At 59.8% G+C, this 57,671-nt stretch carries 38 protein-coding genes, 2 tRNA genes, 2 rRNA genes and 3 pseudogenes (1 of these 45 cut by a window edge); 30 read left to right on the forward strand and 15 right to left on the reverse strand.

Annotation, left to right across the window (positions count from 1 at the left end):
• Positions 1 to 67: 67 nt before the first annotated feature.
• From AC3Z8Y_RS02470 to recD, 7 genes are all read left to right on the forward strand, one after another.
• A tRNA-Ile gene (locus AC3Z8Y_RS02470) sits at positions 68 to 144 on the forward strand.
• 29 nt (positions 145 to 173) lie between these two features.
• Positions 174 to 249 (forward strand) — tRNA-Ala (locus AC3Z8Y_RS02475).
• Between the two features lie 242 nt (positions 250 to 491).
• Positions 492 to 3,379: ribosomal RNA gene (locus tag AC3Z8Y_RS02480) — 23S ribosomal RNA — on the forward strand.
• Between the two features lie 125 nt (positions 3,380 to 3,504).
• Positions 3,505 to 3,620: ribosomal RNA gene (rrf, locus tag AC3Z8Y_RS02485) — 5S ribosomal RNA — on the forward strand.
• 152 nt (positions 3,621 to 3,772) lie between these two features.
• On the forward strand, positions 3,773 to 7,231 hold the full coding sequence (recC, locus tag AC3Z8Y_RS02490; RefSeq protein ID WP_490088319.1) for an exodeoxyribonuclease V subunit gamma: 3,459 nt from the start codon (positions 3,773 to 3,775) through the stop codon (positions 7,229 to 7,231).
• A complete protein-coding gene (recB, locus tag AC3Z8Y_RS02495) occupies positions 7,228 to 10,911 on the forward strand; it encodes an exodeoxyribonuclease V subunit beta (protein ID WP_490088320.1) in 3,684 nt (1,227 codons plus the stop codon). Before recC ends, recB begins: the two co-directional genes overlap by 4 nt.
• A complete protein-coding gene (gene recD / locus AC3Z8Y_RS02500; RefSeq protein WP_490088321.1) occupies positions 10,908 to 12,974 on the forward strand; it encodes an exodeoxyribonuclease V subunit alpha in 2,067 nt (688 codons plus the stop codon). The genes recB and recD overlap by 4 nt, the downstream gene beginning before the upstream one ends.
• Here the strand turns inward: recD and AC3Z8Y_RS02505 are convergent.
• From AC3Z8Y_RS02505 to AC3Z8Y_RS02520, 4 genes are read right to left on the reverse strand one after another with little or no spacing between them, the layout of a single operon-like run.
• The gene (locus AC3Z8Y_RS02505; protein ID WP_490088322.1) at positions 12,952 to 14,499 is read right to left on the reverse strand and encodes an amino acid ABC transporter permease/ATP-binding protein; all 1,548 of its coding nucleotides are present in this window, start codon (positions 14,497 to 14,499) and stop codon (positions 12,952 to 12,954) included. The genes recD and AC3Z8Y_RS02505 overlap by 23 nt on opposite strands.
• Before the next feature lie 42 nt (positions 14,500 to 14,541).
• The gene (locus AC3Z8Y_RS02510) at positions 14,542 to 15,330 is read right to left on the reverse strand and encodes an ABC transporter substrate-binding protein (protein ID WP_490088323.1); all 789 of its coding nucleotides are present in this window, start codon (positions 15,328 to 15,330) and stop codon (positions 14,542 to 14,544) included.
• Positions 15,331 to 15,371: 41 nt separating this feature from the next.
• Positions 15,372 to 16,406: an isopenicillin N synthase family dioxygenase gene (locus AC3Z8Y_RS02515; protein ID WP_490088324.1), complete on the reverse strand. Its 1,035-nt coding sequence runs from the start codon at positions 16,404 to 16,406 to the stop codon at positions 15,372 to 15,374.
• A complete protein-coding gene (locus AC3Z8Y_RS02520; RefSeq protein ID WP_490088325.1) occupies positions 16,403 to 17,257 on the reverse strand; it encodes a sugar phosphate isomerase/epimerase family protein in 855 nt (284 codons plus the stop codon). The genes AC3Z8Y_RS02515 and AC3Z8Y_RS02520 overlap by 4 nt, the downstream gene beginning before the upstream one ends.
• A 398-nt stretch (positions 17,258 to 17,655) precedes the next feature.
• On the opposite strand from AC3Z8Y_RS02520, the gene AC3Z8Y_RS02525 reads away from it, so the two are divergent.
• The 3 genes from AC3Z8Y_RS02525 to AC3Z8Y_RS02535 all read left to right on the forward strand — a co-directional run bounded on the left by AC3Z8Y_RS02525 (position 17,656) and on the right by AC3Z8Y_RS02535 (position 19,175).
• Positions 17,656 to 18,018: a hypothetical protein gene (locus AC3Z8Y_RS02525; protein WP_490088326.1), complete on the forward strand. Its 363-nt coding sequence runs from the start codon at positions 17,656 to 17,658 to the stop codon at positions 18,016 to 18,018.
• A gap of 167 nt (positions 18,019 to 18,185) precedes the next feature.
• Positions 18,186 to 18,608 (forward strand): hypothetical protein, encoded by a 423-nt coding sequence (locus tag AC3Z8Y_RS02530; RefSeq protein WP_490088327.1) that lies wholly within the window; start codon positions 18,186 to 18,188, stop codon positions 18,606 to 18,608.
• Positions 18,609 to 18,845: 237 nt separating this feature from the next.
• Complete coding sequence (locus tag AC3Z8Y_RS02535) at positions 18,846 to 19,175, forward strand: hypothetical protein (RefSeq protein WP_490088328.1); 330 nt, start codon at positions 18,846 to 18,848, stop codon at positions 19,173 to 19,175.
• On the opposite strand, the gene AC3Z8Y_RS02540 is transcribed toward AC3Z8Y_RS02535, so the two are convergent.
• Complete coding sequence (locus AC3Z8Y_RS02540) at positions 19,123 to 20,070, reverse strand: LysR family transcriptional regulator (protein ID WP_490089917.1); 948 nt, start codon at positions 20,068 to 20,070, stop codon at positions 19,123 to 19,125. The genes AC3Z8Y_RS02535 and AC3Z8Y_RS02540 overlap by 53 nt on opposite strands.
• Positions 20,071 to 20,193: 123 nt before the next feature.
• Here AC3Z8Y_RS02540 and AC3Z8Y_RS02545 point away from each other — a divergent pair, with 123 nt between their 5' ends.
• Together AC3Z8Y_RS02545 and mmsB are read left to right on the forward strand one after the other, a co-directional pair.
• The gene (locus AC3Z8Y_RS02545) at positions 20,194 to 21,720 is read left to right on the forward strand and encodes a CoA-acylating methylmalonate-semialdehyde dehydrogenase (protein ID WP_490088329.1); all 1,527 of its coding nucleotides are present in this window, start codon (positions 20,194 to 20,196) and stop codon (positions 21,718 to 21,720) included.
• Between the two features lie 9 nt (positions 21,721 to 21,729).
• On the forward strand, positions 21,730 to 22,617 hold the full coding sequence (mmsB, locus tag AC3Z8Y_RS02550) for a 3-hydroxyisobutyrate dehydrogenase (protein WP_490088330.1): 888 nt from the start codon (positions 21,730 to 21,732) through the stop codon (positions 22,615 to 22,617).
• On the opposite strand, the gene AC3Z8Y_RS02555 is transcribed toward mmsB, so the two are convergent.
• Positions 22,618 to 22,932 carry a putative quinol monooxygenase gene (locus AC3Z8Y_RS02555; protein ID WP_490088331.1) on the reverse strand — a complete coding sequence of 105 codons (315 nt, stop codon included), beginning with the start codon at positions 22,930 to 22,932 and terminating at the stop codon, positions 22,618 to 22,620.
• A 154-nt stretch (positions 22,933 to 23,086) separates the two neighbouring features.
• Between AC3Z8Y_RS02555 and mdaB the strand changes: the two genes are divergently transcribed.
• From mdaB to ggt, 3 genes are all read left to right on the forward strand, one after another.
• On the forward strand, positions 23,087 to 23,671 hold the full coding sequence (gene mdaB / locus AC3Z8Y_RS02560) for an NADPH:quinone oxidoreductase MdaB (protein WP_490088332.1): 585 nt from the start codon (positions 23,087 to 23,089) through the stop codon (positions 23,669 to 23,671).
• Between the two features lie 20 nt (positions 23,672 to 23,691).
• The gene (locus tag AC3Z8Y_RS02565) at positions 23,692 to 24,588 is read left to right on the forward strand and encodes a LysR substrate-binding domain-containing protein (protein ID WP_490088333.1); all 897 of its coding nucleotides are present in this window, start codon (positions 23,692 to 23,694) and stop codon (positions 24,586 to 24,588) included.
• 81 nt (positions 24,589 to 24,669) lie between these two features.
• Complete coding sequence (gene ggt / locus AC3Z8Y_RS02570; RefSeq protein WP_490088334.1) at positions 24,670 to 26,337, forward strand: gamma-glutamyltransferase; 1,668 nt, start codon at positions 24,670 to 24,672, stop codon at positions 26,335 to 26,337.
• A gap of 104 nt (positions 26,338 to 26,441) precedes the next feature.
• Here ggt and AC3Z8Y_RS02575 read toward each other — a convergent pair whose 3' ends face one another.
• Positions 26,442 to 28,025, reverse strand: coding sequence for an aldehyde dehydrogenase (NADP(+)) (locus tag AC3Z8Y_RS02575; protein ID WP_490088335.1), 1,584 nt, complete (start codon positions 28,023 to 28,025; stop codon positions 26,442 to 26,444).
• Positions 28,026 to 28,311: 286 nt separating this feature from the next.
• Here AC3Z8Y_RS02575 and AC3Z8Y_RS02580 point away from each other — a divergent pair, with 286 nt between their 5' ends.
• The 5 genes from AC3Z8Y_RS02580 to AC3Z8Y_RS02600 all read left to right on the forward strand — a co-directional run bounded on the left by AC3Z8Y_RS02580 (position 28,312) and on the right by AC3Z8Y_RS02600 (position 32,922).
• Positions 28,312 to 29,304, forward strand: coding sequence for a response regulator (locus tag AC3Z8Y_RS02580; protein ID WP_490088336.1), 993 nt, complete (start codon positions 28,312 to 28,314; stop codon positions 29,302 to 29,304).
• A 1-nt stretch (position 29,305) separates the two neighbouring features.
• Complete coding sequence (locus AC3Z8Y_RS02585; protein ID WP_490088337.1) at positions 29,306 to 30,259, forward strand: sensor domain-containing diguanylate cyclase; 954 nt, start codon at positions 29,306 to 29,308, stop codon at positions 30,257 to 30,259.
• Positions 30,260 to 30,338: 79 nt separating this feature from the next.
• Complete coding sequence (locus AC3Z8Y_RS02590) at positions 30,339 to 30,761, forward strand: DUF3597 domain-containing protein (protein ID WP_490088338.1); 423 nt, start codon at positions 30,339 to 30,341, stop codon at positions 30,759 to 30,761.
• An 11-nt stretch (positions 30,762 to 30,772) separates the two neighbouring features.
• Positions 30,773 to 30,964: a hypothetical protein gene (locus AC3Z8Y_RS02595; RefSeq protein ID WP_181122702.1), complete on the forward strand. Its 192-nt coding sequence runs from the start codon at positions 30,773 to 30,775 to the stop codon at positions 30,962 to 30,964.
• A gap of 95 nt (positions 30,965 to 31,059) precedes the next feature.
• A complete protein-coding gene (locus AC3Z8Y_RS02600) occupies positions 31,060 to 32,922 on the forward strand; it encodes a sensor domain-containing diguanylate cyclase (RefSeq protein ID WP_490088339.1) in 1,863 nt (620 codons plus the stop codon).
• Here the strand turns inward: AC3Z8Y_RS02600 and AC3Z8Y_RS02605 are convergent.
• From AC3Z8Y_RS02605 to AC3Z8Y_RS02615, 3 genes are all read right to left on the reverse strand, one after another.
• Complete coding sequence (locus AC3Z8Y_RS02605) at positions 32,919 to 33,824, reverse strand: TauD/TfdA dioxygenase family protein (RefSeq protein WP_490088340.1); 906 nt, start codon at positions 33,822 to 33,824, stop codon at positions 32,919 to 32,921. The genes AC3Z8Y_RS02600 and AC3Z8Y_RS02605 overlap by 4 nt on opposite strands.
• Before the next feature lie 27 nt (positions 33,825 to 33,851).
• Positions 33,852 to 34,895 carry an ABC transporter substrate-binding protein gene (locus AC3Z8Y_RS02610; protein WP_490088341.1) on the reverse strand — a complete coding sequence of 348 codons (1,044 nt, stop codon included), beginning with the start codon at positions 34,893 to 34,895 and terminating at the stop codon, positions 33,852 to 33,854.
• A gap of 176 nt (positions 34,896 to 35,071) precedes the next feature.
• Positions 35,072 to 35,962, reverse strand: coding sequence for a bestrophin family protein (locus AC3Z8Y_RS02615; protein ID WP_181117692.1), 891 nt, complete (start codon positions 35,960 to 35,962; stop codon positions 35,072 to 35,074).
• A 208-nt stretch (positions 35,963 to 36,170) separates the two neighbouring features.
• Here AC3Z8Y_RS02615 and AC3Z8Y_RS02620 point away from each other — a divergent pair, with 208 nt between their 5' ends.
• Positions 36,171 to 37,082 (forward strand): alpha/beta fold hydrolase, encoded by a 912-nt coding sequence (locus AC3Z8Y_RS02620; RefSeq protein WP_490088342.1) that lies wholly within the window; start codon positions 36,171 to 36,173, stop codon positions 37,080 to 37,082.
• Positions 37,083 to 37,084: 2 nt separating this feature from the next.
• Here AC3Z8Y_RS02620 and AC3Z8Y_RS02625 read toward each other — a convergent pair whose 3' ends face one another.
• Positions 37,085 to 37,327: a hypothetical protein gene (locus tag AC3Z8Y_RS02625; protein ID WP_490088343.1), complete on the reverse strand. Its 243-nt coding sequence runs from the start codon at positions 37,325 to 37,327 to the stop codon at positions 37,085 to 37,087.
• 330 nt (positions 37,328 to 37,657) lie between these two features.
• Between AC3Z8Y_RS02625 and AC3Z8Y_RS02630 the strand changes: the two genes are divergently transcribed.
• The 4 genes from AC3Z8Y_RS02630 to AC3Z8Y_RS02645 all read left to right on the forward strand — a co-directional run bounded on the left by AC3Z8Y_RS02630 (position 37,658) and on the right by AC3Z8Y_RS02645 (position 42,779).
• The gene (locus AC3Z8Y_RS02630; protein ID WP_490088344.1) at positions 37,658 to 38,881 is read left to right on the forward strand and encodes an RtcB family protein; all 1,224 of its coding nucleotides are present in this window, start codon (positions 37,658 to 37,660) and stop codon (positions 38,879 to 38,881) included.
• A 499-nt stretch (positions 38,882 to 39,380) separates the two neighbouring features.
• Positions 39,381 to 41,240: an AAA family ATPase gene (locus AC3Z8Y_RS02635; RefSeq protein ID WP_490088345.1), complete on the forward strand. Its 1,860-nt coding sequence runs from the start codon at positions 39,381 to 39,383 to the stop codon at positions 41,238 to 41,240.
• A complete protein-coding gene (locus AC3Z8Y_RS02640; protein ID WP_490088346.1) occupies positions 41,237 to 42,541 on the forward strand; it encodes an McrC family protein in 1,305 nt (434 codons plus the stop codon). The genes AC3Z8Y_RS02635 and AC3Z8Y_RS02640 overlap by 4 nt, the downstream gene beginning before the upstream one ends.
• 37 nt (positions 42,542 to 42,578) lie before the next feature.
• Complete coding sequence (locus tag AC3Z8Y_RS02645; RefSeq protein WP_490088347.1) at positions 42,579 to 42,779, forward strand: hypothetical protein; 201 nt, start codon at positions 42,579 to 42,581, stop codon at positions 42,777 to 42,779.
• A 45-nt stretch (positions 42,780 to 42,824) separates the two neighbouring features.
• Here the strand turns inward: AC3Z8Y_RS02645 and AC3Z8Y_RS02650 are convergent.
• A pseudogene (locus tag AC3Z8Y_RS02650) lies at positions 42,825 to 42,977 on the reverse strand (BrxR family transcriptional regulator); the annotation flags it as partial.
• 604 nt (positions 42,978 to 43,581) lie between these two features.
• On the opposite strand from AC3Z8Y_RS02650, the gene AC3Z8Y_RS02655 reads away from it, so the two are divergent.
• The 5 genes from AC3Z8Y_RS02655 to AC3Z8Y_RS02675 all read left to right on the forward strand — a co-directional run bounded on the left by AC3Z8Y_RS02655 (position 43,582) and on the right by AC3Z8Y_RS02675 (position 55,352).
• On the forward strand, positions 43,582 to 45,528 hold the full coding sequence (locus tag AC3Z8Y_RS02655) for a class I SAM-dependent DNA methyltransferase (RefSeq protein ID WP_490088348.1): 1,947 nt from the start codon (positions 43,582 to 43,584) through the stop codon (positions 45,526 to 45,528).
• Complete coding sequence (locus AC3Z8Y_RS02660) at positions 45,518 to 46,831, forward strand: restriction endonuclease subunit S (RefSeq protein WP_490088349.1); 1,314 nt, start codon at positions 45,518 to 45,520, stop codon at positions 46,829 to 46,831. Before AC3Z8Y_RS02655 ends, AC3Z8Y_RS02660 begins: the two co-directional genes overlap by 11 nt.
• A 33-nt stretch (positions 46,832 to 46,864) precedes the next feature.
• Complete coding sequence (locus AC3Z8Y_RS02665; RefSeq protein WP_490088350.1) at positions 46,865 to 49,966, forward strand: type I restriction endonuclease subunit R; 3,102 nt, start codon at positions 46,865 to 46,867, stop codon at positions 49,964 to 49,966.
• A 422-nt stretch (positions 49,967 to 50,388) separates the two neighbouring features.
• The gene (gene upx / locus AC3Z8Y_RS02670; RefSeq protein WP_490088351.1) at positions 50,389 to 54,204 is read left to right on the forward strand and encodes an anti-phage protein Upx; all 3,816 of its coding nucleotides are present in this window, start codon (positions 50,389 to 50,391) and stop codon (positions 54,202 to 54,204) included.
• A 185-nt stretch (positions 54,205 to 54,389) separates the two neighbouring features.
• Positions 54,390 to 55,352: a hypothetical protein gene (locus AC3Z8Y_RS02675; RefSeq protein ID WP_490088352.1), complete on the forward strand. Its 963-nt coding sequence runs from the start codon at positions 54,390 to 54,392 to the stop codon at positions 55,350 to 55,352.
• Positions 55,353 to 55,445: 93 nt separating this feature from the next.
• Here AC3Z8Y_RS02675 and AC3Z8Y_RS02680 read toward each other — a convergent pair.
• From AC3Z8Y_RS02680 to AC3Z8Y_RS02690, 3 genes and pseudogenes are all read right to left on the reverse strand, one after another.
• Positions 55,446 to 55,675 (reverse strand): annotated as a pseudogene (locus AC3Z8Y_RS02680) (hypothetical protein).
• Positions 55,654 to 56,153 (reverse strand): annotated as a pseudogene (locus tag AC3Z8Y_RS02685) (integrase domain-containing protein); the annotation flags it as partial. The pseudogenes AC3Z8Y_RS02685 and AC3Z8Y_RS02680, both read right to left, overlap by 22 nt.
• A 954-nt stretch (positions 56,154 to 57,107) precedes the next feature.
• Positions 57,108 to 57,671, reverse strand: the 3' end of a protein-coding gene (locus AC3Z8Y_RS02690) for an integrase domain-containing protein (RefSeq protein ID WP_490088353.1). 693 nt of this gene lie beyond the right edge of the window; 564 of the gene's 1,257 nt are visible here — the last part of the coding sequence; its start codon lies beyond the right edge, outside the window; it ends in the stop codon at positions 57,108 to 57,110.

The raw sequence follows: 57,671 nt of genomic DNA on the forward strand, positions 1-57,671 counted from the left end.
TTGATTCCTTGAAGAAGACGATAGAAGCAGCTTTAAGCCGCAAGCTCGAAGCTACAAGCTCGAAATTGGGTCTGTAGCTCAGTTGGTTAGAGCGCACCCCTGATAAGGGTGAGGTCGGCAGTTCGAATCTGCCCAGACCCACCAATTCTCGTGTGGTCACCCTGTAGATATACGGGGCCATAGCTCAGCTGGGAGAGCGCCTGCCTTGCACGCAGGAGGTCAGCGGTTCGATCCCGCTTGGCTCCACCACTTAAAGCTTGTTGCTTGCAGCCGAAAAAGCAGAAATGAATATTTGCCCGCGCGAATATTGATTTCTGGTTTTTACTTCAGAATCGTTCTTTAAAAATTTGGGTATGTGATAGAAAGATAGACTGGACAGCACTTTCACTGGTGTGTGTTCAGGCTAAGGTAAAATTTGTGAGTTGAATCGCGAATTTTCGGCGAATGTTGTCTTCACCACCGTACGATCCCGAGATTGCTTGGGGTTATATGGTCAAGTGAATAAGCGCATACGGTGGATGCCTTGGCAGTCAGAGGCGATGAAAGACGTGGTAGCCTGCGATAAGCTTCGGGGAGTCGGCAAACAGACTTTGATCCGGAGATCTCTGAATGGGGGAACCCACTCAGCACAAGCTGAGTATCTTGTACTGAATCCATAGGTGCAAGAGGCGAACCAGGGGAACTGAAACATCTAAGTACCCTGAGGAAAAGAAATCAACCGAGATTCCCTTAGTAGTGGCGAGCGAACGGGGACCAGCCCTTAAGTTGATTTGAGATTAGCGGAACGCTCTGGAAAGTGCGGCCATAGTGGGTGATAGCCCTGTACGCGAAAATCTCTTGTCAATGAAATCGAGTAGGACGGAGCACGAGAAACTTTGTCTGAACATGGGGGGACCATCCTCCAAGGCTAAATACTACTGACTGACCGATAGTGAACCAGTACCGTGAGGGAAAGGCGAAAAGAACCCCGGAGAGGGGAGTGAAATAGATCCTGAAACCGTATGCGTACAAGCAGTGGGAGCAGACTTGTTCTGTGACTGCGTACCTTTTGTATAATGGGTCAGCGACTTATATTCAGTGGCGAGCTTAACCGAATAGGGGAGGCGTAGCGAAAGCGAGTCTTAATAGGGCGTTTAGTCGCTGGGTATAGACCCGAAACCGGGCGATCTATCCATGGGCAGGTTGAAGGTTAGGTAACACTGACTGGAGGACCGAACCGACTACCGTTGAAAAGTTAGCGGATGACCTGTGGATCGGAGTGAAAGGCTAATCAAGCTCGGAGATAGCTGGTTCTCCTCGAAAGCTATTTAGGTAGCGCCTCATGTATCACTGTAGGGGGTAGAGCACTGTTTCGGCTAGGGGGTCATCCCGACTTACCAAACCGATGCAAACTCCGAATACCTACAAGTGCCGAGCATGGGAGACACACGGCGGGTGCTAACGTCCGTCGTGAAAAGGGAAACAACCCAGACCGTCAGCTAAGGTCCCAAAGTTATGGTTAAGTGGGAAACGATGTGGGAAGGCTTAGACAGCTAGGAGGTTGGCTTAGAAGCAGCCACCCTTTAAAGAAAGCGTAATAGCTCACTAGTCGAGTCGGCCTGCGCGGAAGATGTAACGGGGCTCAAACCATACACCGAAGCTACGGGTGTCACGCAAGTGACGCGGTAGAGGAGCGTTCTGTAAGCCTGTGAAGGTCAGTTGAGAAGCTGGCTGGAGGTATCAGAAGTGCGAATGCTGACATGAGTAACGACAATGCGAGTGAAAAACTCGCACGCCGAAAAACCAAGGTTTCCTGCGCAACGTTAATCGACGCAGGGTTAGTCGGTCCCTAAGGCGAGGCTGAAAAGCGTAGTCGATGGAAAACAGGTTAATATTCCTGTACTTCTGGTTACTGCGATGGAGGGACGGAGAAGGCTAGGCCAGCCTGGCGTTGGTTGTCCAGGTTTAAGGTGGTAGGCTGGGATCTTAGGTAAATCCGGGATCCCTAGGCCGAGAGCTGATGACGAGTGCCTTCGGGCATGAAGTGGTCGATGCCATGCTTCCAGGAAAAGCTTCTAAGCTTCAGGTAACCAGGAACCGTACCCCAAACCGACACAGGTGGTTGGGTAGAGAATACCAAGGCGCTTGAGAGAACTCGGGTGAAGGAACTAGGCAAAATGGCACCGTAACTTCGGGAGAAGGTGCGCCGGCGAAGGTGAAGGGCTTGCCCCGTAAGCTTTTGCCGGTCGAAGATACCAGGCCGCTGCGACTGTTTATTAAAAACACAGCACTCTGCAAACACGAAAGTGGACGTATAGGGTGTGACGCCTGCCCGGTGCCGGAAGGTTAATTGATGGGGTTAGCGCAAGCGAAGCTCTTGATCGAAGCCCCGGTAAACGGCGGCCGTAACTATAACGGTCCTAAGGTAGCGAAATTCCTTGTCGGGTAAGTTCCGACCTGCACGAATGGCGTAACGATGGCGGCGCTGTCTCCACCCGAGACTCAGTGAAATTGAAATCGCTGTGAAGATGCAGTGTATCCGCGGCTAGACGGAAAGACCCCGTGAACCTTTACTATAGCTTTGCACTGGACTTTGAGCTTGCTTGTGTAGGATAGGTGGGAGGCTATGAAGCGTGGACGCCAGTCTGCGTGGAGCCATCCTTGAAATACCACCCTGGCAACCTTGAGGTTCTAACTCAGGTCCGTTATCCGGATCGAGGACAGTGTATGGTGGGTAGTTTGACTGGGGCGGTCTCCTCCCAAAGAGTAACGGAGGAGTACGAAGGTGCGCTCAGACCGGTCGGAAATCGGTCGTAGAGTATAAAGGCAAAAGCGCGCTTGACTGCGAGACAGACACGTCGAGCAGGTACGAAAGTAGGTCTTAGTGATCCGGTGGTTCTGTATGGAAGGGCCATCGCTCAACGGATAAAAGGTACTCCGGGGATAACAGGCTGATACCGCCCAAGAGTTCATATCGACGGCGGTGTTTGGCACCTCGATGTCGGCTCATCACATCCTGGGGCTGAAGCCGGTCCCAAGGGTATGGCTGTTCGCCATTTAAAGTGGTACGCGAGCTGGGTTTAGAACGTCGTGAGACAGTTCGGTCCCTATCTGCCGTGGACGTTTGAGATTTGAGAGGGGCTGCTCCTAGTACGAGAGGACCGGAGTGGACGAACCTCTGGTGTTCCGGTTGTCACGCCAGTGGCATTGCCGGGTAGCTATGTTCGGAAGAGATAACCGCTGAAAGCATCTAAGCGGGAAACTTGCCTCAAGATGAGATCTCACTGGAGCCTTGAGCTCCCTGAAGGGCCGTCGAAGACTACGACGTTGATAGGTGGGGTGTGTAAGCGCTGTGAGGCGTTGAGCTAACCCATACTAATTGCCCGTGAGGCTTGACCATATAACACCCAAGCAATCTGTGTAAGCACAGAGCGCGGCGGTGAAGACACACCGAAAATTGGCGACATCACAAACATCACATACCCAGATTCGCGACCGCGTGCAAACGGGGCCGCTACCGAATTTCTTGACGACCATAGAGCATTGGAACCACCTGATCCCATCCCGAACTCAGCAGTGAAACGATGCATCGCCGATGGTAGTGTGGGGTTTCCCCATGTGAGAGTAGGTCATCGTCAAGATTCAAACCCAGAACCCCTGATCGCCCTGCGATCGGGGGTTTTGTCTTTTCCGAGCCCCTAAAACCCCACAGCCCCGCGGCATCACACGCCTTGCGACGCAAAGGCAGTAGTGGCATCGTCTCCCTCCAATTCTTTATCTCCGGGACGGCGGAATGTCAGCAACCGAAGCCATTACACCAGGGTTCATGGTCATCCATGGCAACCGCCCCGATGACTTACGCAGCCTGGTAGTGGAGTGGATGCGGCGTTACCCGCTGCGGCCCTTGCAAAACGAAGTTGCCTTGGTACAAAGCAACGGTATCGCCCAGTGGCTGAAGATGGCCCTTGCCCAGGATCCGGAGAACGGCGGCTGTGGTATTGCTGCTGCGATAGATGTGCAGTTGCCCGGCAGCTTCATGTGGCAGCTGTACCGTGCCGTACTAGGAAGGGACCTGATCCCCGAAGTGTCGCCCTTGGACAAAGTGCCGCTTACCTGGCGGCTCATGCGCTTATTACCCTGCCTCGTGCTCAAGCCCTCATTTGAACCACTGGCGCGTTTTCTTGGCGACGACACGGACATGCGCAAGCGTTACCAGCTCGCTCAACGGCTGGCAGACCTGTATGACCAGTATCAGGTGTACCGGGCAGACTGGCTGGAGGATTGGGGCAACGGCGCGTTTCAGCTTCGCTCGGTACGAGGGGAGGCGAAGCCGCTGGCCGAGGCCAACAGATGGCAGGCTGCGTTATGGCAAGCGTTGCTTGAGGACGTAGGCCAGGAAGGTATGGCGCAAAGCCGGGCAGGCGTGCATCAGCGGTACATGGAAGTCATCACTACCGCGCAAACCCCACCGGCTGATTTGCCAGAACGGGTCATCGTCTTCGGCATATCGTCCCTGCCTGCCCAGATACTCCATGCGCTCGCCGGGCTCTCCCGCTTCACCCAAGTGCTGTTGTGTGTGCATAACCCGTGTCGTCACCATTGGGCAGACATCGTCGCCGACAAAGACCTGCTCCGCCGCGAATATCGGCGCCAACAGCGCAAGTCAGGTATGCCGCTTCAAGTAGAAGCGCAAGACCTTCACCAGCATGCGCACCCTTTGCTGGCCGCCTGGGGTAAACAAGGGCGCGACTACATCAGCCTGCTCGATGAATTCGACCAGCCGGACAGCTACCGTGGCGCATTCAGCGACGGCAAGATCGACCTCTATAGCGAGAGTGACACCCCCACCCTCCTGAGCCAATTGCAGAACGACATACTGGAACTACGGCCCTTGCGGGAAACCCGCGAGCTATGGCCTGCGGTGAACCCGGCAACAGATGACTCCATTCGTTTTCACCTGGCGCACAGCCCCCAGCGTGAAGTTGAAGTGCTGCACGATCAATTGCTGCAGCGCTTTTCCGCCAACCCGGATCTGAACCCCCGGGACGTGATCGTGATGGTGCCGGATATCAATGCCTATGCCCCACATATACGGGCAGTATTCGGCCAAGTGCCGCGGGACGACCGTCGTCACATACCCTTCACCCTCAACGACCAGGGCCAGCGCGGCCGTGAACCCTTGTTGATTGCGTTGGAGCATTTGCTGCATTTGCCAGATAGCCGATTCGCGGTCGGTGAAGTGCTAGACCTTCTCGACGTGCCAGCGTTACGGGCGCGTTTTGGTATACCCGAGCAGTCCCTGGCGATTCTCCATGGCTGGATCGAGGGCGCAGGCATTCGCTGGGGGCTGGATGCACGGCAGCGCACGGCACTGGGGCTGCCCGAAGGGATCGAGCAGAACAGCTGGCGGTTTGGCCTGCGCCGCATGCTATTGGGCTACGCGGTAGGCGGCGAAGCCGGCTTCGACGGGATAGAACCCTATGACGAAGTCGGCGGGCTGGATGCTGCTCTGGTTGGCCCGCTGTATGCGTTGGTCGATCGGCTTGACCATTGGTATCAAACCCTCGCTTCGCCCGCCGCCCCACAGGAGTGGGGTGAGCGCCTGCAGCAACTGCTGGTGGACTTCTTCCTGCCGGAGGACGAACACGCCGAGTACCTGCTTATTCAGTTGGATGAGCTGCGGGACCAGTGGCTGCAAGCTTGCGAACATGTGGAGCTGCGGGATGCCCTTCCGCTTACGGTCGTGCGTGAAGCCTGGCTGGTCGGGCTGGATCAGGGCAGCTTGAACCAGCGCTTCCTGGCGGGTTCGGTGAATTTCTGCACCTTGATGCCCATGCGTGCCATTCCCTTCGATGTGGTGTGCTTGCTGGGCATGAACGACGGCGACTATCCCCGCGCGCAGCCGCCCCTGGATTTCGACCTCATGGCTGCCGACTACCGCCCAGGCGACCGCTCGCGACGGGAAGACGACCGCTATCTACTATTGGAGGCTTTGTTGTCGGCGCGGCACCAGCTGTACATCAGTTGGGTGGGCCGTAGCATTCGCGACAACACCGAGCGCCCTCCGTCTGTACTGATCGGCCAGCTACGCGACCACCTCGCCAGCGGCTGGCGGCTTGAAGGGGAGGAAAGCAACGGCACCGAGTTGCTCCACGCGCTCACCCTGGAGCACCCGCTCCAGCCTTTCAGCGCACGGTACTTCGAGGCCGGCCACGAAGGCCTTTTCAGTTATGCGCATGAGTGGCAGCGGGTGCATGAGCCCGTGCAAGCGCCGAGCGTGGAACAACCGCTTCCGGCGTACACGCTGGATGCGCCCATCGCACCCGATGTGCTTGCCAATTTTCTTCGTAACCCCGTGAAGCATTTTTACACTCAGCGGCTGAAGATCTACTTCGAAGAGCTACAGGGCGCGCTGGATGAAGCCGAACCCTTCACCCTCGACGGCTTGCAGCATTATGGGCTGAGCCGACACCTGCTCGATGCCGCCGTGCTCGCCGGCGACAGCGAGCTGAACACGGTGCTGCAAACCCATGCCCAACGTTTGCAGGCTGCGGGGCGGCTGCCGATGGCAGGGTTCGGCGAACTGCTGCAGGCCGAATTGATTGCACCGTTGCCCGACCTGATCACACGTTACCAAGGCTTGCTGGTGCGCTGGCCACAACGGCTGGACAGCGCCCTGCCGCTTCACTTCGAAGCGCAAGGCATAGCAGTCGAAGGCTGGCTGGGCGGCGTGCACGAAGGCAGCGATGGGTCATTGCTCAGCGTGACCCTGGTCGCCAACGCCATCAACACGCGTAACGGCCGCAAATGGCCTCGCCTGATCGACACCTGGGTGCAGCACCTCATCGCCTGTGCCGAGGGCCTGCCGCTACACAGCGCTGTGGTCGCGACTGACACCACCGTGATGTTGCCGCCACTGGAGCAGTCCGTCGCCAGCGGGCACTTGGCTGGCCTCTTACAAGGCTGGCACCTGGGCATGGCGCAACCCCTACCCGTGGCTGCCCGTACCGCCTTTGCCTTCCTCGACGCCAAGGACCGGGACGCCGGAATGAAAGCCGCTCAGCTGGCCTATGACGGCAGTGATTTCGGTGCCGCCGGCGAGCGCACCCGCGACATGGCCCTGGCCCGCCAATACCCGGACTTCAACGCCCTGACTCAGGACGAAACCTTCGAAGGCTGGGTAGAGACGTTGTACCAACCCTTGCATGCCGCCCCCTGGGCAGACCTTTGCGCTCAGGAGAACAGCCGATGACGCGCCCCTTGGCATTGACCTTCCCCCTGCGCGGCAGCCAGCTGATAGAAGCCAGCGCCGGCACCGGGAAAACCTTTACCATCTCGGCGCTGTACCTGCGTTTGGTGCTCAACCATGGGGGCGAGGCCAGCGCGTTCGGGCGGGAATTGCTGCCACCGCAAATCCTGGTAGTGACCTTCACCGATGCCGCCACCAAGGAACTGCGTGACCGTATCCGCACCCGACTGGCGCAAGCGGCGCAGTTCTTTCGGGATGAGATCCCGGCGCCGGACGACCTTGTGCGGCAGCTGCGAGACGACTACCCCAACAGCCAATGGCCGGCCTGTGCAAGCAAACTGGACGCCGCGGCGCAATGGATGGACGAAGCCGCGGTGTCCACCATCCATGGTTGGTGCCAGCGCATGTTGCGCGAGCACGCCTTTGACAGCGGCAGCCTGTTCACCCAAAGCCTGGAAACCGACCACAGCGAGCTGCTGGGCGAAGTGGTGCGCGACTATTGGCGGCAATACTGCTACGGCATGGTCGGTGACACCCTCACCTGGGTGCGCGAACACTGGAAGTCGCCCACAAGCCTGTTGGCGCGCGTGCGTGCGCTGTTGAGCGGCGCGCAGCCACTGGACGAAGCCGCGCACCCGGGCCATCACATCGACAGCGGCTTGCAGCGCAGGCTGGAAGAGCTGTCTCGCATCAAGCAGCCGTGGGCGGAATGGGTGGAGCAGGTTCGCACTCTGCTGCTGCAAGGTATCGCCGATAAAGCCGTGGACGCACGCAAGCTTCAGGCGCGCTATTTCGAGCCCTGGCTGCAAGGGCTGGCAGACTGGCACGCCGATCCGAGCCTTCACACGCTGGATATCGGTAAGGGCTTTGAGCGGCTTACACCGGAAGGCATTGCCGAGGCGTGGAAAACCGACCCGCCCAACCATGAGGCCTTCGAAGCGATGCTCACCCTGCGTGAGCGCCTCAAAGGCTTGCCGGACCCAGGCGCGGACGCGCTCCAGCATGCGGCGGCGTGGATTGCGCATCGCTTCGAGCAGGAGAAGCGCCGCCGCGCCGAAATGGGCTTTGACGACATGCTGCTTCGCCTGAACGCCGCGTTGCGTGGCAGCGCCGGCGAAGCGCTGGCCGAAGTCATCCGCACGCAGTTCCCGGTGGCCTTGATCGACGAGTTTCAAGACACCGACCCGATCCAGTACACCATTTTCGAACGTATCTATCAGATCGCCGACAACCGCGCGGACCTCGGTATCTTCCTCATTGGCGATCCGAAACAGGCGATTTATGCGTTCCGCGGCGCGGATATCCACACGTACTTGCGCGCTCGCCGGGCCAGTGCCGGGCGCTTGCACAGCCTGGGTACCAATTTCCGCTCCAGCCACGCCATGGTGACAGCGGTCAACCGGGTGTTCGAGCAGGCCGAGGCGCGTGAGCAGGGGCGTGGCGCGTTTCTGTTCCGCGAAGCCGGCGACAACCCGGTGCCGTTCCTGTCGGTGGCGGCGCAGGGGCGCAAGCAGGAATGGGTAGTACAGGGCGAATCCCAGCCTGCGTTGACCTTCTGGGCGCTCGACAGTGAGAAGCCCGTAGCCAACGGTGCCTACCGTGATCAGCTGGCGCCGGCCTGCGCGAGCGAAATCGTGCGTTTGCTGGAACTGGGCAAGCGCGGGCTCTGTGGCTTTCAGGCTACGGACGGCACACTCAGCCCGCTCGCACCTGCCGATATCGCGATCCTGGTGCGCGACGGTGGTGAAGCGCGGGCGATACGGGCGCAGCTACGCGCACGAGGCGTACGCAGCGTTTACCTGTCGGATAAGGAGTCGGTATTCCACAGCCAGGAAGCACTGGATGTGCTCGCCTGGTTGCGCGCCTGCGCGGAGCCGGACGCCGATCGCTTGCTGCGCGCCGCGCTGGCAAGCGTCACCCTGGCCCGCCCTTTGTCCGAGCTGGAGGCGTTGAACCGCAACGAACTCGCCTGGGAGGCGCGGGTGATGCAGTTCCGCGAATACCGCGTGCTCTGGCGCACCCAGGGTGTACTGAGCATGCTGCGCCGCCTGCTTCACGATTTCGACATGCCTCAAACGCTCACGGCCCGAGCGGATGGGGAGCGCATACTCACCAACCTCTTGCACCTCACCGAGCTACTGCAGCAAGCCTCCACCGAGCTGGACGGCGAACAAGCGTTGATTCGGCACCTGGCGGAACGGCTGACCAGCACCCACGACGGTGGCGACGAGCAAGTAGTGCGCCTGGAAAGCGACGAGCAACTGGTGAAGGTAGTGACCATTCACAAGTCCAAGGGGCTTGAGTATCCGCTGGTATTCCTGCCCTTTGTCTGCAGCGCCCGCCCCGTCGATGGCAGCCGGCTGCCGGTGAGCTGGCACACCCCCGAGGGTGAGGTGTGCGTGTCCATGGCGCCGGATGATGCTGCCATCGCCGCCGCCGATGACGAGCGCTTGGGCGAGGACCTGCGCCTGCTCTACGTTGCCCTCACGCGGGCGCAATACGCGTGCTGGCTGGGTGTTGCCGACCTCAAGCGTGGCCGCGAAAGCCGCTCGGCGCTGCACCGTTCGGCACTGGGATATTTGCTGGGGGGCGGCCAGCCCTTGGCGGAATCCACTTCGCTCGGCGATTGGCTCGCCGCTGTGCAAGGCGGCTTGCCCGCACTGGCGGTATGCCCGGTGCCGGAAGCGACTGGCGAGATCTATGTGCCGCCGCGCAGTGAGCGCCAGCCGCGGCCGGCCCTTACCCCCGCGCGCCGGGCGGCAGAACACTGGTGGATCGCGTCCTACAGCGCCTTGCGTATCGCCGAGAATGTCGATGGTGGCCTGGCCCCCGACAGCCTGCGCGCGCAAAACCTGCTGGACGACGAACCCCTTGGCAATGCCACATCCCTGGGACCTGCCCAGGGCCCGATCCACCAGTTCCCGCGGGGCCCTCACCCTGGCACCTTCCTTCACGGGCTATTGGAGTGGGCGGCGCGCGAAGGCTTTGCCGCGCTTGCCCAGCGGCCGGCCCTGATGCGCGATACCTTGGCCCGGCGTTGCGCCACCCGCGGCTGGAGCGGCTGGATACCCACCCTTGAGCAATGGCTGGGCGGCATGCTGCAGGCGCCGCTGCCATTGGGCGACGGGCAGGAGGCTTGCCTGGCCGAGCTGGCCACGTATCGCTATGAAATGGAGTTCTGGTTCGCCAGCAGCGAGGTGGACGTTCACCGCCTCGATACCCTGGTTCGCCAGCACACCCATCACGGGGCGGCGCGCGCCGCGGCAGAAGGGGGGCGGCTCAACGGCCTGTTCAAAGGCTTCATCGACCTGTGCTTCGAACATAACGGTCGCTATTACGTGGCCGATTACAAATCCAACTGGCTGGGCCCGGACGACTCCAGTTACTCGCCGCTGGCCATGGAGGCCGCGATCCTCGAGCACCGTTACGACCTGCAATATGTGCTGTACCTGCTGGCGCTTCACAGGCAACTGAAGGCTCGCCTGCCGGGCTACGACTACGACCAGCACATAGGAGGCGCCTTGTTCATATTCCTGCGCGGTTTGAGCGCCCACACGCGAGGCGTGTATTTCAGCCGGCCACCCCGGGCGCTTATCGAGCAGCTCGACCTGCTGTTCCAGGGCCGCCTGGAAGACGCCGGCCCGGGCGAGCAGGCCGATTTGTTCCTGGGGGCTTCGGTATGAGTGACCTCACGCTTGAACAGAAAGAAACCACTTCACCGCTGGCATCCATCGATGGGCTGTTTCGTTTGCTGCGGCTGTGGGTGGAGCGAGGGTGGCTTAGGCCGCTGGATGAAGCCCTGGTACGTTTCTTCGCCGAGCGGGTGAGCACGGCCGACCCGCTGGTATTGCTCGCCGCCGCGCTCACCAGCCACCAACTGGGCCATGGCCACGTATGCCTGGACCTGGAACAAACCCTGCTGGAGCCGGATTTCGCGTTGTCCCTGCCTCCCGAGGGGGACGCCGGCCTCTCGGGTGAAGTGCTGCCCTCTCAGGTGCTCGCCACGCTCGAACTTGCCCAATGGCTACGCACCTTGAGTGCATCCACCCTGGTGGCGACGGGTGCCCTTGGCGCAGCGGATTGCCCCCTCGTACTCAATGGCAGCCGGCTGTACCTGCGCCGCTACTGGAATTACGAGCGGGCGGTAGACGGTGCGTTAAGGCAGCGCCTGGCCCAGCCTTCGGAAATTCCGGCCGACCTGGGTGAGCGCCTGGATGCGCTGTTCCCTCATCAAGCATCCATGCCGGTGGACTGGCAAAAGCTGGCCTGTGCCCTGGCTACCCGCTCGGCCCTGAGCATCATCACCGGCGGGCCGGGCACCGGCAAAACCACCACCGTGGTGCGCCTGCTGGCGTTGCTGCAAGGGCCTCGGGTCGAGGCGAACCGCCCGTTGCGCATTCGCCTCGCCGCGCCTACCGGGAAGGCCGCCGCCCGCTTGACCGAATCCATCGGCCTGCAAGTGCAGGGCCTGGACGTCGCCGAGTCGATCAAGGCGCGTATCCCCACCGATGTCACCACGGTGCACCGCTTGCTGGGTAGCCGGCCAGGCACGCGGCACTTCCGCCACCACCGGGGCAACCCTTTGCCGCTGGACGTGCTGGTGGTGGACGAAGCGTCGATGATCGACCTGGAAATGATGGCCAACCTGCTGGAGGCGCTGCCGCCAAAGGCGCGGTTGATCCTGCTGGGCGACAAGGACCAGCTCGCGTCGGTAGAGGCCGGCGCGGTGCTGGGCGACCTGTGTCGCGACGCCGAGCAGGGCTATTACACGCCAGCCACCCAGGCCTGGCTGGAAGCGATCGCCGGGCAAAGCCTCTCCGCCGCTGGCCTGCAGGAGGGTACTGACGCCGAGCATGCCCTGGCGCAACAACTGGTAATGCTCCGTTACTCCCGGCGCTTTGGCGAAGGCAGCGGCATTGGTGAGTTGGCCCGCTGCGTCAACCAGCAGCGGCCTGAAGATGCCCGGAAGGTGTTGAACGACCGTTCGCTGGAAGACATCGCCAGCTGCCGCCTGCATGGCGAGCAGGATCAGGCGCTGGAGCGCCTGTTGCTCAATGGGGCGACAAAGGGCGCCGGTGCCCGCACAGGCGGCCCCCTCGGCTATCGGCACTACCTTACCCTCGTGCAGCGCAACCGCCCCGCAGCCACCGCTTCACTTGAAGACCCTGCCTGGTTGGTATGGGCGGGGGATGTATTGCGCGCCTTCGATACGTTCCGCCTGCTATGCGCGGTGCGTAAAGGCCCCTGGGGCGTTGAGGCAATAAACCAACGGGCGACCCAGGCGCTGTACGCCGCCGGCCTGATCGAGAGCGACCACCATTGGTACGAAGGCCGCCCTGTGCTGATGACCCGCAACGACTACGGCCTGGGCTTGATGAACGGGGATATCGGCATTGCCTTGCGCTTGCCCGAAGCCGAAGGTTCGCCGCGGCTCACGCTGCGCGTAGCCTTCCCGCGCAACGACGGGCAGGGCGGTGTTCGCTTCGTATTACCCAGCCGCCTGACCGATGTGGAAACCGTGTACGCCATGACGGTGCACAAGTCCCAGGGTTCGGAATTCGAGCACACCGCGCTGGTGCTGCCCGATGCGCTGAACCCGGTGCTGACCAAGGAACTGATCTACACCGGGATCACCCGCGCCAGGCGCTGGTTCAGCCTGGTCGAGCCGCGCCCCGGGGTGTTCGAGGAAGCGGTAAAACGCAAGGTGCGCCGGCTCAGCGGGCTTATGCTCGAGCCCGCTCGCTGAGCGATGCTGGAGCTTCTTCTTCCAGCCCGATAAAGCGGCGCACCCGTTGCGCCGCTGCTTCGGTACGGATGGCCTGGGGCGAACCATCGAATGCGACCTTGCCGTTCTCCATGAAAATCACCCGGTCTGAAATAGACAAGGCGAAGTCCATTTCATGGGTCACGATCACCAGGGTCATGCCTTCGTCGGCCAGGTCGCGAATCACCTTCAACACTTCACCCACCAGCTCCGGGTCCAGCGCGGAGGTGGGCTCGTCGAACAGCATGATCTCAGGGTTCAGCGCCATGGCGCGGGCGATGGCCACGCGTTGCTGTTGGCCACCGGATAATTGTTGCGGGTACTTGTGCGCGTGGGCCAGCAAGCCAACCTTATCCAGCAAGGCCAGGGCCCGGCGCTCGCTCGCGGCCTTGGGCTCGCCATGGTAGCGCGGCGCCAAGGTGACGTTATCCAGCAAGGTGCGGTGCGGGAACAGGTTAAAATTCTGGAACACCATGCCGATGCGCCGAATACCCTGGCGCACCCTGGCGGTGTTGGGCTTGTCCCCGGCGTTGATATAGCTCTCCCCAAACAGCACGACTTCGCCCTGCTCGATGCTCTCTAGCGCGTTGACGGTGCGGATCAGCGAGGTTTTCCCTGAACCCGACGGGCCGATGATGGAAATCACCTCGCCAGCGGCGACGGTCAGGTCGATGCCCTTGAGCACCTCATGTTCGCCATAACGCTTGTGCAGGTTGCGCAGCTGAAGGGCCGGCGCCGCGCCGCGGGCAGGCACCGATTCGCTTGGGCGCGTGGCCGCCGCTGGTGCGCTGCGAAGCTGGGCAAGGGCGTGTTCGTTCAAGGTTGCAGGCGTGCGGCGGTTGAGGTCCAGCGAGCGCTCCAGCCACTGCAGCAGCCAGCCGAATACTGTCACGATCAGCACGTAATACGCGCCAACGGCAGCCAGGGTTTCCATCACCAGGAAGTTTTGCGCATACAGCCGCTGGCCAACGGTGAGCAACTCGGTGAGGGAAATCACCGACACCAGCGAGGTCAACTTCACCACGGTGATGTATTCGTTGATCAGCGTGGGCAGCGAGATACGAAACGCCTGCGGAATCACGATCAGCCGCTGCAGGCCCACGGTGTCGATGCCCAGCGCGCGGCCGGCTTCCCGTTGGCCCTTGAGCACCGAGATAAGCCCGCCACGGTGAATCTCCGCCATGTAGGCCGCCTCGGTCACCACCAGGGCGAACAAGCCGGAATAGAATGGGTTGGACAGCACCGCGCCGGTGGCCGGGAACAGCTGGGGCAGGTTGTACACAAACACCACCAGCACCAGCAGTGGAATACTGCGGAAAAACCAGATGTAGGCGCTGGCCGGCAGGCGCAGGAGCCGCGATGTCGACAGCTTAGCCGACGCCAGCAAGAAGCCCAGTATCATCCCCAGGAACCACGCCAGGGCGCTCAACGCGATGACTGTGACGCAGGCTTTCCAGAAGTCCGCCATGGAAAACAGCGAAACAAAATAACTCCAGTCGAATTGCATAGGCACCTCAGGCGCCGCCCCCGGAAGGGCGGCTGATAAACATCAGTTAACCGCTTCCAGGTCGTACTTCTTCAGGATGGCGTCGTACTCGCCGTTCTGCTTGCTGGCCTTCACCGCTTCCAGCAAGGCGGCATAGGTATCGGCGTTGCCCTTTTTCACGTAGATGCCCAGGGTTTGCGGGTACACCAGTTTTTCCGAAGTCACGATCACGCGGCCGTTGGTGCGCTGGGCGATCATGTGCGCCGCGCCAGCGATCTCCACTTGTGCCTGCACGTTCTTGGAGAGCAAGGCCTGGGTCACCTCGGGTGCCGACGGGAACTCGCTCACGGTGATCTCGCCTTTCTTGTTCGGCACGCAGTAGCTGGTGGACAACTCACGGAATTTCGCCACCCAGGTGGTGCCTTGCTCAAGGCCGATATTCAGGCCGCAGAGGTCTTCCGGCGTTTTCGGGCTGAGCTCGCTGCCCTTGGGCACCATGATCGCCGCGCCGGTGTTGGCGTACGGGATCGCCTGCGCCTGTGCTTCGCGCTCGGGTGTGATGTACATCCCGGAAATGATCGCGTCGTAGTGCCCAGCATTAAGGCCGTTGATCAGGTTGGGGAATTTGGTGTCCACAAAGTCCGCCTTGCTGCCCATGGCTTTGGCGAGGGAGTGCGCCAGCTCCGGGTCCGAGCCCACCACTTGCTTGTTGGCATCGTAGGATTCGAACGGCGGGTAAGTGATCTCCATCCCCACCTTCAACACGCCGGGGGTGGTGGTAGGTGCGGCGAAGGTTGCAGTAGCGCACAGCAGGCCGGCGGCAAGCAGGCCGAAGCGGGTGGTGTAATGCATGGGCGAAGGCTCCTGAAGTTTTTGATGTAAGTGCTGGGCGATCACAACGCGGCTGCCTGATTTTTCAGGTGGCCGAAACTGGCGGGCTTGCGCGCATGGGTAGGCAACTGCAACTCCCCAGCCGCCACTTTGCGCCGCAGGTATTGATAGGTTTGCAGGGCCTGGCCCCACATGTGCTCCCCAATGGGCAGGGCTTCATAGTGCTGCTCGCCCTTGGCGAAGCTGGGCAGCGGGGCGATCTGGGTGTGGTAATCGCACGCATAGAACAGCGGGAAGGCATAGCGTTCGGCCGCGACCTTGCGCACCCGGTGGGCGGTGGCCACAAAGGTGCCCGCGGTCATCACTTCCAGCATGTCGCCGATGTTCACCACAAAGGCGCCCGGGTGTGGCGGCGCGTCGACCCATTCGTTCTGGTCGTTCATCACCTCCAGCCCTGGCTGATCGGCATGCAGGATGGTGAAGCACTCGTAGTCGGTATGCGCGCCGATGCCGGGCGCATCCACCCGTCGTGCATCGAAGGGGTAGTGAATCAGCCGCAGCTTGGACGGCGGCCGGCTGACCATGGGCGCGAAGTAATCCTCTGGCAGGCCGAGCGCCAGGGCGAAGCCACTGAACAGCTTGCTGCCCAGTGCAAACACTGCGGCATAGTAGGCTTGCACCGCTTTCTTGAAGCCCGGCACCTCCGGCCAATGGTTCGGCCCCAGCAGCGGCGTGCGGGCCAGGTACAGCGGGTCGTTTGCGGGCACTTCGAAGCCGATATCGAACGCTTCCTTGTGATCCGGCTCGCCCTCGCCGTACACCTCTTCGCCTTTGGGCACGAAGCCCTTGTGGCTCTCGGAGGTGCCGATGTAATGCTTCATCTTCGCGTCCAGCGGCTGGGCGAAATACGCCTTGGCTGCGTTCTGCAGGCCTTCGATCAGCGCCGGGTCGATGCCGTGACCCGTGATGTACAGAAAGCCCACTTCACTGGCGGCGCGGCCCAATTGCTCGGCTACGGCCAGGCGGTGCTCCAGCTCCACGCTGAACAGGCCGGCGATGTTTACCACGGGAATGCTGCTGAAATTGGCGTTGCTCATGCCGCCTGGCCCTCGCTGAGGAAACGTTGGAAGTGCGCGCGTTCGGTGTTGGCCATCCACTGGTTCAAACCCCAGAGGTCGGCCACCGGCACGTTGGTGAAAGGCAAATGATGCAAGTAGCCGTCCGCGCCAAATTCGGGCGTGAGGGTAGTAACCGCTTGGCCACGCGCTTGCTGCGCGCGCCATACCGCTTCCCAATGGCCTTGATGAAAGGCCAACGCTTCGGCGTATTCGGGCGCGCCGGGGTGCGGCACCTGGGGGCCTTGGTCGTAGCCCACCCGGGCTTGAATGTGCGCCACGCGCTCCACGAACGGGGAAAGGTCATCGGCCGGGTCGTTCAACAAGCGCTCGCAACACACTATCCAGTGGCTGATATCGCTGGTGAAGCGCAGCGCCGGCAGCTGGCGAATGAGTTCGAGGGTGACCCAAGGGTTGAACAACGACCGCGCGCGGTGGGTTTCCACCAGCACCGGCACGCCTTGTTGGCTGGCGAGCGCCAGCAGCTCGCCGAAGAAGTCGACTTGCTGCGCCAGCGGCCAACGGTCGTTGCCGGCCAGCACATTTACAAAGCGCGGCGCCAGCTCATTGGCCCAGTCCAGCTTGCGTTGAAGGTCTTCCAGGTGTTCAGAGGGCGGCGCGCTTTGCTCGGGCAGCACGTCGTAGGCGGTGAACACCGTAGCGATATAAGGCACGCCATTGCTGGCAAGAAACGCCGCGAATTCCCGCCGCTCGGCTGCGTCCAACGGCAGCCTTGCTTCAATACCGTCGAACCCCGCCGCCAGCAGCTCCTCCAGCGCCTGGGCCTTGCTGGCCCTGTAACCCCAGAGTGATCGGAAAATCTCCAGTTGCATCGGTGCCCCCTCGGCGCGCAGCTACGTAATGCCCCCGGCGTAGCCGAAAGCAATGAAGGGCAGTAGCAAGCGTGAACCGAGGCCGGGCCTCTGACGGGCCCGTTCCGATGCGCCGATGGTAGGCAGCACGCAGCGGCGGGTTGAATAGGCTGCGGCAAATCATTAGTTCAGGGATTTGTGAAGTGAATGCCGGCTGACAGGGTGGCCGCTGACGGCGCCGGGCGCGCTTATGCCGCCAACGCGTTCCTGTGGGAGCTGGCGAAGCCTGCGAATAGGATGCAAACCAGACCCAGCCTACGCACGCTTCGGATATGGCTGATAGCGAACGCTCGGAGGTACCCCCTACGCTGGGTTATTAGCACCGGCAGAGGCCATGCCGAGATTGGCATGGAAGGGTTATGCGCGTTAAAGGGGACTCTCTAAAAAAAATCGCAATACAGATTTTCCTGATGATGCCGGGGCCAGCCTTGATCCTGGGAATGATCTTTTGTTTGATTGCCACCGATGATCATAGAGACGAAGGCGTAACTGCTACGTATACGAGTGAAGGCGGTAAGTACATCGCCGAGGTTTATTGGGATGTTGGAGGGGGAGGCGTGTTCAGCTATTGCTTTGATGGGGTGCGGATTCAGGTAAAAGAAGATCTAAATGCTGTTCCAGATCGTGTTTTCTACGAGTACTGCCCAATTCTAGGGTTGGAGGTTAAAGATTCCGTAGAGTGGTTAAACGACCACACCCTGCATATTTATCCACGCGGTTAACTTCGAGGCAGTTAAGCCAGCCAGTGAAGTTTCCTACAGAATCTTCGGAAGCCAGCTGATATCCGCTTGCAGCGTGCAGGGTTAACCTTGGTCCGGGTTTACACGAAGGTGGGGTTAGCGCCTGATCCAGGTGCAGCTAGGGGGCGTGGTTGATAGTTAAGTCAGTAATGAAGAAGTTGCTTAGAAGGGCGGCGGCGGGTGTTGTTTGTTTTTTTATAATTGGGGCGGGTTTCCGGCTAATGTTCCAGAGCCCCGAATATGTAGTGCTGAAAGAGTATGAGAGTCCCGATGGTGAGCATCTGGCAGAGCTTTCTTATGCCGCATGGGGCGGTTGGGGTTATACCTACTGTTTTGAAAAGGTAACGGTGCGACAGATTGGAGGCGGTCCAGCACTGGGCGATCCTTCAGAAATCTATAGCGGGGCTTGCTATGGACGGAAGCCGACAGATGACCCTTTTGTTAAGTGGAACGATGCTGGGTCGCTTCAGATAACGCTTTACGTTGCCAGGCTCGAGGGTGAGAGGTATCGCTTCTGGCCTCATGCTATGCCCAATGGTCTGAACGCAGCCCTGAAACTCACGCTGGAGTAATGCTTACAGCCCGTCGCTCCGTCACCGTAACAACTGCCTCCGTTCATCCAAGGCGCACAAGGTCACGGCAGGCTCATCACCCACGTGCCAGAGCGCCCGAGTGCCCCAGCCCCTTACGGCCTGCGAACACAAGCCCAACCCCCCAATGCGATGCACTCATCAGGTTTGTCAAAACCCCCCTATCCATGACCGATGGCCCGGGGCTACTATCGGCTATCCATCCATGGAGGGTCCGGTATGAATACGTATGACGCAAAGCATTTAAGGCTGCTGAAGCTGATTGCCGCTGGAGATTGGCATTCCATTGCCATCACAGACCTTGAGGAGCTAAGGACGCTCTCGGTCTGCGGGTACATCGAAGTAAGCTCCAGCCGCAGCGACAGCCATAACATTACCCTGCTCGCCGAGGGGCTGAATTACCTGGGCCATCTGCTGAAGCTCGAAGTGATGGGCAGCGCAGGGGCGTCCCAATCCAGCCCCGTCTTCCAGCCCTTGGCGTCGTCGATCAGGGCAATCAATCAACCTTCCGAAGCACCTGCGCCTCGCCCAGCAAAAGCGGGCGGTTGAGCTCAGTCTGTGCCCTGATGTAATCCCACAGCAGGGTAATGCGCTTGAGCTTGCGCAGGTCTTCCCGGCAGTACATCCAGAACTGCCGGGTCAGCTCCACCTTTTCCGGTAACACCGGCACTAGTTCCGGCGCTTCGGCGGCGAGGAAGCAGGGCAGTATCGCCAGCCCATGCCCTTGGCGCGCGGCGACCATCTGCGCGACCACGCTGGTGCTGCGCAGCCTTGCGCTGGCGGCGGGGAGGAGGTGGCTGAGGTAAAGCAGTTCGGAGCTGAAGGCCAGATCGTCCACGTAGCTTACGAACGGATGATCCGGCAGCTGTGCCACATCGGTGATGGGCGCGTGCCGGGCGAGGTAGTCGGCGGTGGCGTACAGGCGCAGGCGGTAGTCGGTGAGTTTGCAGCACACATACGGCCCATGCTCCGGGCGCTCCAGAGCGATCACGATATCCGCTTCGCGCTTGGACAGGCTGATGAAGTGAGGTAGCGGCAATATGTCCACCGAAATGGCCGGGTATTGCTCCACGAACTCGCTCAGTAGCGGTGTGATGAAAAAGCTGCCGAAGCCTTCGGTGCAGCCCATGCGTACATGGCCGGAGGGCGCCAGGCCAGAGCCGGTGACTTGTTCACAGGCCATGTGCAGCGTGCTTTCGATGGCCTCGGCGTAGCCCAGCAACCGCTGCCCTTCGTTGGTAAGGCTGAAGCCACTGGTGCGGGATTTTTCGAACAGCAGCGTGCCGAGCGATGTTTCCAGCGCGGTGATGCGCCGGGACACGGTGGTGTAGTCCACCCCGAGCCGCTTGGCCGCGCTGCTGGCCTTGCGCAGCCGGGCCACCTCAAGGAAAAACTTCAGGTCATCCCAGTTCAGCCCTGCCAGCGACGTGATGTGTTTCTGCATGATGATCCGGCTTATATCCGCATTCTTGTTGGAAGTTTGCATACCTATACTGGATGCAGGCATTCCCTGCCAGCGCAGAATCGAGCGCTGATCGCGAACAACAACAATCACGCGGAGGTTTATATGAATGCGCCCCTTCCAGGCGAAAGCACTCGGGTCGCCACGGTCAAGCTGTTGATCGACGGCCAATGGATCGAATCCCAATCCGCTCAATGGCAAGACGTGGTTAACCCGGCGACTCAGGAAGTACTGGCGCGCGTGCCCTTTGCTACCGTTGCTGAGGTCGATGCAGCGGTCAGTGCCGCGCAGCAGGCCTTTCTCGAATGGCGCAATACGCCCATTGGCGCGCGCATGCGCATCATGCTCAAGCTGCAGGCGCTGATCCGCGAGCACAGCAAACGCATTGCCGCCGTGCTCAGCGCCGAGCAGGGCAAAACCCTGGCTGACGCCGAGGGCGATATTTTCCGCGGGCTGGAAGTGGTGGAGCATGCGTGCTCGGTGGGCAGCCTGCAGATGGGCGAATTCGCCGAAAACGTGGCCGGCGGTGTGGATACCTACACCCTTCGCCAGCCCATCGGCGTGTGCGCGGGCATTACCCCGTTCAACTTCCCGGCCATGATCCCGCTGTGGATGTTCCCCATGGCCATCGTGTGCGGCAACACCTTTGTGCTCAAGCCCTCCGAGCAGGACCCGCTCTCTACCATGGAGCTGGTGAAGCTTGCCCTGGAGGCGGGCGTGCCGGCGGGCGTGCTGAACGTGGTGCACGGTGGCAAGGAAGTGGTGGATGCCATTTGTACCCACCCTACGATTAAAGCCATTTCGTTCGTGGGCTCCACGGCCGTGGGCACCCATGTGTACAACCTGGCCGGCGAGCATGGCAAACGCGTGCAAGCGATGATGGGCGCGAAAAACCACGCCGTGGTGCTGCCGGACGCCAACCGCGAGCAAACCCTCAATGCTTTGGTGGGCGCCGCGTTTGGCGCCGCCGGGCAGCGCTGCATGGCTACTTCGGTGGCGGTGATGGTGGGCAGCAGCCGGGAATGGATACCGGACCTAAAGGCACTGGCCGAGCGCCTGAAGGTGAACGCCGGCAGCGAGCCGGGCACCGACGTTGGCCCGGTGATCTCACCACGGGCCAAAGCGCGAGTGGAAGAGCTGATCGCCAGCGGCGTGGAACAAGGCGCGCGGCTGGAACTGGATGGGCGCAACGTGAGCGTGCCGGGCTATGAGCAAGGCAACTTCGTAGGGCCAACCCTGTTTACCGGCGTGACCACCGACATGCGCATCTACACCGAGGAAATCTTCGGTCCGGTGCTGGTGGTGCTGGAAGTGGACACCCTCGACGAAGCCATCGCCCTGGTGAACCGCAACCCGTTTGGCAACGGCACGGGGTTGTTCACCCAAAGCGGCGCGGCGGCACGCAAGTTCCAAAGCGAAATCGACGTGGGCCAGGTGGGCATCAATATCCCGATCCCCGTACCGGTGCCGTTCTTCAGCTTCACCGGCTCGCGCGGTTCCAAGCTGGGCGACCTAGGGCCGTACGGCAAACAGGTGGTGCAGTTCTACACCCAAACCAAGACGGTCACCGCACGGTGGTTCGACGACGCCAGCGTGAACACCGGCGTGAACACCACCATCCATTTGCGCTAGGAGCCAGCCATGAAAATCGCGTTTATCGGTTTGGGCAACATGGGTGCGCCCATGGCGCGCAACCTGATCAAGGCAGGGCACAGCCTGCTGCTGTTCGACCTTAACCAAGGCGTGTTGGCTGAGCTAGGGGCGCTGGGGGCCGAAGTGGCCACCTCGCCTCGCGAGGCCGCGCAACAGGCCGAGCTGGTGATCACCATGCTCCCGGCCGCGGCTCACGTACGCGCGGTGTTCGAGCAGGAAGACGGCGTGCTGGCGGGTATTCGCGCCGGTACGCCGGTGGTGGACTGCAGCACCATCGACCCGCAAACCGCAAGGGACATGCATGCCGCCGCCGCGCGGCAGGGCGTGGACTTCGCCGATGCGCCGGTGTCTGGCGGCACGGGTGGCGCTCAGGTGGGCACGCTCACCTTTATGGTGGGCGCCAGCGAAGCGCTGTTCGCCACGCTGCAGCCGGTGCTGGCGCAGATGGGCAAGAACATCGTGCACTGCGGTGAGGTAGGCACCGGCCAGGTGGCGAAGATCTGCAACAACATGCTGTTAGGCATCTCCATGATCGGCGTGGCGGAAGCCATGGCGCTGGGCAACGCCTTGGGCATCGACACCAAGGTGCTGGCAGGCGTGATCAACAGCTCCACTGGCCGTTGCTGGAGTTCGGACACCTATAACCCTTGGCCCGGCATCGTGGAAACGGCGCCGGCCAGCCGTGGCTACAGCGGTGGCTTCGGCGCCCGGCTGATGCTCAAGGACCTGGGCCTGGCCACGGAGGCGGCCAAGCAGGCCAACCAGCCCGTGGTAATGGGCGCGCTGGCCCAACAGCTGTATCAGGCCATGAACCTGCGTGGCGACGGCGGGCTGGATTTCTCCGCCATCGTGCAGGGGTATCGCGCCGCCGAATGATTACCGAAGCGCGGACGACGGGCTAAGCATGCGGATACGCTGAACCTCGAAGTCCCGCTCCAGGTAATCCATGCGAACGTCGGAAAAAGCCTTCATGTGGGGCAGGGCGGAGTGCACATCCAGCGCCGCCTTGCTCGCCCACACCTCATAGAACACGAACAAGCTCGGGTCTTCTTCGTCCTGCAGCATGTGGTATTCGATGCAGCCGGGCTCCTCGCGGCTTCCCGCTACATGTTCAAGAAACATCGCCTTGAACGCTTCCGCCTTTTCGGGGCGGGTTTTGGCCTTGAGAATGAAACCGTAAGCGTCGCTCATCGCGGTCCTCCTGTTTGAATTGACACTAGCCTAGCGCAAAGATGGGGCGTGGATTGTTGCGTTGAGGGAACAAGCGATTTGCGCCTGCGTGGGTGGTTTTCAGGGTGCTGGATGGGTAGGCTGCGCCGCATTCGACACTTATGAGGGCTAGCCCATGAATATCCTGCTACTCAACGGCGGCAAACAGTTCGCTCATTCCGCCGGCCGCTACAACGAAACCCTGCACGATGCCGCGCTGGCCTGGCTCGATCATGCCGGCCATGACGTGAAAGACACCTTCATCGACGGCGGCTATGACATTGCCGCCGAGGTAGAAAAATACCTCTGGGCCGATGTGGTCATCTATCAAATGCCCGGCTGGTGGATGGGAGCCCCGTGGACGGTGAAGCAATACATTGACGAGGTATTCACCCAAGGTCATGGCAGCTTGTACGCCAACGACGGCCGTACCCGCTCCGACGCTTCCCAGCGCTACGGCAGCGGTGGCCTGCTGCACGGCAAGTGCTACATGATTTCCGCCACCTGGAACGCGCCGCAGCAAGCTTTTGATGACCCGGCCGATTTCTTCGAAGGCAAAGGCGTGGATGCAGTGTACTTCCCGTTCCACAAAGCCAATGAGTTCCTCGGCATGACAGCCCTGCCGACCTTCCTGGCAGTGGATGTGATGAAACGGCCCACTATCGAAGCCGACGTAGCGCGCTATCAACAGCACCTGGAGACTGTGCTAAAAGGGCTGTGAATTCCCCCAGAGCCCTGCATGTGAAAGCGCGATCAGACGAACTGCAACTCTTTATCGCGGTAATCGAAGGCGGCTCCATTTCGGCCGCCGCCGAGCAGGCCGGGCAGTCGCCCTCAGCGGTAAGCCGTACCCTGGCGCGGCTCGAAACCAAGCTGGGTACTACGCTGATCAACCGCACCACGCGGCGCATGAGCCTGACCGAAGAGGGCAAGTATTTCTTCGAGCGGGCCAAGGCCATTCTTCAGGACATGGAAGCGCTGGAGGAGCACCTCGCCGTTCGCCAGCAGGCGCCCTCGGGGCGGTTGCGCATCAACGCCGCTTCGCCGTTCATGTTGCATGCCGTCGTTCCGTACGTGGCCGAGTTTCGCCAGCGCTACCCGGATATCTTCCTCGAGCTGAACACCAATGACCTGATCATTGACCTGCTCGAGGAAAATACCGACGTGGCGATCCGCATCGGCACCCTGGCGGATTCCACCCTGCATGCCCGCCCCTTGGGCAGCAGCCCGTTGAACATATTGGCCAGCCCGGCTTACCTGGCGCGTCGCGGTACGCCCGAGCATGTGGAGGACCTTGCCCATCACACCCTGCTGGGCTTTACCCGCAACGAAGGCTTGAACCAATGGCCGCTGCGCCATGCCGGTGGCGACCGTTTGCCGATCGACCCGGCGGTGGCGGCTTCCAGTGGCGACACCTTGCGAGAGCTAGCCTTGGCGGGCGAGGGCATTGTGTGCCTGTCTCACTTCATGACCCACCATGACATTCACGAAGGCAGGTTGCAGGTGGTGCTGGCCGGGTTCAATACCGGCTACCGCCAACCGATCCACGCGGTGTACTACCGCAACCCCCAGCTTGCGCTGCGGATTCAGTGCTTCCTGGATTTCATTCAAGAGAAGCTCAAGGTGTACGCGCAATAACGCCCGGCACGCTGCGCTTTTTGCCGAGGTGGCATTTATAGGCCTTAATTGAGGGCGGATACCTCATTACAAGGACAACCGATGCGCCTCGTACTTTGCAAAACCCTGGTCGCCACCGCTGTGTTGGTGGCGTCGAGCAGCAGCTGGGCCAGCGCCCTGCCGGCCGGCGCGGTGGCGTCACCGGACCGCTACGGGGCCGAGGTCGCCGAAGCGATCCTCAAGCAAGGCGGCAATGCCGTGGACGCCGCAGTGGCCACCGCCTTCACGCTCGCTGTCACTTACCCGGAGGCCGGCAACCTGGGCGGCGGGGGCTTCATGACGTTGTACGTGAAGGGCAAGCCGTACTTCCTCGACTACCGCGAAACGGCGCCGAAGGCGGCTACCAAGGACATGTACCTGGACGCCAAGGGCGAAGTGGTGCCGGATCTGAGCTTGGTGGGCGCCCGGGCCGCCGGCGTGCCGGGCACCGTGATGGGCCTGTGGGAGGCGCACAAACGCTTCGGCAAGCTGCCGTGGTCTGAACTGCTTACCCCGGCCATCGGTTACGCCAAGCGCGGGTTTATCGTGGCGCAGGAGCAGTACCAGTACCGCGAAGACGCCCTCGGCTTGTTCAAGAGCAGCACCAATTTCCCGCAGTACTTCGGCAGCATGAAAGTGGGCGAACGCTTCACCCAGCCCGAGCTGGCGCAAACCCTCGAGCGCATTGCCGATAAAGGCGTGAGCGAGTTCTACCAGGGCAAAACCGCGCAGTTGCTGGTTGCCCAGATGCAGCACGACAAGGGCCTGATCACCGCGGCAGACCTCAAAGGTTACAAGGCCCGCTGGCGTGAACCCCTGCGCATCGACTGGCGCGGCAATGCCATCTACACCGCGCCGCTGCCGAGTTCAGGCGGCATCGCGCTGGCGCAACTGTTGGGGATCAAGGAACGCCGCAGCAGTGACTTCAATGGCGTACCGCTGAACTCAGCCCGCTATATCCACTTATTAGCGGAAATCGAGAAGCGCGTGTTCGCCGACCGCGCGGATTACCTCGGCGACCCGGACTTCAACAAGGTGCCGGTGGGCATGCTCACCGCCCCGGCCTACCTCGACAAACGCGCCGCGGAGATCAACCCCAAGGCTATTTCACCTACCGAGCAGGTTCGCCCGGGCTTGGAAACGCACCAGACCACGCACTTCTCGATCATCGACAAGGACGGCAACGCGGTCAGCAATACCTACACGCTCAACTTCGACTACGGCAGCGGCGTGGTGGTGACGGGCGCAGGCTTCCTGCTCAACGACGAGATGGACGACTTCAGCGCCAAGCCTGGCGTGGCCAATGGGTTTGGTGTGGTGGGCAGTGACGCCAACGCCATCGCGCCCGGCAAGCGGATGCTCTCGTCCATGAGCCCGACCATCGTGACCCGCGATGGCAAGGTGACGTTGGTGGTCGGCACACCCGGTGGCTCGCGGATCTTCACCAGCGTGTTCCAGGTTTTGAACAACCTTTACGACTATCACCTTACCCCGGTGGAAGCCGTGACCGTGCAGCGCGTGCACCACCAGTTGCTGCCCAAGGACACGATCTACTACGACGCCATGGCGCCGCTCACCGGTGAAGTGGCGGATGACCTGAAAAAGATGGGCTACACCCTGGAAGATCAGGGCTGGCTGATGGGGAACATACAGATGATCCGGGTGGAGAACGGCCAGCTGGAAACAGCGTCCGACCCGCGCGGGCGTGGGGAAGGGAGGGTGGTGCAGTAAGCGATACCTGTTGCACCGGCTACTTGTGGGAAGCGGGCGAAGCTCGCGAATTGGCTGATATGCCCATTCGCGAGCTCTGCCCCCACGGCTAAGCGAACCGTGGGTCAGGCGATAGCCTGGATGCTCCACTCACCGTTCACCAGGCGCTGAAGGCCCAGCGGGTTGGCGTTCTGCAAGGCTTCTGGCAGCAGCGCGTCGGGGTAGTTCTGGAAGCAGATCGGCCGCAGGTAACGGTCGATCGCCAGGGTACCCACTGACGTACCACGGGCGTCGGAGGTGGCCGGGAACGGGCCGCCGTGCACCATGGCTTCACACACTTCCACACCGGTTGGGTAACCGTTCACCAGAATGCGCCCTACCTTGTGCTCCAGGATCGGCACCAGCCACTGGTAGGTCTGCAGGTCGGCGGTTTCGCCAATCAGCGTCGCGGTCAGCTGGCCACGCAGGCCCAGGAGGGCTTGCTTGAGCTCAGCGTCGTCAGCCACTTCCACCACCACGGTGGTAGGGCCGAACACTTCTTCTTGCAGCAGCGCATCGCCGTTCAGCAGCAGCGAAACGTCTGCCTTGAACAGCTGCGCCTGGGCCTGGTTGCCTTCCTGCGCGTTGCCAGCCAGGTGAGTGATACCTGGGTGGCTGAGCAGGTGCTGCACGCCGCTGCTGTAGCTTTTCAGGCCACCGGCATTGAGCATGGTCTGCGCGGGCTGGCCACCGATTTCGGTTTTCAGCGCTTCCAGGAAGGTGGTGAATTCAGCCGACTTCACGCCGATCACCAAGCCTGGGTTGGTGCAGAACTGGCCTGCGCCCATGCATACCGAACCTGCCAATTCCTTGGCCACGGTTGCGCCGCGAGCCTTGAGGGCTTCTGGCAGCAGGATCACCGGGTTGATGCTCGACATCTCGGCAAATACCGGGATGGGCTCTGGGCGCTCTGCAGCGATCTTGCACAGCGCGGTGCCGCCACCCAACGAGCCAGTGAAGCCTACGGCCTTGATGGCCGGGTGCTTGACCAGTGCTTCGCCAACGCGGTTGCCGAAGATCATGTTGAACACGCCTTTAGGCATGCCAGTACGCTCGGCAGCGCGGGTGATGGCAGTGCCCACCAGGTCGGCGGTGGCCATGTGGCCGCTGTGGGCTTTCACCACAACCGGGCAGCCAGCGGCGAAGGCCGAAGCGGTGTCACCGCCGGCGGTGGAGAACGCCAGAGGGAAGTTGCTGGCGCCGAACACCGCTACCGGGCCTACACCGATACGGTATTGGCGCAGGTCCAGGCGTGGCAGCGGCTTGCGGTCCGGCAGCGGCAGGTCGATGCGGGCACCGAGGTAGTCGCCACGGCGCAGCACTTTGGCAAACAGGCGCATCTGGCCACTGGTACGGCCACGCTCACCCTGGATGCGTGCGGCAGGCAACGCGGTTTCGCGGCAAACGATGGCAACGAAGTCATCGCCCAGGGCATCGAGCTCATCAGCAACGGCTTCAAGGAACTCTGCTCGGCGAACGGGGCTCAACTGACGGAATTCAGGGTAGGCGGCATCGGCAGCCTTGGCGGCGGCATCCACTTCAGCGTCGGTGGCCTGGCAGAAGCTGTATGGCAGGGCTTCGCCGCTGGCGGCGTCTATGCTCTTGAGGCTGGATTCGCCAAGGGCGCTACGGGCACCGTTGATGAAATTGTGTCCGAGAACGTCAGGCATTGTTGTCTCCTTGTTCGGTTAACGGGAAGCGTGAGCGCTGCCAAAGCGAGGGAAGTTTGAATGCGACAGCTTCGACAGGTGTTGCCGGACATCATACAACTGCAAGGCTCGATGTCCAAGCTATGCTACGACCGGCTCGTTACCAGTGAAGCATCGCTGCTAGGTTTTACCCTAATACGTGCATGATTTGATACAAGCACGCCAAAGCGCTGGCGTAGTGCCATGCTGCTTGTTTACAGTGCCGCTCGCCGCGCCCCGCACAGCTTTCAACCGGACGAAGATCTAAATGGCTGCTGTACCTTTGCTCATTTGTGACGATTCCAACATGGCCCGCAAGCAACTGCTCCGGGCCTTACCCGAAGGGCTTGAGTTGTCTGTGACCCAAGCCGAAAACGGGCGGCTGGGCCTGGAAGCCATTCGCAACGGCCTGGGCGAAGTGGTGTTGCTGGACCTCACCATGCCGGAGATGGACGGCTATGAGGTACTGGCGGCCATCCAGGAGGAAGGCCTGGACACCCAGGTGATCGTGGTATCCGGCGACGTGCAGGATGAAGCCGTGCGCCGCGTGATGGGCCTGGGGGCGACCGCGTTTCTCAAAAAGCCCGCCAACCCGGATGAACTGCGCGAGGCACTCAGCCAGTGTGGTGTATTCGCCACCGGGCAGGGCCCGATCGAGCAACCTGGGGCCGACGTTGCGATCAACTTCAACGACGCGTTCCGCGAAACCGTGAACGTTGCGATGGGCCGCGCCGCCGCGTTGCTGGCCAAGGTGCTGCACGTGTTCATCGAGTTGCCTATCCCCAACGTCAATGTGCTGGAAGTGGGTGAACTGCACATGGCGCTGGCCGACGCCCAGCGCGGCAATCAACTTACCGCCATCTGCCAGGGGTATATCGGCGAAGGCATCGCCGGCGAAGCACTGCTGATGTTCCACGACAGCAGCCTGCCGGACATGGCCCGGCTGTTGCGCCAGGAATACCGTGAAAGTAGCCAGTCCGAAATGCTGCTGGATTTGTCCGCCTTGCTGATCGGCGCCTGCCTGAGCGGCATTGGCGAACAGATTGACCTTACCTTTTCGCTAAGCCATCCGCAGGTGTTGGGCGAGCACGCCCGTATCGAAGACCTGATCACGCTCAACCGCCACCGCTGGAAGCAAACCCTCGCCGTGGAAATCAGCTATAGCGTCGAAGGCTACGATATACACTTCGACCTGCTGCTCCTGTTTACCGAGACGTCGCTGGCCAGGCTCAAAGGCAAGCTCGCGTACATGATGAATTGATATGAACACACCTATGGACCTTACCGAACTGCACTGGCTTCTCGCCATTACCCAAAGCATCGATGTAGGCGTGGTCGTCTTTGATCGTTCCTTCAACGTGACGGTGTGGAACTCGTTCATCGAAAACCATTCCGGCATTCCGGCCCGGGAAGCCCAAGGCAAGTCGTTCTTCTCGCTGTTCCGCGAGGTGGAGCAGACCTGGTTTACCCGCAAGGTGGAAAACGTGGTCACGCTGGGCTCTCCCAGTTTCACGATCTGGGAGCAACGCCCCTACCTGTTGAAGTTCGAGACCTATCAGCCCATCACCGGCTCCGAGCCCTTCATGTACCAGAACACCACGCTGTTCCCGCTGCGCTCGATCAACAACCGGATAGAGCACATTTGCCTGGTGATCTATGACGTGACGGAAGTGGCCACCAACCGCCGCCAGCTGCAAACGGTGAACGCGCAGTTGCAGAAGCTTTCCAGTACCGACCGACTCACCGGGCTGTACAACCGGGGCCATTGGGAAGAATCGTTGAAGCACGAATACGCCCGCCACAGCCGCTATGGCAACGATTGCGCGTTGGTGATGTTCGACATCGACCACTTCAAACAGGTGAACGACACCTATGGCCACCCGGGCGGCGATCGAGTGATCCAGCGCGTGGCCGACGTGGTGCGCGAGCATGTGCGCGATTCCGACATCTGCGGCCGCTACGGTGGCGAGGAATTCGCCCTGCTGTTGCCCGATACCGACAAGGAAGGCGGCCACATACTGGCTGAACGCCTGCGTGCGTCCATCGAGGCCTTGGTGGTCACCCACGAGAATAAAGCCATCCGCTTTACCATCAGCCTGGGCGTTGCCGACCTGCGCAAGCCGGCAGCCGATTATCAGGAACTGATCGAGCGCGCCGACCAGGCCCTGTACACCTCCAAGCGCAGCGGGCGCAACCGGGTTACCGTGTTCGCCTGAACGCGGCGGTCACATCGATCAAACTTTCCGCGCGGCGCTGGGGTCCACCAAAGACCTACGGCACCACGAGGAACCATCGATGAGCCTTTTCAAAGACATCCTGAGCAAGTTGGGCATCGGCCATGACGACACTCAGCCCACCACGACCACCGCAACGCCCACCCCTCCAGGTAGCGCCGCGCCGGTAAGCGTGGACGGTGGGGTGCCGCCCATGACCGGAACCACTACGCCGCGCACGGATACCACCGTGGATGTGGGCGCCAAGCTGGACGGCCTGGCTAATGAACACGCTGAGAAACTCAACTGGCGCACTTCTGTGGTCGACCTGCTGAAGCTGCTTGGCATCGACAGCAGCCTGGAGCACCGCAAGGAGCTGGCCAACGAACTGAACTGCCCGGCTGACAAGCTCAGCGACTCCGCCGAAATGAACATGTGGTTGCACAAAGCCGTGCTGCAAAAGATTTCCGCCAACGGCGGCACGGTACCCAGCGAACTTCTGTGAGGAACGCACCCATGGCAGTCAAGATCCAGCGGCTCGAAGGCCGGGATATTCCCTGTGAAGCCCAGCGCAAGGACGCCACGGCTGTCTTTCACATCACTGACGACAACGGGCGGGACGAGTACCGCTACAATGATGTCGACGCCGCCCGGCGCGTAGTGGAACTCAGCGACCGTGAGCGTATGGAGCGCAGCGGTTCCCGCTAGCTGAGCGGTTTGTACCCGTAACTGCCCGGCCCGCCCGGGCAGTGTTTTATCCGTTCTCGACATTAACCGGTACAGGGAGCCCACGGTTGAGCAAAGTGGCGTCAGAACCCGAGCAGGTTCGGCTGCGGTTGCTTCGAGCACTGAACCTGCTGGATACGGAACCAGAGCCGGAATTCGACCGAATTACCCGGCTGCTGGCGCGTGCGCTCGATGTGCCCATCGCGCTGGTATCGCTCATCGACGAGCACCGGCAGTGGTTCAAATCTGCCTACGGGCTTGGGGTGCGCGAAACACCCCGTGAAATTGCCTTTTGCGACCACGCCATCCGCCAGCACGAGCCGCTGATCGTCAACGATGCCAGCCGTGACCTTCGCTTCGCTCACAACCCTTTGGTAACCAGCGCACCCAATATTCGCTTTTATGCCGGCGTGCCGCTGCGCACCAGTGACGGCCATGCATTGGGCACGCTGTGCGCCATCGATTCGCGGCCGCGTGAGTTGAGTGACGAACAGCTGCAAGTGCTTGAAGACCTGGCCGAGTTGGTTGTGCGCGAGATCCGCCTGCGAGAAGCAGCGCTATTGTCGCGCTCCCACCTTCGGCTATCGGATGCGCGTATCGAAACCGCAGAGGATCGGTTCCGCTCGGTGTTTGAAAGCGCCGGGCCCGGCATGGTGCTGTCCGACGCCAATGGCGTACTCAAGCGGGTAAACCCTGCCTTCTGCGAACTGGTCGGGTATACGGCCAGCGAGCTGCGCGGCATGACCTACCAGGGCTTCACCCACCCCCAGGATCTGGGCGAGAACGTGCCTCAGTGGACTCGCTTGCGCGATGGCGAGATAAACAGGCTGGAACTGGAGAAACGGCTGATCCGCAAAAATGGCGAGCATCGCTGGGTTCACGTGACCCTCACTCGCCACCTGCTACCCCACGGCGAGCTGGATTTCATCCTGGCCGTGGTTACCGATATCCAGGCGCGCAAGGTGGCCCAGGCGGCGCTGGCCCAACTGGCCTCCGAGCTGGAACAGCGTGTGGCCGAGCGTACCGAAGCACTGCATCAGCGCGAGGTGGAGCTGACCGCCGTGCTGGAATACACCCAGGACGCCTACGTACGTACCGACAACCATGGCCGCATCCTGGCCTGGAACCGCCAGGCCGAGGCCACGTTTGGCTGGAGCCGCGAGGAAGCCGTGGGGCAACTGCTGGAAGACCTGGTGATACCGCCCGCGATGCGTGAGCAACACGTGAAGGGCATGCGGAACTACCTGCAGACCGGCGAGAACCGGGTGCTGGGCAAGCGCCTGGAGTTGCAAGCCCTGCGCCGCGATGGCCGCACCATTCCGGTCGAACTGCACATCAATGCCCTGCATTCGGAGCAAGGCGTGTTCTTCAACGCCTTTCTCCACGAGATTTCCGCCCGCAAGGCCAAGGAAGAGGCCCGTGAGCGCGATGCTCTGCAAGACCCACTCACTGGCGTGGCGAACCGGCGAGCGCTGAGCGAATGGTTGCCGCGCGCAATGTCCACTGAAGACGACACCTTGGCCGTGCTGTTTATCGACCTGGACGGCTTCAAGGCCATCAACGACCGCCTGGGCCATGATGCGGGCGACGTGCTGCTCAAGGAAGTTGGCCAACGGATGGTTCGCTGCCTGCGCGGCAGCGACCGGGTATTCCGCGTGGCGGGGGATGAGTTCGTGGCAGTGCTCACGCACCTTGCAGGCGCATCCCAGGCCAGCGGCGTTGCAACCAAACTGCTGGCCGCGATCTCCGCCCCTATAAAGCTCGACGCAGAGCCCGTGAACGTCAGCGCCAGTATCGGCTTCACCCTGTACTCCGCCGGCGACAGCCGTGGCGCGGAGCAACTGATCAAGGACGCCGATACCGCGATGTATTCAGCCAAGGACAGCGGGCGCAACCGGGTGTGTGCCTTCCAGGCTCCGGCAACGCCCTCGGGCGACTAGAACGGGCGGCTACCCGCCAGGCTGATCCGCTTCATGCGCCGCTGTTCATTGGCAGGGAAGGCATTGCGGGCATGCAACACCGCCTGGTTATCCCACCACACGATATCCCCCGGCTGCCATTGATGGCTGTAGTGGAAACGCGGCTGCTCCAGGTGCGCCCGCAGCCGTTCGATCAACGCTTGGCCGTAGGCCGGGTCCACGCCTGCAATTTCCACCTCTGTGGCCACGCCGAGAAACAGCAACCGCTTGCCGCTGTCGGGATGGGTGCGCACCAGCGGGTGCTCGGTGCCTTGGATGGCAGGGACGTCCGGCGTGCGGTAGCGCACCGAGCCGCCGTTATACCCACCCAGCTGCCGGCGCACGAAGGGGTTGTAGGTGATCAGCCGCAGCCCGTCGATTTCTTCCCGGGTGGCCGCATCCAGCGTTTCATACGCCAGCACCAGGTTAGTAAAGCGCGTTTCACCGCCGCTGGAAGGCACGGCCTGGGCATACAGGAACGAGCCGGATGACGGGCTCGGCGTCCATTGGTGGTCCGCATGGGCGGGGATGGCGCCATTGCCCAACTCGCCATCTTCGGTATTGGCCACCTTCACGATATCCGGCGCCCGGCCGTCCTTGCCGGAGGACAGCACGGGAATGTCCGCTGGCGGCTGGAATACCGTCCCGAAGTGGGTCGCGAATTTCAGGTAATCCGGGTCGGACAAGTGCTGCTGGTTGAACACCAGAATGTGGTGCTCGTGCAACGCGTGCTTGAGTTGCAACACCTGCTCGGGCTTCACATGGTTGAGGTCGATACCGGTGACCCGTGCGCCCAACGGGGCTTCGAGAGGGGTGATATCAAAGCGTTCGCCACGGGGATGAACGTAAGGTTTAGTGGGCGCGAACGAAGCGGTCTGGGTCATTGTGGGTTCCTTTGCTGGAAAGTGATGTCAGCGTGCGGCTTGGGTGTCTGCGGCGGCGGTCAAGGCAGTGTCGAGGAAGCCCGGCTGCGCCCATTCCTTCACGGAGAACGGCGCGCGGATCAGCCGCTGCTGGGCAGCGAGGTCCACGGACTTTTGCAACCGGCCGATAAAGTCCTGATCCAGGCGAGGGTCGAATTGCCGGCTGAAGTCCACCGATTCGGCATCCGTCGCCAACACCACCGTGGGGTAACTCGCCACGCGGGACACCAACTCCACATAGGCCTGCTTGTTGTCCGGCACCGCCAGCCACGCCAGCGCCTTTTGCTGGGCGCGCAGCAGGCGTTCGGTCACTCCGGGGTAGTGGTCCACAAAGGCGCCATTGCCCACCAGCATGCCTTGCAGGTCGCCAGCACCGTTCAGGTCCGCCGTGTTGAGCGGCAACTCGGCCAGCCCGCGCTCACGCAAGGCCACCAGCCCAGCGTTGCCCCAGGTCGCGTCCAGCTGGCGCGCCGCCAGGGCCGCATTGGCCGCGCTGAAATCCAGGTTCACCACACGAATGTCCTTCTCCGACAAGCCATGGCTGGCCAGGGCCGCATCGAACGACAACTGGCTGGCGGTACCGCGGAATATCCCCACCTGCTTGCCTTTCAAATCCTCCAGGGTCTTGATGCCAGAACCCGGCACCACGCCTAGGTAACTCTTCACCCGCCGCGCGGTACCGGCCAGCAAGCGCGTGTCGAGCCCGCTGGATTTGCCAATGATCGCCGCCAGGTCGCCCAGGTAGGCAAAGTCCACCTGGTCATTGGCCAATGCCTCGTTGATCACCGGGCCAGCGCCTTTGAAGAACAGCCACTGCACCTTGATGCCGTCTGCTGCGAATTCCTTCTCCAGCAACTGTTGATCGCGCAGCACATCCACCACGCCGCCGCCGCTGTGCTCGCTGCCGGCGCTCAGGTCTGGCACGGCGATACGGATTTCATCAGGCTGGTTTTGCGCGCAGGCGGCGGTGGCAAAGGCACTGGCGAGGATAAAGGGTGCGAGGGAACGAAACAGACGGGGTACGGCGAGCATCAGTGGCTCCAGAGTAGTCGGGAGCGGCTAGCTAGGCATACGCGGGTTATGCGCGAGAAATACCGAAAAGCCATTCTGCGCTTCGTTTTCGGCATAACCCCGCAACGGCGGGGGGCAATTGTGGGGATTAAACGCCCGGCATGGAAAATATGCCGGGCGGGCATTGCTGCCAGGGGCTAGGCGATGCGATCGCCGCCCAAGGCATCGCGCTGCATGGAAGCCAGGTTCTTCTCGATGGTTTCGCAGATCGCTTCCATCTTGATCTGGTGTTCACTTCTGCGGAACGGGCTCTGCAGGTCGGTACCAATGCGCTCGATCGCCAGCAACATAAAGCCCACCACGGTGGACGCCAGCGGGGTGAACCAGCCCAGCGACTCAACCAGGCCCACCGGCACGATCAGGCAGAACAGCGAAATGAACAGGCGGGGGAAATACACGTAAGGGTAGGGCAGCGGCGTATTGGCAATCCGCTCCATGCCGCCTTGGCTGTTGGACAGCTCCACCAAAGTAGACTCCAGCCGCGACAAGCGAATGCTGTCCAGGTGGCCCGCCTTGTACTCCTTGGCGAGCAGCGCCGCGCTGCCATTGAGGATGTCGTTGGCAAAGTTGTTGGTGGCGCCATGGCGGGCGAACTCGTCATCGGGGATAAACGCCCGCACCTCCTCCGGGCACGGCTGCCCGCGCAAGTGCGCCGCCAGGCAATTCACATAGGCCACATGCCGGCGCAGCAACGTGGCCTTCACCGGGTTCACCTCGCCATCCGGGTCATCCAGCAGCGTAAGCACCTGTCGGGCAAAGCTGCGCGAGTTGTTAACCATCGCGCCCCACAACGTGCGCGCTTCCCACCAGCGGCCATAGGCACTGCTGTTGCGAAAGCTGATCAGCACCACCAGCGCCGAACCTAGCAGGGTCAAGGGCATCAGCGGCAGGTTGAGCTTGCTGTCCAGGAACAGCATGAAATCCACCGTGACCGCCACGTCCCACAGCAACAGCCAGAACAACGCCCAGCCCACGTAGCCCAGGGTTTTGACGATCAAACGGTATTTATTGACGATGGAGTCTTTCAATCCGGTACCTCAAAGCGAACGTCAGTGGCTAAGGTCGGACGGTGGATGAGGGTGAAGGTTCGGAGGGCTGGGCGGCGGATTAGTTACAAGGCGTGAATCGGTTCAGGCGCGCTAGACCGGGGCGCCGGTAAGCGGAATGGCGAATAATTGAGTTAGCGCTACGCTTGAATCACCCCACGGGAGCCCCTCCCGGGTGATGGAGGCTTACATGGTTCGTGCCCTGCTTGCCGCTGTTACATTGCTGGTACTGGCTGCCCCTGCTGTAGCCGAGGTGGCTCCCTTCCCAGCCGCGTTTCGAACCCAGGATATACCGATAGAAGGCGCCACCCTCCACGTACGCGTGGGCGGCAAAGGCCCGGCGGTGGTGCTGCTGCATGGCTTTGGCGATACCGGCGACATGTGGGTGCCGCTCGCCACCGACTTGGTGAAAGACCACACCGTAGTGGTGCCCGACCTGCGAGGGATGGGCTTGTCCTCCATCCCCGAAAGCGGCTACGACAAGAAAACCCAAGCGGGTGATATTCGTGGCGTGCTGGCGGCGTTGGGGATCGAGCATTCCGTGGTGATCGGCCACGACATCGGCACCATGGTTGCCTACGCATACGCCGCCCGCTACCGCGACCGCACCGACAAGCTGGTGGTGATGGACGCGCCGGTGCCCGGCGTGCCACCGTGGAACGACATCGTGCGCTTGCCCGCCCTGTGGCACTTCGACTTCGGTGGGCCGGATGCCGAGCGGCTGGTCGCCGGCCGTGAGCGTATTTACCTGGATCGGTTCTGGAACGAATTCGCCGGCAACCCAGCAAAAGTGGACGAAGCTACCCGCGCCCACTACGCCACCCTCTACGCCAGGCCCGGCGCGATGCACGCGGCCTTCGCGCAATTTCGCAGCATCCGCCAAGATGCGGTAGACAACCAAGCCTCACTCACCCCGAAGCTGGCCATGCCGGTGCTGGCGATTGGCGGGGAAAAATCCTTCGGCAGCAACGAGGCGGTAGTGATGCGCAACGCCGCCGACCATGTCACGGAAGTGGTGGTGCCGGGCGCAGGGCACTGGCTGATGGAAGAGGCCCCCGGGCCTACGGTGCAGGCCGTTCGGGCGTTTTTAGAGGCGCGTTGAACCTAACCCTGCAAGCCTTCCAAACGCACCTGCACCGCGTCGTCGAAAAAGATATACAACGCCTCGATGTCGGGCTTGCGAATACGCCGGTCCGACTCCAGCCCGCGCACGAACTCAAGCTGAATCTCCGCCTCCGCAGCCACCTCCTCCGGCGTGTTCGCTTCCTCCAGCGAGCGCAACAACCGCTCGATCGGCGTACGCAGGTTTTTCGGGATCTTGAGTGCGTCCAGTTGTTCGTTGAGCATGTGCGTTACCTAATAAATGCCCCGGTGCCACATAGCTGACGGGATTATCTGTTGGGAAGCTGCTCAACCCGTAGGAAGCGGGCGGAGCTCGCGAATGGGCACCATACTCCCACAAATGAACTTAAGCCTGTGGGGCCGAACTTCCGGCGGAGCCCGGGAATATCCCCAGACCTTCGTTGGAATATCCCAGCAAAACCATTAAATTTCGAATCCCCCACCCCCGCTTCCAGAGCAATTCACCCCCATTCCCCCTGTCCAATCCAATACCAAGAATGCCCTCAAGCCAACAGGTTTGCCTGAACCCGTCGGCGCATTTCAAGGAGCACACCCATGACCACCCAACACTACGACCTGCTCAAGGGCCCCGAAGGCAGCCCCATCAAAATGTGGACCCAAGGCGTGCCCGTCGACCCCGCGGCCAAGCAGCAACTGCTGAACACCGCCCGCATGCCCTTCATCTTCAAACACATGGCCGTAATGCCCGACGTGCACTTGGGCAAAGGCTCCACCATCGGCAGCGTGATCCCCACCAAGGGCGCGGTAATCCCCGCAGCGGTAGGCGTGGACCTGGGCTGCGGCATGTCTGCGGTGCGTACCTCCTTGAGCGCGGCCGACCTGCCGGACAACCTCGCCGGCCTGCGCACCGCCATCGAAAAAGCCGTACCCCACGGCCGCACGATGGGCCGCGGTCGCGACAAAGGCTCATGGGATGCCGCCCCCAAACAAGTGGACCACGCCTGGGCCGCCTTGAAAGGGCGCTTCGACCTCATCGCCGCCAAGCACCCGGTGCTGAAGAAAACCAACAACCACAAACACCTCGGCACCCTGGGTACCGGCAACCACTTCGTGGAGGTGTGCCTCGACGAAGCCAACCACGTGTGGTTCATGCTGCACACCGGCTCGCGTGGCGTCGGCAACGCCATCGGCTCGTACTTCATCGAAAAGGCACGCGACGAAATGCGCGCCCACATGATCAACCTGCCCGACCGCGACCTCGCCTACCTGAAGGAAGGTACCCGCAGCTTCGACGACTATGTGGAAGCCGTGGAATGGGCCCAGGACTACGCCCGCCAGAACCGCGCCGTGATGATGCTCGCCGTGCTCGACGCCGCCCGCGGCATCATCCGCAAACCCTTCGAAGCCCGCCTCATCGCCGTGGACTGCCACCACAACTACATCGAGCGCGGCACCTACTTCGGCGAAGACATCCTCCTCACCCGCAAAGGCGCCGTCTCCGCACAAAAAGGCCAGATGGGCATCATCCCCGGCTCCATGGGCGCCAAGAGCTTTATCGTGCGCGGGCTGGGCAATAAAGAAGCGTTTTGCAGTTGCTCACACGGGGCAGGGCGAGTGATGAGCCGCACACAGGCCAAGGCGCGATTTACCGTTGCGGACCAGGTGAAGGCGACGCAAGGGGTGGAATGCAGGAAGGATGAAGCGGTGATTGATGAGATCCCGATGGCTTACAAGGATATTGAAAAAGTGATGGAGGCGCAGAGGGATTTGGTGGAGGTGGTGCATACGTTGAGGCAGGTGGTTTGTGTGAAGGGGTAGGCTTACGCGCGTTCGGCTCGCTAATCAGGCGGCGAGCGTTTCGCATCAGCGTGTACCGCAGACACAGCTGTTACCGCTGCGCTAGATAACCGCGATAGGCACCCTGGCCTAACAAAGCTGTTCGGGCTGCAGCGGACCCGGTAGGAAGCGGGCGACAGCTCGCGAATAGTCATTTCTGCAACCTGCCGCGTGATTGCGGCCCCGCCGCTCCCACAGAGTAGGAGGCCATCTATGGAGCGGCGGCTCCTTCTACCGATGCTTCACCCTCCAGCAACCTACCCATTGATCCCACTGCAACTCCGCATCCTGGCTTAACCGTCACGGTGACGGCATGGGGTAAGAGCCCACTACGCCCCTGCGCCGCTTCCATATAATTGCGTTACAAAATGTTTTGCTGCACATTGCCATCATTCACGCTCCAAGGATGAGCCTGGCTGATACGCAAGGCCTCGAAACGACGCCTAAGGCGTTCAACAGAAGTAACTATGGATGACGGCGCATGACCACTACTCCAAAGAACCAAATCCTCTTTGGGCCGCCGGGCACGGGTAAAACCTACGCCACTATCGACGCTGCGCTGGAAGTGCTCGATCCGGCGTATCTGCTGGAACAGCAGGAGAGCCGCGCCGCGCTCAAGCGTCGTTTCGACGAGTTGGTGCAGCAGGAGCGGATTCGTTTTGTGACCTTCCACCAGAGCTTCAGTTACGAAGACTTTGTCGAAGGGTTGCGTGCGTCCAACGATGAAGTCACTCAGCAGCTGCGCTATGACGTGGTAGATGGGGTGTTCAAATCGCTGTGCGAGGCGGCTGCGGTAAAGGTGACTAGTCAAGCGGCGGCCCCTATTGAATTAGGGCAGCGCCGTATCTGGAAAATGTCCCTTGGCAACACGCTTGGCGAAGACGCGAGCATTTACCAGGAATGCCTCATCGGTGGGTATGTGCTACTGGGCTGGGGGGACACTATCGATTTCAGCGGGTGTGCCAGTCGCTCGGACGTGCAGGCGCGCTTCGCGCAGGCAGGGTTCATCCCGGAAAATCCGGCGACCGATTACAGTATCACTAGCGTCACGGCCTTCGTTACTCGCATCCAAGTGGGCGACCTCATCGTGGTGTCCGATGGGAATTTTAAGTTTCGCGCCATAGGCGAGGTGACAGGCGGGTACGAGTTCAGGGCGCATAGCGAGTTGGAGGCAAGTTACTCGCAGATGCGGCGGGTCAAATGGCTGCGTCAGTACAGCCCCTCTCTGCCGCACAGCGAATTGCTCAACGGTCAGTTTAGCCAAATGACGCTGTATGAGTTGCGTGCCCCAACACTGAACCGAAGCAAGTTGGAGCTACTGCTGGGCGCCGCGCACGCAACGGTAACGGGGTTCCAGATTGGCCAGGTGTTTGGCCGGGACTACCAAGTGGTCCGCGCGACAGATGACTTACTCGAATTGCGAAAGCCCAACGGCAATCTCTTAGGCTTCTCTATGACGATGCTGAGCGAGTTGGCCAATGCGGTGCGCTTGGGCACTATTTCAATCCAAGACATTCGCGATAAGTCCGCAATGGCCAAGCTACCTAGCGCGGCGTTGGAACCGTTTCTGGTCAACGGCTACAACAATATCCTCGCTCCGCTGGTTGAATACCTCGCCGCTCCCCAAGCGCCCGCGACAGCAGCCGCGCCCCCGCCGGAAGCTCGGGTGCTCATCATCGATGAAATCAACCGGGGCAATGTATCGCGCATTTTTGGCGAGCTGATTACCTTGATCGAGCCTTCCAAGCGCGCCGGAGCCGAGGAAGCCTTGTCGGTGGTGCTGCCCTATTCGAAGCAAAGCTTCAGCGTGCCCGACAATGTTTATTTGATCGGCACCATGAATACCACTGACCGGTCCCTGGCTGGGCTAGACATCGCTCTGCGTCGTCGTTTCAATTTCCTCGAAATGCCGCCTCAGCCTCAGCTTCTAGACGATGTGAGCGTTGAGGGAGTGGTCATCGGGCAATTGCTAAGAGCAATCAATCGGCGCATAGAGGTGCTGCTCGACCGAGACCACTGCCTGGGCCACGCCTATTTCTTCCCGCTCAAGGCGGACAACTCGCTAGAACGCCTAGCAACGATCTTCCGCAACCAAGTCCTTCCGCTGCTTCAAGAGTACTTCTTCGAAGATTGGGAACGCATTGGATGGGTCCTGAACGACCAGCAGGCCGAGAACAATGGTACGCAACCCTTCGTCCAGCGACCGTCGGCTGGGCTTGGCCTCGAAGCGCTGTTTGGCGCTACGATCGCGGGGCGGCTTAACGACCAACGTTGGCAACTTAACCCGCTTGCGTTTAGCTCAATCGACAGTTACCTGAACGTCTTGGGCGGCGGTCAGTGAGTCGTCACTCGGTCTCGATTCGCGAGTACGGTCGGCTTACTACGGCGGCAGTGGAAAACTCGTTGGACTTGGCTCAGGTCACCTCTAGCGCGTTCGATTGGCTATGTGAACTGAGTGCAAGCTTCAAGGCCAACGGTGCCTCGCTGTTACAGCTGGAAGGCAGGCGCACGTTGAAGTGGGATGCCTATGTAGGAGTAGTCGAAACGCCCTGTGGTACTCGCCTCGAAATCCTGCCGAAGCACCATGAAGAAGGCGACTGCCTGGCCAGTAGTCGGCAATTGCTGCGCAAGCTGATTCAACGAGCCTTGCACCTAAAACCCCGTGAGGTATCCGTTGCCAGCCTAGAGCGCTTCGATGCGCCACTCAGCGAGTGGGTGATGAGGCAGTTCCTGGCTGAATTGGATGTGCTGGTAAAACGTGGCGTACGGTTCGATTACCAGCGAGTGGAGGAGGAGCGGCTCTTTCTCCGCGGTCAGCTCAACGCCGTGAAGCAAATGCGCCAGCCTCCAGGGCGCCAGCATCATTTTCAGATCAGCCACGATGTATTCCTTCCCGACCGTGCCGAAAATCGCCTGCTAAAGCTGGCGCTTGAGACAGTAGCCAAGAGTACGCAAGACGCCTCGAACTGGCGCCTTGCCAATGAGTTGCGGGCCCTATTGGCAGAGATCCCTTCAAGCAGGCAGGTAAGCCGCGACTTGCGAGCTTGGAGCGAGGATCGCCTGATGGCCCATTACCAAGCAGTAAAGCCTTGGTGCGAGCTGATCTTGAACCAGCAGATGCCACTCGCAGTACGGGGCCAATGGCGAGGTATCAGCCTGTTGTTCCCAATGGAAAGGCTGTTCGAGAGTTATGTCGGTGGTTGGCTGCGTGAGCAGTTGGCACCTGGTGCTAGGCTAACCACGCAGGCGGCGCGGCATAGCCTGTGCAGCCATATGAACGGCTCGATGTTTCGTTTGGCACCAGACTTCCTTCTGGAATGCGGGCGCCAGGCCTGGGTATTGGACACAAAATGGAAGCGGCTACAGGCGTTCAATCGGGCCGGCAACTACGGCCTAAGCCAAGCGGATTTCTATCAGCTGTTTGCGTATGGGCAAAAATACCTTGGCGGCTGCGGCGAGATGGCGCTGATCTTTCCGAGGTCTGCCAGCTTTCAGTTTGCGCTTCCGCCTTTTGATTTCAGCCCCTCGTTAAGGCTGTGGGTGATGCCCTTCGACCTGGATGCTGATGCCTTGGTTGGTATAGAGAGCGTGGGGTTCTCCCGGTGCATTCGTGATTTGCCACGGGCCGTCAGCGCTGTTTAAGCGAGCATCCTATTTGAATGACATAGAAGGACGAGAAATGGACACAACGAAGGAATCTGCATCGGAAGCCCTCATGGCTGCGGAAACAGCAAAGCTATACGCTGAAATAGCAAAGTTGAATGCCGAGCTGGAATTGATCAGGGTTAAGGCTGTGTGGAACCCGATCCTGGTAGTTGGTCTGATCTTGATCGCTGCTGCGGCGTCTGGTCTAGCGGTCTTCGGCATGGTTTCTCGATAGCTGGGCTTTTCGCGGGTATCCCTACCAAGGCCACCCCTGAGCCCGTTAGTCATACAACCAAGCCTTCAGCGCCTTCAGGTTCTTCACCCAGATCTGCTGCGCCTCGGGCTTAGGGTCGAGCTTCTTCGGGTCGATCTGATACCGCTGAAGCACATACTTCACCAGTGTCTGGCGGGTCAGAATCTCCAGCGTGCCATCCACCGGAAATGAGCATTATCCAGTCGAAAGGTCGACCTTTTAAAAGCCCGATACATAGAAAACACAAACCCCCGCTAAAAAGCGGGGGATATGTTAGCAACCTGAGGCGCCTCGAAAGGCGCCTTCTTCTCGGATTTGCTGGAGCCGGGGTAATCTGAAACGAGTGGATACCTAACTGTTTTGTCTAATTAATAATTGATTGGTCAACTTGCTTGGAATACCAGGTGGAACGCTGCGTGGCCTGGATTCCGATGGACGGTGCATTTTGAGAACCGCCCCCAAAAACGAATCGGGGCCGAATCTATCAAGCAAATGGACGCGCTGCTGATTGTTGCCCCTGGGCTCGCAGGTCAGGGGCTCCTAGTGTGGTGTTTCAGAAATACCCCTGGGAATCAGGCCACCGCTTTACCCGTGCTCTGCCAGCCGATAAGGTGGCGCGCATTCCAAAATGATGGCAGCTTGCGTGGCCCAGGGATGGCTCTCTGAATGAAGCGGTGCATTAAAGCACTGTTTTGAGGCTTCCTCAGGTTCTCTCTCGTTTGTTCATTGACCGTTTGAGTATTGGCCGGCCCATCTGATGGTGGACGGTATGGGAGTGTTATGCATGAGTGAATTGGCCCAGGCGTTGCTGGCAGCAGTACCGGAAGATGGCGGCAGCATCGGCAATCAGGCCCTTTATGAGCGACTCAAGAGCCAGTTCACCGGCCTGAGTGAAGAGCAATTCTGGGAATCGCGCGACGCGCTGATCGGTGAGGGTGTGCTGGTCAAAGGCCGCGGGCGTGGCGGCTCCGTGCTGCGCGCCCAGGCCGCAGGTGCCAGCCTGGCGGCGCAGGCGCTGAGCAAGGCGCGCGAGCGTTTCGAGCCGGCGGTGGCCGAAGTATCCGCCAGCTATGTCGCCGAAGCGGCAGCCAGTAAGGCCAAGGCGGTCAAAGTACAGGCTGCCACCAGTATCGAGGCCATGGAGAAAACCCTTTGGGCCACAGCCGACAAGCTGCGCGCCAATATGGATGCCGCCGAGTACAAGCACATCGTTCTCGGGCTGATCTTCCTCAAGTACGTCTCCGACAGCTTCGCCGGCCGCCGTGCTGAGTTGGAGCGCAAACTCACCGACGAAAACGACGACTACTATCTGGGCGATGACGATCCCGAGGCGCTCAACGCCGAACTGGAAGACCGCGACTATTACCGCGAGGTCAACGTATTCTGGGTGCCGGAAGTGGCGCGCTGGGAGTCGATCCGCGCCGCCGCCAAGCAGGTGGATATAGGCAAGCGCATCGACGAGGCCCTGGCTGCGATCGAGGCGGAAAACCTGCGGCTGAAGAACATCCTCGATAAGCGCTACGCCCGTGCGCAATTGCCGGACGGCAAGCTGGGCGAGTTGGTGGACCTGATCTCCACCATCGGCTTTGGTGACGACAGCAGCAAGGCCCGCGACCTGCTCGGCCAGGTGTACGAATACTTCCTCGGCCAGTTCGCCAGTGCTGAAGGCAAGAAGGGGGGGCAGTTCTACACCCCGGCTAGCATCGTCAAAACCCTGGTGGCAGTGCTCAACCCGCATCACGGCAAGGTCTACGACCCCTGCTGCGGCAGTGGCGGCATGTTCGTGCAGTCGGAGAAGTTTATCGAAGCCCACGGCGGCAAGCTGGGTGATGTGTCCATTTACGGGCAGGAGTCCAACCCCACCACCTGGCGTCTGGCGGCGATGAATCTGGCCATTCGTGGCATCGACTTCAACCTTGGCAAGGAGCCGGCAGACACCTTTGTGCGCAACCAGCACAGCGATCTGCGTGCTGACTTTGTGCTGGCCAACCCGCCGTTCAATATCAGCGATTGGTGGCACGGCAGCCTCGATGGCGACCCACGCTGGGTATACGGCACGCCGCCGCAAGGCAACGCCAACTACGCCTGGCTGCAACATATGCTCTACCACCTCAAGGCCAACGGCCGTGCCGGCATCGTGCTGGCCAACGGCTCGATGAGTTCCAGCCAGAACAGCGAAGGCGACATTCGCAAGGCCATGGTCGAGGCCGACGTAGTGGAGGTCATGGTGGCGCTGCCTGGCCAGTTGTTCTTCAACACCCAGATTCCCGCGTGCCTGTGGTTCCTCGCTAAGGACAAGCGCCATGCCCTGAGCACCGGCGGCATTGACCGCAGCGGCCAGGTGCTGTTTATTGATGCGCGCAAGCTGGGCGCCAGCGTCAGCCGAGTGCAGATCGAACTGAGCGATGCCGAAATCGAGCGTATCGCCACCACCGTCGCCGCCTGGCGTGGTGAGTCATTGGACAGCGGGGCCGAGTGCACGACCGCGCTGCCTGAATACCAGGATATCCCCGGCTTCTGCCGCAGCGTGCCTCTCGCGGAAATCGCCGAGCACGGCCATGTGCTGACCCCGGGCCGCTATGTCGGTGCCGAAGAGGTGGAAGAAGACGACGAAGCCTTTGCCGAGAAAATGCAGCGCCTGACAAAGCAGTTGGGCGAGCAGATGCAGAAGGGCGCGGAACTCGATCAGTTGATCTGGCAGAAGCTGGGGGGGCTGGGGTATGAGTTCTGAGGTGAGCTATACAAGCCTCGCTGATATCTGTTGCGATGTTAGCTATGGATATACAGAGAGCGCGACAAGTGAGGCTGTAGGCCCAAAGTTTTTGCGCATCACCGATATTCAGGGTGGCACGCTTGACTGGAGTCAAGTGCCTTATTGTCAGGCTACTGAGGCTAATACTAAGAAATATGCTCTTGAGATTGGTGACATTGTGATCGCACGTACAGGTAACTCGACGGGGGAGAATGCACAGCTGACAACGGAGCCTCCTTCTGCGGTTTTTGCCTCTTACTTGATACGTTTTCGCCCAGATGCATCTCGAGTTAACCCCTTTTTTGTTGGTTATCAATTGAGGTCTGAACGGTTCCGGCAGTACGTATCGGCAGTCCGGAGTGGGTCGGCACAACCGGGGGCTAATGCCAAGCAATTGGGTGCCTTCTCCGTCGAGTTAATTGATCGAGAACTTCAAGATGCAGCGGTAGAAACACTAAGAGCTATCGACGATCGTATCACCCTCCTGCGCGAAACCAACACCACTCTGGAAGCCATCGCCCAGGCGCTGTTCAAATCCTGGTTTGTCGATTTCGACCCTGTGCGTGCCAAGGTCGAATGCCGCCAGCCGGAAAGCATGGACGCCGCTGCCGCCCTGTTCCCCGATAGCTTCGAAGAGTCCGAACTAGGCTTGGTGCCGAAGGGGTGGCGTGTTACGGCTTGTAAAAACATCATGGACGTACGAGACGGTACCCATGACTCTCCAAAACCTTCTTCGTCAGGTTATCCACTAATTACAACTCGGCATATAACTAGCGGCGAAATAGTTGCTGGTGATGCATATTTGATTGCGGCTGATGATTATCTTTCTATATCTAAAAGGAGCAAGGTTGGTCGCTTGGATGTGCTTATCACAATGATCGGTACGGTTGGAGTTCCTGCAATTGTTCTTGATGATGCGCCGGAGTTTGCGATTAAGAATATTGGTTTATTTAAGTTGTCCGAGTTCCCGCTGTTTAGTCACTATATGTATATTTTGCTCTGCTCTGCGGGTATGCAGCGATATTTGCTTGCGCGCCTTGCGGGTACGACACAGAAGTATTTGTCGCTAAAGGCATTGAGGGAAATATCAGTTTTAGTGCCGTCCACATCTGTTTTGGAAAAATTTTCCCAGGTAGTTAGCCCTCTATTCGAAAAAATCCATCAGCAGCGTGGCCAAATCAAGTGCCTCACCCAACTCCGTGACACCCTCCTACCCCGCTTGATCTCCGGTCAACTGCATCTGCCGGAAGCTGAAGCGCTGGTAGCCGAGGTGGCCTCGTGATGCCTCCAGAACCTATCAAGGTAAGGCTGTGTAATGACCGAAGACCAACTGGAACAGGAAACCCTCGGCTGGCTCTGCGAGCAGGGTTACACTCATCTCTACGGCCCGGATATCGCCCACGACGGTGATAACCCGGAGCGCGCCAGCTATCGCGATGTGTTACTGACCATGCGCCTGCGTCAGGCGATTGCCCGGCTCAATCCCAAGGTGCCGCTGGCCGCACGTGAGGATGCGTTGCGTCAGGTGCTGGAGCTGGGGATGCCTGTGCAGTTGGCGGCCAACCGTCTGTTCCATCGCTTGCTGGTCAGTGGTGTGTCGGTGCTGTACCAGGTTGACGGCGAGACACGCGGCGATTTCGTACGGCTGATCGACTGGGCGGATGTTCAGGCCAACGAGTGGCTGGCGGTCAATCAGTTCAGCATTCAGGGGCCGAAGCACACACGCCGGCCGGACATCATCCTGTTCGTCAACGGCCTGCCGCTGGTGTTTCTGGAGCTAAAGAACCCGGCGGATGTGAATGCCGACCTGGTCAAAGCGTTCGACCAGCTCCAGACCTACAAGGAGCAGATTCCGGACGTCTTTCATTACAACGAGATTCTGGTGATCAGTGATGGCAGCGAGGCGCGCATGGGCTCGCTGTCTGCGGATATCGAGCGCTTCGCCCGCTGGCGCACCATCGATGGGGCTACGGTCGATCCGCTGGGTGAGTTCAACGAGCTTGAGACGCTAGTTCGTGGGGTGTTGCAGCCGGCGCTTTTGCTGGATTATCTGCGTTACTTCGTGCTGTTCGAGGACGATGGCCGGTTGGTGAAGAAGATTGCCGGCTATCACCAGTTCCATGCCGTGCGTGCGGCGATCCAGCAGGTGGTCAGCGCCTCGCGCCCCGGCGGCACGCACAAGGGCGGTGTGGTCTGGCATACCCAGGGCTCGGGCAAGAGCATCACCATGACCTGCTTCGCCGCCCGAGTGATGCAGGAAGCGGCGATGGAGAACCCGACCATCGTAGTGGTCACCGACCGCAACGACCTGGATGGCCAACTGTTCGGCGTGTTCTCGCTGTCGCAGGATCTGCTGCGTGAACAACCAGTACAGGCGCTGACCCGCGGTGATCTGCGCGAGAAACTGGTCAACCGACCCAGTGGCGGCATTGTCTTCGCCACCATCCAGAAGTTCATGCCGGGCGAGGATGAAGACAGCTTCCCGGTATTGTCCACGCGCTCGAATATCGTGGTGGTGGCCGACGAGGCACACCGCACCCAATACGGCTTCAGTGCTTCGCTGAAGGTGCCGGACTTGAAGGTGGCCGAGGCCAGTGCTCGCTATCAGGTGGGTTATGCCCAGCACCTGCGCGACGCTCTGCCTAACGCTACCTTTGTGGCGTTTACCGGTACGCCGGTGTCCAGCGAAGATCGTGATACCCGTGCGGTGTTCGGCGACTACATCCACGTCTACGACATGCAGCAGGCCAAGGAAGATGGCGCCACCGTGTCCATCTACTATGAGTCGCGGCTGGCCAAGCTGTCTCTCAAAGACTCGGAGCTGGCGCATATCGACGACGAGGTCGACGAGCTGGCCGAGGATGAGGAGGAGGATCAGCAGTCACGCTTGAAGTCGCGCTGGGCCGCATTGGAAAAAATCGTGGGGGCCGAGCCGCGTATCAAGAGCGTGGCGGCCGATTTGGTGGCGCACTTCGAGGAACGCAACCAGGCGCAAAACGGCAAGGCCATGGTGGTGGCCATGAGTCGTGAGATTTGCGTGCACCTGTACAACGAGATCATCGCCCTGCGCCCCGAATGTCACGATGAGGATCCGGATAAGGGCGCGGTGAAGATCGTCATGACCGGTAGCGCATCGGACAAGGCACTGCTGCGCCCGCATATTTACCCAGGGCAGGTGAAGAAGCGCCTGGAGAAGCGTTTCAAGGACCCTGCCGATCCGCTGCAATTGGTGATCGTCCGCGACATGTGGCTGACCGGTTTCGATGCTCCCTGCGTGCATACCCTGTACGTCGACAAGCCGATGAAGGGCCATAACCTGATGCAGGCCATCGCCCGGGTGAACCGGGTGTTCAAGGACAAGCAGGGCGGCCTGGTAGTGGATTACATCGGCATTGCCAACGAACTGAAGGTGGCCCTCAAGGAGTACACCGCCAGCAAGGGCAGGGGGCGGCCCACCGTCGATGCCCATGAAGCCTATGCGGTGCTGGAGGAAAAGCTCGATGTGCTACGTAGCCTGCTGTATGGCTTCGATTACGGAGACTTCCTGACTGGCGGACACAAGCTGCTGGCCGGTGCCGCCAACCATGTGCTGGGGCTGGAGGACGGAAAGAAGCGATTTGCCGACAATGCTCTGGCCATGAGCAAGGCGTTTACCTTGTGCTGCACCCTGGACGAGGCCAAAGCCGTTCGGGAGGAGGTGGCTTTCCTACAGGCCATCAAGGTGCTGCTGATCAAGCGTGACATCAGCGCCCAAAAGAAAACCGACGAAGAACGTGAGCTGGCGATCCGCCAGATCATCGGCAATGCTGTAGTCTCCGGCGAGGTGGTGGATGTGTTCGAGGCGGTCGGTCTGGACAAGCCCAATATCGGCCTGCTCGATGATGAGTTCCTTGCCGAGGTGTGCAACCTACCGGAGAAAAACCTGGCGGTTGAGCTACTGGAGCGCCTGCTGGAGGGGGAGATCAAGAGCAAGTTCGCCAGCAACTTGGCCCAGGAGAAGAAGTTCTCCGAGCTGCTCGATAGCGTGATCAAGCGCTACCAGAACCGCTCCATCGAGACCGCCCAGGTCATCGAAGAGCTGATCGAGATGGCCAAGAAATTTGCAGCAGCGAGCAAGCGTGGAGATGCACTGGGCCTGAATGATGACGAGTTGGCTTTCTACGATGCGCTGGCCAATAACGAGGCCTCGGTGCGAGAGCTGGGCGATGAGATCCTGGCCAAGATCGCCCATGAGCTGACCGATAGCCTGCGCCAGAACGTGACCGTGGACTGGAGTAATCGTGACAGTGTACGGGCCAAGCTGCGGCTTCTGGTCAAGCGCATCCTGCGTAAATATAAGTATCCGCCGGATCAGCAGGAGGAGGCGGCACAACTAGTGCTGGCGCAGGCTGAGACGCTCTGTGAGGCATGGATGTAGGGCTGGCTGTCGGTATGTACCCACAAATGCCATGACGGTCACCTCATCGCTCGCTCTCCGATCCTCGCCCCACGTCATCCCGCCAAGAGTGCTGAGTGTTATCAGGGATTAAGGCCCCTGCGACCTGTGGGGATGTCCTCTAACGCGGGGCTGGCGACTCCTTGCGACCGGGAGTAAGGGCATCTCATGATCTGGCACCAGACGAACGGTTGTTGGCCGTAATGTCCCGGTTTTCACGGAGCTGGAATTCGGTGGATTTTTTGACATACCTCATAAGGTATCTATAAAAAGATCAGCTACTTATGGCTTTCTGTGGAATCGAATCGGGAATTTTTTGAGCCTGCAAGAGGATGTCTGCTGCTGGCTCCTGTTTCTTCTTCACGTGGAATTCGCGAGCTCAATCATTTCTCCTGGAGATGCAGGTGAACGACTCACTATCTCAACCAGATTTACAATCCCTGCTTGAGGCGATGGCCGATAAGGCAGCCTGGGCGACTTCCAGTCACTCTTTGGATGATGTCGCGAAGGATAACGCTGAGCTTGTCGCCGAACTCGCAAACTTTGAGCGGGTAGGCACAGTGGCTTTGCTAGCTAGTCTGCTAACCCTTCCTGCACATCAGCCAGAATGTTTACGACTGGAGTTACTGGTTGCACTTGCCCTCATCCACTGCCAAGGCCCTCAGGTTGCCACTGTCGACGACGCACGCCGCTGGTATACGTCTATTGGCGCATCGAACAGTGTAGTTGGGGAAGATCCAGCAGAGGATGTGTTCGTCTCAATCGTTGGTAACGTCAAGGGCGATTACCGCATTCTGGAGGGAATTTGGGAGGCCTCAGGCTTTTACACACAGCTGATGGTCGACATTGTTTTCGCTATGCCTGACGAGGGATACTTTATCCCTCTTAAGCGGTCCATCCAGGTGCTTCTACAGCTTTCGGACGTTATTTGCACCAACTCTGGTCTACGTCGGTTTGAGCCGGGTGGTCAAACTAGCTCTGGCTCGCTTGAGACCGATGGCCTTGACGCGAGTGTTCTCCGTACACGTGTCACTTTGACGAAGGGCATGCTACGGTCGGCTGGTATCGCAATTGCTGATCTATCCCCATTTATTCTTGATCATACACAAATCAGTACCCTAGCTAGCCAGACCCCCAGCGCGGGGGTATTGGAGCAGCGTCCGTTGTTTCGTGTAGGTGATGGCCTTGTCGTCGTGCTGCCTACTGCTCTATCCATCGCGCTTCGTCACGCGGTGATAGCGTTCGCAGTGCGGAAGGGAGAGTTGGGCAACCTCGACAGGGCGTTGGCTAGCGTCCATGCGCGCACTTTGTCTCAAATGCCTGCGTTTGGTAGCGGTAAGCGGATGCGGTTGTCCTGGGATAAGGATAAGACAACCCGATCGGCGACCGTCTACTCCTCAGTCGACGTGGGCCACTTCATGGTGCTTCAGTTCGTCCTGCCCTCCATGCAGGAGCACAGCAATGAAGGCTTCAGCAGTATGCTCCGGCTCGATGAGGAAACAGCGAATCTCCTAGACGAACGTGCTGCAAAAGCCGCTGCTGAACTTGCCGGCCACCCCGACTTTCAGCGTGGCATAGTCGTGCGTGTGGGCTGTGGCTGGGGGGCAGGGTTTGTCGGCTCGGTTCCCGAGCTACCTGCAGAATGGCAGTTCGAGTGGATGACTAGCGCAGACTTTTTCCGGTTAGGGTCACTGCCCGATATGTCCGCACTTGCTTTCTGGCGCGTGCAGGACGCCGAAGAATTAATAGCGCGAGCCGGTGTGCGAATAATCAATGTCAACGGCATTCTCAACCTTCTTGGCTGGGCACGCGCCAACGACGGCCATATGGTTCCGCACAATCAACTGCCGGAAGGGCGTATCACCCCAGAGCGCCCTCTGATGCTGACAATCCCAACAGATCTGATTCGTGACGTGCGGATGGCAGCAGACATGGGTTATGACTGGCACCGCATTTGTGACAACAGCGGCAGGTGGCATCGTGTTATGCGGCCGTCAGCGGCTGACTTCTTCCCAACCGAACGCGAAAGCAGGTGCTATGCGTCCATCGATGACCTTGAAGCACATCGGCTAAGTTGTGTGTATGAGGGGCAATACAACCTCTGGGTGATGATTGAAGCACCTAATGCTCAAGATCACATGCTCCTTGCTGAGTTAGCGAAGATGGTACGCACTTGGCTTGGGCGAATTGGCGAGGCGGTTGAAGCCGTTGGTGGGCAGAGACCAAGGAAGTCCGTGAAGGCCTACCTGCACTTTGAAGGCGACTGTGATATTAGTCGATTCCAGGATGAGCAGGTGCCTCTTGACCTAAATACCTTCTGGAGTATCGAGCGTGTCCGTGAACAGGGCGCTATACGGGTTTGTCTGAAAGACGGGTATCTTGCTGGCTTCCAGGCGCCGGACAACCGCGCAGAACGCGCTTTAGTACGCGCCCTTGGCACTGCCTTTGCCACAATTTTGCGTATCGATGCACCGAGCGACCAAGGGCTTGAAATCGAGCGAATAGCGATTCCCAATAACGTCGCCCGTAGCTTCCATATTATGAAAACGTTCGACTTCAGTGACCGTGTAAGTGGTTCCTTGAGTCGACACCTTCTGACTGTTGAGAACACCGAGTCAGGTGCGGCCAGAGTTGGGCTAGGCTGGCGTTCGGTTGCTGCCGATGCTCCGGCCCAATACCAGGGTAAGAAGGCGGTCGGCAAGCTCCTCATCGACGTTGTAGATGTGCTCCTTCATGATATGCAGGAAGAACTTTCTAGATTTGATCGTCTGAAAACCCTCAACCGCCTGCTTGAGAACTGCGAAAGGGCACGAAGCGAAGAAAATCATTGGCATCGGACGGCCGCTGCCGTCCTCGCGCTGCATGTCGGTGAGGACGGAGTCGAGGATACCATCGCCAAGCAGTTGGGACGTTTTGCCGGTGCGGCACTGACCTCCAGGTTAGTAATCGAACTGGCCATTTGCGCTTGCCCCAATAAGGGGGGGATTGAACCCTCCGACATGGCGCTTGGTCGCCTCCTTGCGCAAGCAGCATTACTTTTTCGCATCGGCGGCATGTCGGACGCTATACGTTTCGGGGCGCTGCCGGCCGAGGTCCAAATATCTCCCTTAGGTGACCTTCTTTTCCGCGACGAGCTTGGAGGGATGGTGCTTGAACCTTTGCTGTCTAAGGCTACTAACGAGCGGTTCGAAGCTCATGCTGCAAGATTCGAGCAGCATTACGCAAAAGCGGAAGACTTCGAAGAAGTGAGTGATGAGGACGAATGTTGTGCCCCGACCACGGTCGCAGATGACACCGAGACCTTTATGGCACTCTGGAAGTCGGAGATGGGGTTTACGCTCGAAGAAGGCCTCCGTTTCGTCCATGCACTCGAGTCAATTGGCATATCGAAACAGACGGCAATTTTCACTATGGAGAGGAGCCAGTTAGATCTTGCGGGTAAGACAGCCGGGCTTGACCATAATGTAACATCCGCTTTTCTCGAACAATTCATTCTGCGAACTCGCCCAAAGTGGGATGAGGTGACCGACGAGTTTGACCTATCTGATATCTACCCTTGGCGCTTTGGTCGACGGCTATCCGTAGTAGCCAGGCCTTTGTTACAGGTGGAGGACAGCCAAGACCCGCTGGTGATCGTATCGCCGGGACAACTGGGTAACTCTCTGCATTATCTCTTTAACGGCGCACATACAGGGCGACTCAAACGAGAGTTTTTCCGGACTGCCCGGATGAGAGATGAATGGCTGGGGGAAGCTCGCGAGGGGCACACTTTCGAAAAAATATTGGAAAAAAAACTGCTAGACGCAGGATGGAATGTTCGGCGCGGCATTAGCTTCCCTGAGATACTGAGGAGGAACCTGACGACAAATCCAGGCGATATTGATCTGCTAGCTTGGCGCCCGGATCGTAACCAAGTGCTTATAGTCGAATGCAAGGACCTTTCACTCGCTCGTAACTACTCAGAAGTCGCTTCCCAGCTCTCCGAATATCAGGGTGAAGACATTAAGGGCAAACCGGACAAGCTCAAAAGGCATCTGAATCGTGTTGCACTAGCGCGAGAGAATCTTCCTGACCTGGCACGATTCGCATCAGTCAAAGATCTCGAACTGGTGTCCTGGCTCGTTTTCAGCGGGGTATCCCCTGTCGCCTACGCACAGTCGCAGATCGCTGCACTGCAAGGTACGTATGTCGGGCGGCCAGAGGATCTTTTGAAATACTGACCGAAGGAAACGGGAGTGTCCGCTCTGGGGCCGGTAGCGGACAGTCTCGTTGGGGGGGCTTTCGACCCGTAGCGGTCAGTCCGGAGATACGTACTAAGTCATGCCTTCTCCCATGAACGGTGTCTACTGCTTCAAACAGACCACTAGTTAAAAAACATGATGCGTTGGCACACAAGGAATCCTTCATGAATCGTCAAAGTAGTCCTAATGAACTCAAGACAATTCTGCATACGCTGATATATACTTACAGTCCAGCTATAGACGACTTAATGATTAAGACAAATGGGACGTCTTATTTCGCGCATTTTTTAGAGCCAGACATAAATTCTATACAGTCCTTACACCAAGAGGATCAGTTCAATGAAATGATCAAGGTTTACTTGATAGGGATTCTTGAACGATGCCACCTGACGTGCATTACATCACTAGCGCGAACCAATAATTGGCTAAAATCTTCACTCTCACAATTAGAAAGCAATAACTTATTAGGCTTTTCCGCTTCGCTACGCGGTCTGCTGGAAGCCACAGCTGATGCTCATGATGCAACATTAATCACGCTTAAATACTTATATAACTGCTTTCCGTTTATATATCTCCGCACAGCCAAATCAAACACCTCGGCAAAGCCTATAGTTCTGGAGGAGCTGGAGGACAGGCTTATCCATTACACATATGCACGCAAACACCCTAAAGGTTCAACTCCTCTTCCACATCACACGAATAAATCTAATGCTGACTATATTAGGGCTATAGAACAGCATGGCGCCACTGGAGCAATGCAACTATATAGCAAGCTTTGCGAGCTTACACACCCAGCCTCACCCTCTATAAGCTGCTTCCTTCAGCAGTCAGACAAACATATTTCACTGGATTTTTCGCAGGAAAAACAAATAATCAGTGGATTATTAAGTGAGTATTCGCTCACGATAGAACGAATAGCTACGCTTACCATTAATTCGGCGCTTACGTCACTTATCATACTAAAAAAGATGTATCTCAGAACGCCAGCGCCCGCAGAAAGTTCTTTTTCTTATAGTGCGGATATATCAAAAATTCTTGGGCGTATCAATGATTTCATTGATAAATCAAATTGTGATGATTTTGTTTTTGCAGAGAACATGTGGCACACAAATCCAACTCGGATATAGTTTTGATACCGTATTTTACATTTATTGTAAGGCCTCAGCGCCGGCTGCTATGGGGCGATTGTGCGGTCGTGACTATTGAAGTCAGGCCGTCGTTCAACACTTGAAGACCCATGGCTTTTCTAAACGACGCGCTAGGAGCCGCACCGTCAGCAGGTAGTAGTACCTAGTAGCGCGCATCGCCCAGCTAGTCGGTGCTCAAGAAACCAAGTCACATGTTTTCTCCGCCAAGCCCAAGGTGTGTCCAGTTGCCAGCGTTCAAATATCTCGACTTGGATGAGCTTTGCTTGCCGTAGATGGCGCTGCCTGTGGCTCGCGCCAACAATACGATCGCGGCGGCCCGTCTCTGGTCACGACTGCAAAGTGCATCGACGATCTGCTCAACCTGTTTGCGATCCTGGCCCTGAGGGATTGCGTGACGAACCCCGCTGCGCTGCATACCCAATGCCTTGCTCGGACTTAGCAATTTGACGCACTGATCACCGCGAAGCGCCGCCATGGTCCTGTTAACGCTGGAGAGCCGGTTTTGTGCGGTGCTGACGGCGAGGTCACCGCGTCCAACGACGTCGCGCAGATACGCCGCATAGCCGGCCAACACCTTTCGATCAATCTGCCGCGCATCATTGAGACCGGGCCCCTGTTCGGAGCGGCACCACTTCACGAATGCCTGCCACCGATCACTGTGAGCTTTGACCGTGCCGTAGTGACGCCGCCGAACATGTCTTTCAGCGCCTGCGGTCCTGCGTAGCTCAACTGCCTGCCGTAGCCGAAGTTGCGGCCATCGCGTCTACCCACCAATGCCATATCAGCCACCTCATCTACCGTTCTCCGATCCTCGCCCCACGTCATCCCGCCAAGAATGCTGAGTGTTATCAGGGATCAAGGCCCCTGCGACCTGTGGGGAATGTCCTCTAGCGCGGGACTGGCGGCTCCTTACGACCGGGAGCAAGGGCATCTCATGATCTGGCCTCCTGAGCACCGTTACCGGTGGGCGGGTGGAGGCTGCATTGGCTGACGAGACCAGTGCCGCGAGATCTTGAGCCATGTGCAAGCAGCGATGCGATGACCGGGGCATGCCTGACTGTCAGTCAGGTGCAGTCCATTCCCTGGTCTGCGGCACCATCATCTACAGCGCTGTTGCTGGTGACTTCGGCATTTGTCACGCCGATTGTCACGAGTGGAGTTGCCGCAAAGCCTTGTGCGATCAGGGCTGCAGCAGTGTTAGAAGCGCCCGTCTCTTTCCAGGAGAAAGAGACGGGCGCAGGTTGGCGCAAGATTCGGCCAAGCGGATAGGTTGCTGCAGGGCAGCGAAGTAGGAGGTGTTGTCTGGCGCACGAGGGCCAAGATGTGAAGTAGGCATCCATCACCGGGGAGGTGACCGGGCGAGCTGCCGGATGCGAATCGCCATTTGGGGGGAGAACCACCGCGAGAACGGCGTGACCTTCAAGGTTCGGGTCACCTGGGTTGCTGTCATCGACAGCGCTTGCACGGCCAGTTCTACGCCTGTGGATAAACCCGGTCAAGGGTCGAAATTCAGCGCCACTTTGGACTTTAAGAGCGGTTATCCACCGGTGGAATTCTGTGGTAAATCCTGGACAACGTGTTCGCTTTTAGCTCTTCAAAGTGAGGTCCTTCCAAACAGGGCGGCTTTGCAGCCCTGTTTGGAAGGACCCGTGCTGAGAAGCGGATAAGCGAGGCTGTTTGCCCCGAATCTTGAACGTTCAGTTGTTGCTGCTGCCGTTCTTGCGCCGTACAGAGCTAGCGGATCGGCACCACGTTCTTGTCTCTGACTTGGCCGTACGCTGAGGCGAGCAGGCTGCCGGTGGCGGCTTTCTGGATGTACTCACTCCACCAAGCCATCATTGGGCGCCGGCGCTCGATGTAGTCGGCTCGGTTGTAGGCGCTGCGCACCTCATCCTTGTCGACGTGCGCCAGTGCCACTTCGATGAGCTCCGGGTCCCACCCATGTTCATTCAAGATGGTGCTGGCCATCGAGCGCATACCGTGGCTGACTAACCGATCCTGGAACCCCATACGTTTCAACGCCATGTTGGCAGTCTGACTATTGGCGTGGGTGCGCGGATTTCTATCGGCCGGGAAGACGTATTCTCGATGGCCGCTGTGAGTTTTCAGTGACTCCAACAGTGCGACCGCGTGATCACTCAACGGAATGCTGTGTGGGCGGCGCTTCTTCATCCGCTCCGGTGGGATAGTCCAGACACGCCTTTCAAAGTCGATGTCAGCCCAGCGAGTAGTCGCTGCTTCTGCCGGGCGCGTCATGATGTGCAACTGCCATTCGATCAGGCAGCGGGTGGTCCGTTT

This window comes from Pseudomonas sp. 3MAES_34.3B, from assembly GCF_058145875.1.

Excerpts from the sequence above, each read along its gene's own strand:
- recC (WP_490088319.1), top strand. The coding sequence starts at position 3,773 with ATGTCAGCAACCGAAGCCATTACACCAGGGTTCATGGTCATCCATGGC.
- recB (WP_490088320.1), top strand. The coding sequence starts at position 7,228 with ATGACGCGCCCCTTGGCATTGACCTTCCCCCTGCGCGGCAGCCAGCTG.
- recD (WP_490088321.1), top strand. The coding sequence starts at position 10,908 with ATGAGTGACCTCACGCTTGAACAGAAAGAAACCACTTCACCGCTGGCA.
- AC3Z8Y_RS02505 (WP_490088322.1), bottom strand. The coding sequence starts at position 14,499 with ATGCAATTCGACTGGAGTTATTTTGTTTCGCTGTTTTCCATGGCGGAC.
- AC3Z8Y_RS02510 (WP_490088323.1), bottom strand. The coding sequence starts at position 15,330 with ATGCATTACACCACCCGCTTCGGCCTGCTTGCCGCCGGCCTGCTGTGC.
- AC3Z8Y_RS02515 (WP_490088324.1), bottom strand. The coding sequence starts at position 16,406 with ATGAGCAACGCCAATTTCAGCAGCATTCCCGTGGTAAACATCGCCGGC.
- AC3Z8Y_RS02520 (WP_490088325.1), bottom strand. The coding sequence starts at position 17,257 with ATGCAACTGGAGATTTTCCGATCACTCTGGGGTTACAGGGCCAGCAAG.
- AC3Z8Y_RS02525 (WP_490088326.1), top strand. The coding sequence starts at position 17,656 with ATGCGCGTTAAAGGGGACTCTCTAAAAAAAATCGCAATACAGATTTTC.
- AC3Z8Y_RS02530 (WP_490088327.1), top strand. The coding sequence starts at position 18,186 with ATGAAGAAGTTGCTTAGAAGGGCGGCGGCGGGTGTTGTTTGTTTTTTT.
- AC3Z8Y_RS02535 (WP_490088328.1), top strand. The coding sequence starts at position 18,846 with ATGAATACGTATGACGCAAAGCATTTAAGGCTGCTGAAGCTGATTGCC.
- AC3Z8Y_RS02540 (WP_490089917.1), bottom strand. The coding sequence starts at position 20,070 with ATGCAGAAACACATCACGTCGCTGGCAGGGCTGAACTGGGATGACCTG.
- AC3Z8Y_RS02545 (WP_490088329.1), top strand. The coding sequence starts at position 20,194 with ATGAATGCGCCCCTTCCAGGCGAAAGCACTCGGGTCGCCACGGTCAAG.
- mmsB (WP_490088330.1), top strand. The coding sequence starts at position 21,730 with ATGAAAATCGCGTTTATCGGTTTGGGCAACATGGGTGCGCCCATGGCG.
- AC3Z8Y_RS02555 (WP_490088331.1), bottom strand. The coding sequence starts at position 22,932 with ATGAGCGACGCTTACGGTTTCATTCTCAAGGCCAAAACCCGCCCCGAA.
- mdaB (WP_490088332.1), top strand. The coding sequence starts at position 23,087 with ATGAATATCCTGCTACTCAACGGCGGCAAACAGTTCGCTCATTCCGCC.
- ggt (WP_490088334.1), top strand. The coding sequence starts at position 24,670 with ATGCGCCTCGTACTTTGCAAAACCCTGGTCGCCACCGCTGTGTTGGTG.
- AC3Z8Y_RS02575 (WP_490088335.1), bottom strand. The coding sequence starts at position 28,025 with ATGCCTGACGTTCTCGGACACAATTTCATCAACGGTGCCCGTAGCGCC.
- AC3Z8Y_RS02580 (WP_490088336.1), top strand. The coding sequence starts at position 28,312 with ATGGCTGCTGTACCTTTGCTCATTTGTGACGATTCCAACATGGCCCGC.
- AC3Z8Y_RS02585 (WP_490088337.1), top strand. The coding sequence starts at position 29,306 with ATGAACACACCTATGGACCTTACCGAACTGCACTGGCTTCTCGCCATT.
- AC3Z8Y_RS02590 (WP_490088338.1), top strand. The coding sequence starts at position 30,339 with ATGAGCCTTTTCAAAGACATCCTGAGCAAGTTGGGCATCGGCCATGAC.
- AC3Z8Y_RS02595 (WP_181122702.1), top strand. The coding sequence starts at position 30,773 with ATGGCAGTCAAGATCCAGCGGCTCGAAGGCCGGGATATTCCCTGTGAA.
- AC3Z8Y_RS02605 (WP_490088340.1), bottom strand. The coding sequence starts at position 33,824 with ATGACCCAGACCGCTTCGTTCGCGCCCACTAAACCTTACGTTCATCCC.
- AC3Z8Y_RS02610 (WP_490088341.1), bottom strand. The coding sequence starts at position 34,895 with ATGCTCGCCGTACCCCGTCTGTTTCGTTCCCTCGCACCCTTTATCCTC.
- AC3Z8Y_RS02620 (WP_490088342.1), top strand. The coding sequence starts at position 36,171 with ATGGTTCGTGCCCTGCTTGCCGCTGTTACATTGCTGGTACTGGCTGCC.
- AC3Z8Y_RS02625 (WP_490088343.1), bottom strand. The coding sequence starts at position 37,327 with ATGCTCAACGAACAACTGGACGCACTCAAGATCCCGAAAAACCTGCGT.
- AC3Z8Y_RS02630 (WP_490088344.1), top strand. The coding sequence starts at position 37,658 with ATGACCACCCAACACTACGACCTGCTCAAGGGCCCCGAAGGCAGCCCC.
- AC3Z8Y_RS02635 (WP_490088345.1), top strand. The coding sequence starts at position 39,381 with ATGACCACTACTCCAAAGAACCAAATCCTCTTTGGGCCGCCGGGCACG.
- AC3Z8Y_RS02645 (WP_490088347.1), top strand. The coding sequence starts at position 42,579 with ATGGACACAACGAAGGAATCTGCATCGGAAGCCCTCATGGCTGCGGAA.
- AC3Z8Y_RS02655 (WP_490088348.1), top strand. The coding sequence starts at position 43,582 with ATGAGTGAATTGGCCCAGGCGTTGCTGGCAGCAGTACCGGAAGATGGC.
- AC3Z8Y_RS02660 (WP_490088349.1), top strand. The coding sequence starts at position 45,518 with ATGAGTTCTGAGGTGAGCTATACAAGCCTCGCTGATATCTGTTGCGAT.
- AC3Z8Y_RS02665 (WP_490088350.1), top strand. The coding sequence starts at position 46,865 with ATGACCGAAGACCAACTGGAACAGGAAACCCTCGGCTGGCTCTGCGAG.
- AC3Z8Y_RS02675 (WP_490088352.1), top strand. The coding sequence starts at position 54,390 with ATGAATCGTCAAAGTAGTCCTAATGAACTCAAGACAATTCTGCATACG.